At 67.0% G+C, this 57,220-nt stretch carries 50 protein-coding genes and 1 pseudogene (2 of these 51 cut by a window edge); 27 read left to right on the top strand and 24 right to left on the bottom strand.

Annotation, left to right across the window (positions count from 1 at the left end; all coding sequences use genetic code 11):
* The 7 genes and pseudogenes from ASC78_RS11035 to ASC78_RS11005 form a co-directional block, all read left to right on the top strand.
* Positions 1-4,497 carry the 3' portion of an Ig-like domain-containing protein gene (locus ASC78_RS11035; protein ID WP_055800685.1) on the top strand. Its footprint begins 213 nt before the window's first position, so the window shows 4,497 of its 4,710 coding nt (coding positions 214-4,710); its start codon lies off the left edge, out of view; it ends in the stop codon at positions 4,495-4,497.
* Positions 4,498-4,648: 151 nt separating this feature from the next.
* A complete protein-coding gene (gene atpE, locus ASC78_RS11030; RefSeq protein ID WP_012745530.1) occupies positions 4,649-4,888 on the top strand; it encodes a F0F1 ATP synthase subunit C in 240 nt (79 codons plus the stop codon).
* 195 nt (positions 4,889-5,083) lie between these two features.
* Positions 5,084-6,289 carry an ABC transporter substrate-binding protein gene (locus ASC78_RS11025; RefSeq protein WP_055800681.1) on the top strand — a complete coding sequence of 402 codons (1,206 nt, stop codon included), beginning with the start codon at positions 5,084-5,086 and terminating at the stop codon, positions 6,287-6,289.
* Entirely contained in the window at positions 6,286-7,206 is a 921-nt protein-coding gene (locus ASC78_RS11020; RefSeq protein WP_082517501.1) for a branched-chain amino acid ABC transporter permease, read from the top strand. Before ASC78_RS11025 ends, ASC78_RS11020 begins: the two co-directional genes overlap by 4 nt.
* Positions 7,203-8,189 (top strand): branched-chain amino acid ABC transporter permease, encoded by a 987-nt coding sequence (locus ASC78_RS11015; protein ID WP_055800679.1) that lies wholly within the window; start codon positions 7,203-7,205, stop codon positions 8,187-8,189. The genes ASC78_RS11020 and ASC78_RS11015 overlap by 4 nt, the downstream gene beginning before the upstream one ends.
* Positions 8,186-8,941, top strand: coding sequence for an ABC transporter ATP-binding protein (locus ASC78_RS11010; protein ID WP_055800676.1), 756 nt, complete (start codon positions 8,186-8,188; stop codon positions 8,939-8,941). The genes ASC78_RS11015 and ASC78_RS11010 overlap by 4 nt, the downstream gene beginning before the upstream one ends.
* A 77-nt stretch (positions 8,942-9,018) precedes the next feature.
* Positions 9,019-9,657: pseudogene (locus tag ASC78_RS11005) on the top strand (ABC transporter ATP-binding protein); the annotation flags it as partial.
* On the opposite strand, the gene ASC78_RS11000 reads toward ASC78_RS11005, so the two are convergent.
* The 9 genes from ASC78_RS11000 to gtdA form a co-directional block, all read right to left on the bottom strand.
* Positions 9,654-10,277 (bottom strand): class I SAM-dependent DNA methyltransferase, encoded by a 624-nt coding sequence (locus tag ASC78_RS11000; RefSeq protein ID WP_055802050.1) that lies wholly within the window; start codon positions 10,275-10,277, stop codon positions 9,654-9,656. The pseudogene ASC78_RS11005 and the gene ASC78_RS11000 sit on opposite strands and share 4 nt — an antisense overlap.
* Before the next feature lie 88 nt (positions 10,278-10,365).
* On the bottom strand, positions 10,366-11,829 hold the full coding sequence (locus ASC78_RS10995; RefSeq protein ID WP_055800670.1) for a SulP family inorganic anion transporter: 1,464 nt from the start codon (positions 11,827-11,829) through the stop codon (positions 10,366-10,368).
* A gap of 193 nt (positions 11,830-12,022) precedes the next feature.
* Entirely contained in the window at positions 12,023-12,901 is an 879-nt protein-coding gene (locus ASC78_RS10990; RefSeq protein WP_055800667.1) for an acyl-CoA thioesterase, read from the bottom strand.
* 102 nt (positions 12,902-13,003) lie between these two features.
* Positions 13,004-14,368: an FAD-dependent oxidoreductase gene (locus ASC78_RS10985; protein ID WP_055800664.1), complete on the bottom strand. Its 1,365-nt coding sequence runs from the start codon at positions 14,366-14,368 to the stop codon at positions 13,004-13,006.
* Positions 14,368-15,345, bottom strand: coding sequence for a Bug family tripartite tricarboxylate transporter substrate binding protein (locus ASC78_RS10980; RefSeq protein WP_055800661.1), 978 nt, complete (start codon positions 15,343-15,345; stop codon positions 14,368-14,370). Before ASC78_RS10980 ends, ASC78_RS10985 begins: the two co-directional genes overlap by 1 nt.
* Positions 15,346-15,400: 55 nt before the next feature.
* Positions 15,401-16,384, bottom strand: coding sequence for a Bug family tripartite tricarboxylate transporter substrate binding protein (locus ASC78_RS10975; RefSeq protein WP_055800658.1), 984 nt, complete (start codon positions 16,382-16,384; stop codon positions 15,401-15,403).
* 60 nt (positions 16,385-16,444) lie between these two features.
* The gene (locus ASC78_RS10970; protein WP_055800654.1) at positions 16,445-17,698 is read right to left on the bottom strand and encodes a 3-hydroxybenzoate 6-monooxygenase; all 1,254 of its coding nucleotides are present in this window, start codon (positions 17,696-17,698) and stop codon (positions 16,445-16,447) included.
* Positions 17,699-17,721: 23 nt separating this feature from the next.
* Entirely contained in the window at positions 17,722-18,426 is a 705-nt protein-coding gene (locus ASC78_RS10965) for a fumarylacetoacetate hydrolase family protein (protein WP_055802046.1), read from the bottom strand.
* Between the two features lie 70 nt (positions 18,427-18,496).
* Entirely contained in the window at positions 18,497-19,582 is a 1,086-nt protein-coding gene (gtdA, locus tag ASC78_RS10960) for a gentisate 1,2-dioxygenase (RefSeq protein WP_055800651.1), read from the bottom strand.
* A 142-nt stretch (positions 19,583-19,724) separates the two neighbouring features.
* Between gtdA and ASC78_RS10955 the strand changes: the two genes are divergently transcribed.
* The 6 genes from ASC78_RS10955 to ASC78_RS10930 all read left to right on the top strand — a co-directional run bounded on the left by ASC78_RS10955 (position 19,725) and on the right by ASC78_RS10930 (position 23,807).
* Complete coding sequence (locus ASC78_RS10955; protein WP_055800647.1) at positions 19,725-20,624, top strand: LysR family transcriptional regulator; 900 nt, start codon at positions 19,725-19,727, stop codon at positions 20,622-20,624.
* Positions 20,625-20,720: 96 nt separating this feature from the next.
* Positions 20,721-21,167, top strand: coding sequence for an acyl-CoA thioesterase (locus ASC78_RS10950; RefSeq protein WP_055800644.1), 447 nt, complete (start codon positions 20,721-20,723; stop codon positions 21,165-21,167).
* 104 nt (positions 21,168-21,271) lie between these two features.
* Entirely contained in the window at positions 21,272-21,778 is a 507-nt protein-coding gene (locus ASC78_RS10945) for a phasin family protein (protein ID WP_055800641.1), read from the top strand.
* A gap of 124 nt (positions 21,779-21,902) precedes the next feature.
* Complete coding sequence (locus ASC78_RS10940; RefSeq protein WP_055800639.1) at positions 21,903-22,616, top strand: TetR/AcrR family transcriptional regulator; 714 nt, start codon at positions 21,903-21,905, stop codon at positions 22,614-22,616.
* A 3-nt stretch (positions 22,617-22,619) separates the two neighbouring features.
* Entirely contained in the window at positions 22,620-23,456 is an 837-nt protein-coding gene (locus ASC78_RS10935; RefSeq protein WP_082517499.1) for a hypothetical protein, read from the top strand.
* Positions 23,457-23,549: 93 nt separating this feature from the next.
* Entirely contained in the window at positions 23,550-23,807 is a 258-nt protein-coding gene (locus ASC78_RS10930) for an acyl-CoA-binding protein (RefSeq protein WP_055800636.1), read from the top strand.
* Between the two features lie 18 nt (positions 23,808-23,825).
* Here the strand turns inward: ASC78_RS10930 and ASC78_RS10925 are convergent, their stop codons facing one another.
* Genes ASC78_RS10925 through ASC78_RS10910 form a run of 4 tightly spaced genes read right to left on the bottom strand, consistent with a single transcriptional unit; the run spans position 23,826 to position 28,639 of the window.
* Positions 23,826-25,073, bottom strand: coding sequence for a CaiB/BaiF CoA transferase family protein (locus ASC78_RS10925; protein WP_055800633.1), 1,248 nt, complete (start codon positions 25,071-25,073; stop codon positions 23,826-23,828).
* 50 nt (positions 25,074-25,123) lie between these two features.
* A complete protein-coding gene (locus ASC78_RS10920) occupies positions 25,124-25,438 on the bottom strand; it encodes a polyhydroxyalkanoic acid system family protein (RefSeq protein WP_055800632.1) in 315 nt (104 codons plus the stop codon).
* On the bottom strand, positions 25,431-26,555 hold the full coding sequence (locus ASC78_RS10915) for an aminopeptidase (RefSeq protein ID WP_055800629.1): 1,125 nt from the start codon (positions 26,553-26,555) through the stop codon (positions 25,431-25,433). The genes ASC78_RS10920 and ASC78_RS10915 overlap by 8 nt, the downstream gene beginning before the upstream one ends.
* On the bottom strand, positions 26,552-28,639 hold the full coding sequence (locus ASC78_RS10910; RefSeq protein ID WP_055800626.1) for a molybdopterin-containing oxidoreductase family protein: 2,088 nt from the start codon (positions 28,637-28,639) through the stop codon (positions 26,552-26,554). Before ASC78_RS10910 ends, ASC78_RS10915 begins: the two co-directional genes overlap by 4 nt.
* A 59-nt stretch (positions 28,640-28,698) precedes the next feature.
* Here ASC78_RS10910 and ASC78_RS10905 point away from each other — a divergent pair, with 59 nt between their 5' ends.
* The gene (locus ASC78_RS10905) at positions 28,699-29,823 is read left to right on the top strand and encodes an ABC transporter substrate-binding protein (protein WP_055800622.1); all 1,125 of its coding nucleotides are present in this window, start codon (positions 28,699-28,701) and stop codon (positions 29,821-29,823) included.
* Between the two features lie 16 nt (positions 29,824-29,839).
* On the opposite strand, the gene ASC78_RS10900 is transcribed toward ASC78_RS10905, so the two are convergent.
* The 3 genes from ASC78_RS10900 to ASC78_RS10890 form a co-directional block, all read right to left on the bottom strand.
* On the bottom strand, positions 29,840-30,934 hold the full coding sequence (locus ASC78_RS10900; RefSeq protein WP_055800619.1) for a M14 family metallopeptidase: 1,095 nt from the start codon (positions 30,932-30,934) through the stop codon (positions 29,840-29,842).
* Positions 30,931-32,133, bottom strand: coding sequence for a M20 aminoacylase family protein (locus tag ASC78_RS10895; protein ID WP_055800615.1), 1,203 nt, complete (start codon positions 32,131-32,133; stop codon positions 30,931-30,933). The genes ASC78_RS10900 and ASC78_RS10895 overlap by 4 nt, the downstream gene beginning before the upstream one ends.
* A 78-nt stretch (positions 32,134-32,211) precedes the next feature.
* Positions 32,212-33,405: a glycerophosphodiester phosphodiesterase gene (locus tag ASC78_RS10890; protein WP_055800614.1), complete on the bottom strand. Its 1,194-nt coding sequence runs from the start codon at positions 33,403-33,405 to the stop codon at positions 32,212-32,214.
* A gap of 101 nt (positions 33,406-33,506) precedes the next feature.
* Between ASC78_RS10890 and argE the strand changes: the two genes are divergently transcribed.
* From argE to ASC78_RS10850, 8 genes are all read left to right on the top strand, one after another.
* Positions 33,507-34,673, top strand: coding sequence for an acetylornithine deacetylase (argE, locus tag ASC78_RS10885; RefSeq protein ID WP_055800610.1), 1,167 nt, complete (start codon positions 33,507-33,509; stop codon positions 34,671-34,673).
* Positions 34,674-34,704: 31 nt separating this feature from the next.
* Positions 34,705-35,928, top strand: a complete 1,224-nt coding sequence (locus tag ASC78_RS10880; protein WP_055800607.1) for a DUF445 domain-containing protein — start codon at positions 34,705-34,707, stop codon at positions 35,926-35,928.
* Between the two features lie 117 nt (positions 35,929-36,045).
* Positions 36,046-37,698, top strand: coding sequence for a Vgb family protein (locus ASC78_RS10875; protein ID WP_055800604.1), 1,653 nt, complete (start codon positions 36,046-36,048; stop codon positions 37,696-37,698).
* A gap of 129 nt (positions 37,699-37,827) precedes the next feature.
* Positions 37,828-39,438 (top strand): acyl-CoA carboxylase subunit beta, encoded by a 1,611-nt coding sequence (locus ASC78_RS10870; protein WP_055800600.1) that lies wholly within the window; start codon positions 37,828-37,830, stop codon positions 39,436-39,438.
* Positions 39,435-41,384, top strand: coding sequence for an acetyl/propionyl/methylcrotonyl-CoA carboxylase subunit alpha (locus ASC78_RS10865; RefSeq protein WP_055800597.1), 1,950 nt, complete (start codon positions 39,435-39,437; stop codon positions 41,382-41,384). The genes ASC78_RS10870 and ASC78_RS10865 overlap by 4 nt, the downstream gene beginning before the upstream one ends.
* A gap of 43 nt (positions 41,385-41,427) precedes the next feature.
* Positions 41,428-42,345, top strand: a complete 918-nt coding sequence (locus tag ASC78_RS10860) for an SDR family oxidoreductase (protein ID WP_055800592.1) — start codon at positions 41,428-41,430, stop codon at positions 42,343-42,345.
* A 14-nt stretch (positions 42,346-42,359) separates the two neighbouring features.
* The gene (locus tag ASC78_RS10855) at positions 42,360-43,520 is read left to right on the top strand and encodes an acyl-CoA dehydrogenase family protein (protein WP_055800590.1); all 1,161 of its coding nucleotides are present in this window, start codon (positions 42,360-42,362) and stop codon (positions 43,518-43,520) included.
* 17 nt (positions 43,521-43,537) lie between these two features.
* On the top strand, positions 43,538-44,704 hold the full coding sequence (locus ASC78_RS10850) for an acyl-CoA dehydrogenase family protein (RefSeq protein WP_055800586.1): 1,167 nt from the start codon (positions 43,538-43,540) through the stop codon (positions 44,702-44,704).
* An 8-nt stretch (positions 44,705-44,712) separates the two neighbouring features.
* Here ASC78_RS10850 and ASC78_RS10845 read toward each other — a convergent pair whose 3' ends face one another.
* Positions 44,713-45,984: a DEAD/DEAH box helicase gene (locus ASC78_RS10845; RefSeq protein WP_055800583.1), complete on the bottom strand. Its 1,272-nt coding sequence runs from the start codon at positions 45,982-45,984 to the stop codon at positions 44,713-44,715.
* Between the two features lie 62 nt (positions 45,985-46,046).
* Between ASC78_RS10845 and ASC78_RS10840 the strand changes: the two genes are divergently transcribed.
* The 3 genes from ASC78_RS10840 (at position 46,047) to ASC78_RS10835 (ending at position 47,254) form a co-directional block, all read left to right on the top strand.
* Positions 46,047-46,421, top strand: coding sequence for a translation initiation factor Sui1 (locus tag ASC78_RS10840; RefSeq protein ID WP_055800580.1), 375 nt, complete (start codon positions 46,047-46,049; stop codon positions 46,419-46,421).
* 5 nt (positions 46,422-46,426) lie between these two features.
* On the top strand, positions 46,427-46,660 hold the full coding sequence (locus ASC78_RS26995) for a DUF3820 family protein (protein WP_082517498.1): 234 nt from the start codon (positions 46,427-46,429) through the stop codon (positions 46,658-46,660).
* Between the two features lie 180 nt (positions 46,661-46,840).
* Positions 46,841-47,254, top strand: coding sequence for an RNA recognition motif domain-containing protein (locus ASC78_RS10835; protein WP_055800576.1), 414 nt, complete (start codon positions 46,841-46,843; stop codon positions 47,252-47,254).
* 91 nt (positions 47,255-47,345) lie between these two features.
* On the opposite strand, the gene chrA is transcribed toward ASC78_RS10835, so the two are convergent.
* Positions 47,346-48,692, bottom strand: a complete 1,347-nt coding sequence (gene chrA, locus ASC78_RS10830; RefSeq protein ID WP_055800571.1) for a chromate efflux transporter — start codon at positions 48,690-48,692, stop codon at positions 47,346-47,348.
* Between the two features lie 22 nt (positions 48,693-48,714).
* Positions 48,715-49,473: a TSUP family transporter gene (locus tag ASC78_RS10825; RefSeq protein ID WP_055800568.1), complete on the bottom strand. Its 759-nt coding sequence runs from the start codon at positions 49,471-49,473 to the stop codon at positions 48,715-48,717.
* A gap of 416 nt (positions 49,474-49,889) precedes the next feature.
* Here ASC78_RS10825 and ASC78_RS10820 point away from each other — a divergent pair, with 416 nt between their 5' ends.
* Positions 49,890-50,189: a hypothetical protein gene (locus ASC78_RS10820; RefSeq protein WP_055800565.1), complete on the top strand. Its 300-nt coding sequence runs from the start codon at positions 49,890-49,892 to the stop codon at positions 50,187-50,189.
* A 13-nt stretch (positions 50,190-50,202) separates the two neighbouring features.
* On the opposite strand, the gene ASC78_RS10815 is transcribed toward ASC78_RS10820, so the two are convergent.
* From ASC78_RS10815 to ASC78_RS10795, 5 genes are all read right to left on the bottom strand, one after another.
* Positions 50,203-51,876: a thiamine pyrophosphate-binding protein gene (locus tag ASC78_RS10815; RefSeq protein WP_055800562.1), complete on the bottom strand. Its 1,674-nt coding sequence runs from the start codon at positions 51,874-51,876 to the stop codon at positions 50,203-50,205.
* 151 nt (positions 51,877-52,027) lie between these two features.
* The gene (locus ASC78_RS10810) at positions 52,028-53,272 is read right to left on the bottom strand and encodes a pyridoxal phosphate-dependent aminotransferase (protein ID WP_055800559.1); all 1,245 of its coding nucleotides are present in this window, start codon (positions 53,270-53,272) and stop codon (positions 52,028-52,030) included.
* A complete protein-coding gene (locus ASC78_RS10805; RefSeq protein ID WP_055800557.1) occupies positions 53,269-54,174 on the bottom strand; it encodes an amino acid ABC transporter substrate-binding protein in 906 nt (301 codons plus the stop codon). Before ASC78_RS10805 ends, ASC78_RS10810 begins: the two co-directional genes overlap by 4 nt.
* Positions 54,175-54,271: 97 nt before the next feature.
* Positions 54,272-55,810: an L-piperidine-6-carboxylate dehydrogenase gene (gene amaB / locus ASC78_RS10800; protein ID WP_055800552.1), complete on the bottom strand. Its 1,539-nt coding sequence runs from the start codon at positions 55,808-55,810 to the stop codon at positions 54,272-54,274.
* Positions 55,811-55,979: 169 nt separating this feature from the next.
* Positions 55,980-56,840 carry an IclR family transcriptional regulator gene (locus ASC78_RS10795; protein ID WP_055800550.1) on the bottom strand — a complete coding sequence of 287 codons (861 nt, stop codon included), beginning with the start codon at positions 56,838-56,840 and terminating at the stop codon, positions 55,980-55,982.
* Between the two features lie 205 nt (positions 56,841-57,045).
* On the opposite strand from ASC78_RS10795, the gene ASC78_RS10790 reads away from it, so the two are divergent.
* On the top strand, positions 57,046-57,220 hold the 5' portion of the coding sequence (locus tag ASC78_RS10790; protein WP_055800547.1) for an ABC transporter ATP-binding protein. It continues 896 nt past the right edge of the window; the window shows 175 of its 1,071 coding nt (coding positions 1-175); its start codon is at positions 57,046-57,048; the stop codon falls past the right edge of the window.

Raw genomic sequence — 57,220 nt, 5'->3', positions numbered from 1 at the left:
ACGAGCGCCGCGCACCCGCTCGATCCGGCGCACAGCAGCGCCTACGAGTCGCGCGAGGTACCCGCCACCTACCCGGGCCGCAAGGACTACGGCATGAACGCGGGCATCATGGTCAACGGCTACTTCCTCACCTCGTTCGCGCCGGACAGCGGCCTCGGCCCGGGCGGCTTCCTGCTGTACGACGTGTCGAACCCGCGCCAGATCCAGCTCGTCAAGAAGATCTACGAGCCCGAGGCCCGCACCAAGGAGTTCCGCGAAACGCACTCCTTCGGCACTGCGAAGATCGGCGGCAAGACGTACGTGGTGCTGCCGAGCATCAACGGCGTCGAGTTCTGGGACTTCACCGACGTCAACGACATCAAGCAGGTGAAGAAGCTGGCACTGCCCGGCGTCAACGCCGGCGACTACGAGAACGTGGCCTGGCAGCTCTGGTGGCAGGCGCCCTACCTGTACGTGGCATCGGCGGGCCGGGGCATGTTCATCGTCGATGCGACCGACCCCGCGAACGCCGTGGTCGCCAACCGCGGCGCCGGCAAGCCCAACCCGGTGCCCACCGGCGAGCTTGGCGGCTTTCGCGTCGGCCCGATCTTCACGATGGGCAACCACATGGTGCTGACCGCCATGGAAAGCAACGGCGGTTTCGCGAGCCTGGACATCTCCGATCCGCTCAACCCGAAGGTGCTCGATTCCATCGTGGGCACCACGCCGTTCTACTACGCGACCTGCTTCGACGGAAAAAGCGTGCATGCCTCCGCGCGCAACAGCGGCGCCAGGATGTACAGCTACGACCTGAGCGACCGTTCGCGCTTCGTGGCCGAGGACAACCGGCTGGTCATCGACGAACAGCTGTACTGCGCCACCCAGGACAACTACGTGATCCAGGGCGCCCAGACCCGCATCCACAAGGTCGACGTGAGCAATCCGCTGAACCACGTGGAGGTGGGCCGCGGCAGCATCCTGCGCGAGGACGACCCGAACTTCTCGCATTCGGACAACGGCCAGGTCGCGATGTTCGGCAATCTCGTCTTCGTGGGTAACGACCACGGCTCGGGCAGCGGCTTCATCGTGCATTCGGTGGACCCCGACACCACCAAGCCGGCGGTGACGCAGGTCTCTCCCGCCAACGGCGCGAAGCAGCAGGCGCTTACCTCGCGCATCGGCCTGGGCATGACGGACAACATCCGGCCCGAGAGTGTGAACTCCAACACCTTCATCGTGCGCCCGGTGGGCGGCAACACGCTGGCGGGCACCTACAGCGTGCAGTTGGGCATCATCAACTTCCACCCCGAGCAGCCGCTCTCTCCCGGCACCAGCTATGAGGTGTTCCTTCCGGCCAACGGCGTGAAGGACTATGCGGGCAACGCCATCGGCGCGGATTACAAATCGACCTTCAACACCGGCAACGCGACCGACATCAATCTGATGCACTACTGGACGCTGGCCGGCAATCTTTCCGACCAGATCGGCAACAACAATGGCACGCCGGTGTCGGGCGACGCGTTCGAGAGCATCGGCATGAACTTCGCGAACCGCACCGCCGGCGTGCCACTGAAGAACGATTCCGTCGCCACCGTGCTCGGCGGCACCGCATCGCTGAGCTTCTACATGAAGACCACGCAGGCGGGCGGTGCGAACTCATGGACCGCGCCCGGCATCTTCGGTCGCGACCAGTCCGGCGGCGCGGACGATGTGTTCTGGGGCTGGCTCGACAACAGCGGGCGCATCAAGCTGTCGGTGGGCAACCATGCGGGCACCACCTCCACGGCGCCAGTGAACGACGGCAACTGGCACCACGTGGTGTTGACGCGCGACGCAGCCTCTGGCGCGCAGGCGGTGTACGTCGACGGCGTGAAGACCACCTCCGCCGGCCTCACGGGCAACAAGGGCCTCACGAACAAGTTCAGTGTGCTGGGCCAGATCCAGGGCAATGCGGCGCTCTTCAAGGGCACGCTGGCGGAAGTGCGCGTCTACGGCCGCGTGCTCTCCGACACCGAGGTGAGCACGCTACGCGCACAGACCATCATTGGCGACCCCGGCATCGGCGGCGGACCGAAGATCGTCAACGGCCAGCTGGTGTTCAACCCCGCCACGCTCGGCAGCAGCGGCGCGCAGTTCCGCTGGAACTTCGGCGACGGCACCCAGACGGCCTACGCGAGCCAGCCGAACTACACCTACACCTACACGCGCCCCGGCCACTACACGGTGACGCTGACGGTGAAGGACGCGAACGGCCGCGAGACCTTCTACACCTACATCGTCACGGTGATCGCCCCGGTCACGGCGCGCGCGCCGACGCACACCACCAACATCGTCGGCGATGCGAACTCGGTGTACGCGGTGAACCCCGACAGCGGCACGGTCGCAGCCATCGACGCACAGACCCTGGCCAAGCGCTGGGAAACGCGCGTGGGCGACGAGGCGAAGACGCTGGCTGTCGGACCCGACGGCCGCATCTGGGTCACGGTGCAGGGCGAGGACAAGCTGGTGGCGCTCAATGCGGCCGACGGCTCGCTCTCGGCCACCGTGCCGCTCGCCTATGGCAGCGGCCCCTACGGCGTGGCCTTCACCCCCGATGGCGCCAAGGGCCTTCTGACGCTGGAGAGCAAGTCGGTGCTGATGAGCTTCGACCCGAGCAACGGCGCCACCACCAGCGCGGTCGCGCTCGAAGGCAACCTGCGCGGCATCGCGGTGAGCTCCGACGCCCAGGTGGCTTATGTCACCCGCTTCAAGTCGAAGATGACGGGCGGCCAGCTGCACAAGGTGAACCTGCAGAGCATGAGCGCCATGACCACCATCGCGCTGCCGGTGGACACCACCACGGTGGACACCGAGAGCCGTGCGCGCGGTGTAGCCAACTACCTGAGCCAGGTGGTGATCTCGCCGGACGGCACGCGGGCGGTGTTGCCTTCGAAGAAGGACAACATCGTGCGCGGCAAGTTCAGGGACGGCAACAACCTGCTGCACGACCAGACGGTCCGCTCGATCCTCTCGCAGGTCAACCTGCAGGCGGCCGCGGAAGTGTTCGCCGAGCAGATCGACTTCGACGACCGCGCACCGGCACGCGCCGCGCTGTTCTCGCCGTCGGGCGACTACCTCTTCGTCGCGCAGATGGAAGGCAACCGCGTGGCCATCGTCGATCCGTACAGCCGCGCGGTGCGGGGCGAGATCAACGCCAGCAGCGCGCCGCACGGCCTGTACCTGGACGCGGTGCGCAAGCGCCTGTTCGTCAACAACTTCCTCGCGCGCTCGGTGTCGGTGCACGACGTGGCCTCGGTGCTGTCGTCGGAATCGGCGGCGCCGATCTTCCTGCAGAACGTGGCGACGGTCGCGCAGGAGCCGATGGCGGCCGCGGCACTGCGCGGCAAGCAGGTGTTCTACAACGCGTCCGACCGGCGCATGAGCAAGGACAACTATCTCTCCTGCGCGAGCTGCCACGCCGACGGCGGCGACGACGGCATGGTGTGGGACTTCACTCAGCGCGGCGAGGGGCTGCGGCGCACCATCAGCCTCATGGGCCGCCGCGGCCTGGGGCACGGCAAGCTGCACTGGACCGCCAACTTCGACGAGGTGCAGGACTTCGAGAACGACATCCGCAACGAGTTCGGCGGCACCGGCTTTCTGACGAATGCGGACTTCGCGGCCACGTCCGATCCGCTGGGCGCGCCCAAGGCCGGCAAGAACGCGCAGCTCGACGACATGGCGGCCTACCTCGGTTCACTCAACAAGTACATGCGCAGCCCGGCGCGTGCGGCAGATGGCAGCCTGAGCGTCGATGCGGCACGGGGCCAGACGGTGTTCAACACAGCGCAGTGCGCCACGTGCCACACCGGCGGCACCTTGCGCGATGGCCTCCGGCACGACGTGGGCACGATCCAGCTCTCGTCGGGCAAGGGCATCAACCAGCCGCTGGCGGGCATGGGCTTCGACACGCCGACGCTGTCGGGCACCTGGAACACCACGGCTTTCTTCCACAATGGGCAGGCGGCCACGCTGCAGGACGTGCTCACCAGCGGCCACGGCAACGCCTCCAGCCTGCCCGCGGCCGACCAGGTGGCGATCCGCGAGTACGTGCGCTCGCTCGACACCGCGCCAGCCGTCGTCACGCGCATCCGCTCGGACCTCAACCCCACGATGTGCGTGAACATCAAGGGCGTGTCCACCACCAGCGGCGCGACGGCGGTGCAATGGCCGTGCGGCAACGCAAGCAACGAGAAGTTCACGGTGAACAGCCTCACCGGCGGCTATGTGCAGTTGGTGGCCGAGCACAGCGGCTTGTGCCTGGCACAGAACGGCACCGCGACGACGAATGCACCGGTGGTGCAGCTGGCCTGCACGGCGGGCAACACGACCCAGTGGAGCCTGGTGGGCGGGACCATCCGCAACCGCGCCTCGGGTTCCTGTCTCGACGTGCCCAACGGTTCCACCACGCAGGACACCGCATTGATCACGTGGACCTGCAACGGCGGCAACAACCAGAACTGGACGCAGCTTCCATAGCCCTCCGCGATGCTCCGGAAGAGCCGGCCGTTTTTACGGCCGGCTTTTTTTCGTGCCCAGCATGACCTCCCACGTCATGGACCGCATGCACCCGCTCTGGGAAAGTACCTCCATCGATCAACCAGTCAATCAACCACCAGGAGAAAACACCATGACCGGCTTCAACATCCTTCCCCTCGCAGTCGCCCTGCTCATCGGCGTGGCCGCACTCGGCTCCTGCCTGGGCATCGGACTGGTCGGCCAGAAGTTTCTCGAGAGCACGGCACGCCAGCCCGAACTGGTCGACACGCTGCAGACCAAGTTCTTCCTGGTGGCGGGCGTGACCGACGGCGCATTCATCATCGCGACGGGCATCGGCCTCTGGTTTGCCACTGCAAATCCGTTCGGCTGAACCAGCGCGAAGTCCCCTGGAAAAGGACTCCCGCGCACCAGGAAGTGACACGAGGCATTGGCACCATTCGTGCTAGCACCGTTGACACCGAATTGTTTATGGTTAAAGTATTTAGCTATCAACGGTTTAATGTCATCGGTGCTGCATGGCGCGGCACCGGGGCGTCGTTTCACCCTTCCTTTGCCCGGAGAATCCATGAGCCATCCGTCCCCGAAGTCGTCCGCGCTGCCGCGCACCCTGCTTTCGCTGCTGCTCTGTGGCGCAGCCCTTGGCGGCGCAGCATCCGCCGTGGCCGCGCCCGTGAAAGTGGGCCTGGCGCTCGACATCTCGGGCCCGTTCGCGGCCTTGGGCGCCGAGGCGCGTGACGGTTTTGCGCTCGGCATCAAGCAGCTGGGCGGCAAGCTCGGCGGACAGGACGTCGAGTTCGTGCAGGCCGACATGGCCGGCAGCCCCGACCAGGCCAAGCAGCTGGTCGACCGCATGATCCAGCGCGACAAGATCGATATCTTCAGCGGCCCCATCGGCTCCAACGTGGCGCTGGCCGTGGGCCCGACGCTGTTCAACGCCAAGGTCCCGTACCTCTCGGCCAATGCCGGCCCGAGCCAGTTCGCAGGCGCCCAATGCAATGCGTACTTCTTCGGCACCGCCTACCAGAACGACCAGTTCCACGAGGCCGCCGGCAAGTTCGCACAAGACCGCGGCTTCAAGAAGACCGTGCTCATTGCGCCCAACTATCCCGCCGGCAAGGATGCCCTCGGCGGCTTCAAGCGCCAGTTCAAGGGCCAGGTGGCCGACGAGCTCTACACCAAGCTCGGCCAGATCGACTACGCCGCCGAACTCGCACAGCTGCGCGCGGCCAAGCCCGACTCGATCTACTTCTTCCTGCCCGGCGCGATGGGCATCAACTTCATCAAGCAGTTCGTGGGCGCGGGCTTGTCGAAAGACATCACGCTGGTGACCAGCGGCTTCTCGGCCGACGAAGACGTGATCGGCGCCGTGGGCGAGCCGATGCTCGGTTTGTTCAACACCTCGCACTGGGCGCACGACCTCGACAACGCGGCCAACAAGGCTTTCGTGGCCGCGTTCCGCAAGGAATACAACGGCCGCTATCCGTCGGTGTATGCGGCGCAGGCCTATGACGCGATCCTTGCGATGGACGCCGCCGTGAAGCAGGCCGGCGGCAACGCGCAGAACCGCGAAGCCGTGGTGGCCGCGCTGAAGAAGGCCAGCTATGCCTCGACGCGCGGCAATTTCAAGTACGCGAACAACCACTATCCGGTCGAGAACTTCTACCTGCGCGTGATCGGCAAGGACGCGCAGGGCAAGGTCACGAACAAGCTGATCAACACGGTTCTTACGAACTACGGCGACTCGTACGCCGACAAGTGTCCTCTCAAGTGAGCGGCATCCTCGTTCTCGAGCAGCTGCTCAATGGCCTCGGCTATGGGTTGATGCTGTTCCTGCTGGCGGCGGGGCTCACGCTGGTGTTCGGCATCATGGACGTGCTGAACCTCGCGCATGGCTCGCTCTTCATGTCGGGCGCCTACGTGGCGGCCGAGGCGCACACGCGCACCGGCTCGTTCACGGCGGCCATCGTCATTGCGGTGGCGGTCACCGTCGTGGTGGCGCTGCTGCTCGAAGTGCTGCTGATGCGCCGCCTCTACACACGCGACCACCTCGCGCAGGTGCTCGCCACTTTCGGCGTGATCCTGGTGGCCGACGACATCGTGACGATGGCCTGGGGACCCTCGCCCGTGATGGCGCCGACACCCGCAGCGCTTTCGGGGCCGGTGAACCTGATCGACGGCTTGCCGTATCCGGCCTACCGCCTGGTCATCCTGGTCGGCGGACTGCTGGTGGCGCTCGCGCTCTACCTGCTGGTCAACCACACGCGCATCGGCATGCGGGTACGCGCGGGCGCCTCCGACCGGCCGATGGCCGAGCTGATGGGCGTGCGCGTGGGCCGCATCTTCAACGGCGTGTTCCTGCTCGGTGCGGCGCTGGCCGCGCTGGCCGGCGCGCTGATGGGGCCGATCGTCGCGGTGCAGGTCGGCATGGGCGAGGCCATCCTGATTCCGGCGCTGGTGGTGCTGGTGATCGGCGGCATCGGTTCGGTGCGCGGCGCCTTCGTGGCCGCCCTCTTGGTGGGCGTGGTCGACACCATCGGCCGCGCCTTCGTGCCGATGCTGCTGCGCGCCACGCTGCCGCCCGCCACGGCCGCCGACCTGGGGCCGCTGTTCGCCGAAGTCGCGATGTACGCGCTGATGGTGATCGTCTTGATCTTCCGGCCCTCGGGCCTGTTCTCGGCACGCGCATGAAATCTTCCTCACGCTATATCGGCCTCGGGCTGCTCCTGCTGGTGCTCGCGGCCTTTCCGCTGGTCGCGCCGCTGTTCGGGATCGAGTTCTACATCGGCTTCGTGCGGCGCGTGCTGGTGGTGGCGCTGGCCGCGGCCAGCCTCAACTTCATCCTCGGCTTCGGCGGCATGGTGGCGCTCGGGCATGCGGGCTTCATCGGCATGGGCGCCTACACGGTGGTGGCGCTCAGCGACGCGGGCGTGGTGTCGGCCTGGGTGATGTGGCCGGCGGCCGCGCTCGTCGCCGGCCTCGTCGCGGCGCTGATCGGTACGGTGGCGCTGCGCACGCGCGGCGTCTACTTCATCATGACCACGCTGGCTTTCGCGCAGATGCTGTACTTCGTGGTGGTGTCGCTGCGCCGCTACGGCGGCGACGACGGCTACACGCTGATGAGCCGGCCGACGCTGCTGCCGGGGCTGGACCTCGGCAACGAGTCGAACTTCTACTGGGTGGTTCTGGCGCTGGTTGCTCTCGCGCTCTGGTGGCTGCACCGCGCGACGCAATCGCGCTTCGGCCATGCGCTGATGGGCATCCGCGACAACGAGACGCGCATGCGTGCGCTGGGCTATCCGGTGTTCAGGCTGCAGCTGGTGGCCTTTGCGATTGCCGGCGCCATTGCAGGGCTGGCCGGCGCGCTGCTCGCGGGCGGCAATGGCTTCGTGAGCCCGGCGACGATGCACTGGACGCAGTCGGCCACGCTGCTGGTGATGGTCGTCATCGGCGGGCTCGGGCGCAGCTGGGGCGGGCCTGTGGGTGCCGTGGTCTGGCTGGTGCTCGAGGAGGCGTTGAAGCAGCACACGGAGCATTGGCACATGCCGCTTGGATTGTTGTTGATTGCTGTTGCTCTGTGGGCGCCCAAGGGACTCGCAGCCTTGTACAAGCGCCGCTTGCCCTTCACCCCAATCCTCTCCCCAGAGGGGCGAGGGAGCAAGGCAACAACATGAGTCTTTTCAGAATCGAAGGGTTGGTCAAGCGCTTCGGCGGCTTGCTCGCGACCGACCACGTAAACCTCACGGTGGAGCGCGGCGAAGTGCATGCGCTCATCGGGCCGAACGGCGCGGGCAAGACCACGCTGGTGAACCTGATCACCGGGCTGCTCAAGGCCGACGCCGGACGCATCCTGCTCGACGAGAAGGACATCACCGGCTTCAAGGACCACCAGCGCGTGGCGGCCGGCATGTCGCGCTGCTTTCAGGTGACGCGCGTATTCGCCAAGGAAACCGTGCACGACAACCTCATGCTCGCGGCCCAGGCCCATGCGGGCAGCAGCCTGCGCTTCATGGCGCCGCGCGCGACCGAACGCGGCCTGGTCGAACGCGCCGTGGCGCTGGCCGACCGCGTGGGGCTGGGCAACGAACGCCACCGCATCGCGGGCACGCTGCCGCACGGCGCACAGCGCGCGCTCGACGTGGCGCTCGCGCTCGCGGCCGAACCCAAGCTGTTGCTGCTCGACGAGCCGATGGCCGGCATGGGTCCGGACGAATCCGCGCGCATGGTCGAGCTGATCGAATCGCTGCGCGAATCGATGGCGATCCTGCTGATCGAGCACGACATGGACGCGGTGTTCCGCCTCGCCGACCGGCTCACGGTGCTGGTGCAGGGCCGCGTGCTCATGAGCGGCACAGCCGACGAAGTGCGCGGGCATCCCGACGTGCAGGCGGTCTATCTCGGGACAGAAGCGGAGGGGCACGCATGAACGCGACCACCACATTGCTCGATGCGAAATCCATCGAGGCCGGCTACGGCGCCAGCCAGGTGTTGTTCGGCATCGACCTGGACATTCGGCCCGGCGAAGTGCTTGCGCTGCTCGGCCGCAACGGCATGGGCAAGAGCACGCTGCTGAAGGTGCTGACCGGCACGCTGGCACCGGTTCGCGGCAGCGTGCATTTCGGCGGCGACGCCATCGGCGGACACAAGCCGGATGCCATTGCCCGGCGCGGTGTGGCCATCGTGCCCGAGGGGCGGCATGTGTTTCCGAACCTCAGTGTGGACGAGCACCTGCGCGCCTTTGCACGGCCGCGCCCGGGCAGCGCGCCGCGCTGGACGATCGAGGCGCTGTACGGCCTGTTTCCGCGTCTTGCCGAACGCAAGGCCAATGCGGGCAACCAGCTCTCGGGCGGCGAGCAGCAGATGCTGGCGATTGCGCGCGCGCTGTCGACGCATCCGCGCCTCCTGATCCTCGACGAAGCCACCGAAGGCCTGGCCCCGGTGATCCGCGAAGAGATCTGGCATTGCATTGCCACGCTCAAGGCCGAGGGCGAAGCGATCCTGGTGGTCGACAAGTACGTGCAGCGCCTGCTGCCGCTGGCCGACCGCCACGTGATCCTCGAACGAGGGCGCGTGGTGTGGCAGGGCGACTCGGCCGCGCTGGACGCCGACCGGTCGCTGTGGACGCGCTACCTGGGCGTCTAGGCCTGCACTCGCTCCCGTGGACGGCAGGCGAGGAAGCTGACCCACGTCACGTTCTCGCGGCCGATCCACTGCCTTTCCCATTGCAAGCGCAGGCCGGCCGCTGCGAGCTCTTCGGCAAACGGGTCTTTCGCCCAGTACACGGTCTGGTAGTCGCCATTGGTCTCACCTTCGCCGATGCGCATGGCCACGAGGAAGACGCCGCCGGGCTCGAGGGCGTCAAACACCTTGCGCAGGACCGGCGCGACCTGCGCGCGATCGACATGGATCAGCACGGCCATCGCGAGGATGGCGCTGTAGGGCCCGCCCAGCACATCCGTCACGACGTTGAGCAGCTCGCCCTTCTTGCCGCGCCCCGCCTGCAGATCGAGAAAGGCCTGCGTCGCATCGGTGCGCCTGACGATCCCGCCCAGGGACTCGACGAAGTCGGCGTCCCGCCCCGTGCCGGAACCGATCTCGAACACGGTGCCGCCGGCGGGGACGAGCGCCATCATCCGGCGCAGTGCGTCCTCGATCTCGGGCGGCGGGTGGTCCGCCACGATCGCGTCGTACTCGCGCGCGGAGTCTTCGTAGGACTGGATGGTGCGGCGCATGTTCGTCAGCACCGGGGCGGGAATTTTCATGAGGGCCTTCCGGTTCATCGGACATCCGACGGGATCTGGAAAGGCTAGATGCAAGGCACCACTCGGCTCATGAGGAAAATCACCTAGCTCATTCGGGCGCCGTGTCGAGCCGCAGGATCAGGTCCTGGCTAGCCTGGTTGAGGCCGCTGACCTCGACCATGCTGCCGTGCTTGCGCAGCCGCTCGACGATCTTGTTCAGCGCGGCCACCGCGGTCACGTCCCAGAAATGGGCCTGCGACACGTCGATGTGCACCGGCGCGCCGTCGATCTCGCGCACGTCGAAGGCATCCACCAGCATGTCGGCCGATGCGAAGAACACCTGGCCGCTCACGCGGTAGACACGCACACCGTCGTCGCCAGCTCCAGCTTCGGCATGCACATGCAGCAGCCGCGCGACCTTGAAGGTGAAGAACACGCCGCTCAGCATCACGCCGGTGGCAACGCCCGCGGCCAGGTTGTCGGTGGCGACGGTGACGGCCACGGTCGCGAGCATCACCGCGCTGGACATGCGCGGATGGCGCACCAGCGTGCGCAGCGAGCCCCAGTCGAAGGTCGAGGCCGACACCATCACCATGATCGCGACCAGCGCCGCCACCGGCACCTGCGACACCCAGGGCTTCAGCAGCACCATGAGAATCAGCAGGAACGCGCCCGCAAACAGCGTCGACAGCCGCCCTCGCCCGCCGTAGCGCACGTTGCTCACGGTCTGGCCGATCATTCCGCAGCCCGCGATACCGCCAAAGAAACTCGCCGCAACGTTGGCAATGCCGAGGCCGCTGCATTCGCGGTTCTTAGAACTCGGCGTGTCGGTGAGGTCGTCCACCACGCTGGCGGTCATCATCGATTCGAGCAGGCCGACCATCGCGATGGCGAACGCCGGCAGCGCGATGATGCGCAGCGTTTCGAGCGACATTGGCACCGACAGCCAGGCAAAGGCCGGCAGCGCATCGGGCAATTGGCCGAGGTCGGCCACGGTCTTGAGCGGCAGGTTCAGCCAATGGCCCGCGAGCGTGACCACCACGATGCACACCAGCGGCGACGGCACGGCCTTCGTGATGCGCGGCAGCAGGTAGATGATGGCGAGCCCCAGTCCCACCATCGCCCAGGTGGCCGTGTTGGCTCCGATGAAGTGCGGCATCTGCGCCGCGAAGATCAAGATGGCCAGCGCGTTGACGAAGCCCGTGCGCACCGAGGTGGAGACGAAGCGCATCAGCACCCCGAGCCGCAGCAGGCCGAACAGGATCTGCATCACGCCGGCCAGCACGCCCGCCGCCAGCAGGTACGGCAGCCCGTGCGCATGCACCAGAGGTGCGGCCACCAGCGCCACCGACCCCGCGGCGGCCGACACCATGGCCGGCCGTCCGCCGGTGAAGGCAATGACGACGCTGATGACGAACGATGCGAACAGCCCGACGGCCGGATCGACGCCCGCGACGAAAGAGAAGGCGATGACCTCGGGAATCAGGGCGAAGGTGGCAACGGCACCGGCCATCAATTCGCGTGGAATGCTCGGGCACCACTCGGTGCGCAGGCGGCTGTGTGGGGAGGACATGAAGAATGCAAACAGCCCGCACGCGGCGACAAAGGCCGCGCCACGCCTCACGGGCAGATGTCCTCAATTGTAGGTAGGGGCTTGGGGCCTCAGGGCGCGTGCACAGGACACCGGGTACTCCCTTCCGCGAATGTCCCCCGTCGGCGGGAGCGCCGCCCTGAACAGCAGCATCCAACACCCATCGAACACCTTCTCAGCGCTTGACCCGCAGCATCCCCTCTTGCGCCGTAGAAGCCACCAGCCGCCCGTCACGCGAGAAGAGGCTGCCGCGGCACAGGCCGCGCGCGCCGCCGGCACTTGGCGAATCGAGCACGTAGAGCAGCCAATCGTCCATGCGGAAATCGCGGTGGAACCACATCGCGTGGTCGAGGCTCGCGGGACGCACCTGGCCGCTCATGAAGCTCAGGCCGTGCGGCAGCATCGCGGCGCGCAGCAGCCCGTGGTCGGACGCGTAGGCGAGCAGTGCGCGGTGCACGACCGGGTCGTCGGGCAGCGGCGCAATGGCGCGCATCCAGATGGCACTTTCGGACGGGCGCACCTCCGGCGTCAAGAGGTCGTCGGCTTCGACGCGGCGGTATTCGATGCCGTGCGGCTCCAGGCCCTTGATGCGCCAGCGCTCGGGCAGGCGGTCGCCGAGTGCGATGCGCTGGTCGATCTCGCTGATCAATCCCTCCGGGCCTGCCACCGCGGGCATGGCGAACTGGTGCTCGACGCCGTCGTCCACCGTCTGGAAGGAGGCCGACATCTCGAAGATGATGCGCTCCTGCTGGCGCGCCACCACATGCCGCGTGGTGAAGCTGCGGCCGTCGCGCACGCGGTCGACGCTGTATTCGATGGGCGCGTGCTCGCCCGGCAGCAGGAAGTAGGCGTGCATCGAATGCACCGGGCGGTCGGCGCCGACCGTGAGGCTCGCGGCCGCGAGCGACTGGCCGAGCACCTGGCCGCCGAACACGGCGGGCGTGCCAATGTCCTCGCTCTGGGCCAGGAACTTGTCGCCCCCGAGCGGCTCGAGCTGCATGAGCGCGACGAGTTCGTCGACAAGGCGGGCGGCGGTGGCGGGATCGGTGGTCATCGGAAATGGCGGTCGGGTGTCAGCAAAAAGAATCAACCCTCAACCATAGCAAAGCCCAGGCCCGCGCGCTGTCGCGGGACGGTCAGCTGCTCCCTGTGGAAATCAACGGTCGATATCTGCGCCGTCGGCAATCAGCTTCTTCTGAAGCGCAGGCACATCGACGTCCGCAAACTTGGAGCTGCCGCCCAGCGAAGCCGCCGCCGTACCCGCGGCCTGCCCCATGACAAAGCAGCCGCCGCTCGCGCGCGCGGCCGACTGGCCTTCGTGCGTCATGGCGGCGCAGCGGCCGGCCACCAGCAGGTTGTCGACCTGGCGCGGCACCAGCATGCGCCAGGGCAGCTGGTTGTAGGTGCGGTTGTCGTCACGCGGAAAGGCCCATTCGATGCGGCCGTCGGCATGCATTTCCATCGGCCAGGCGTTGATGCCGATGCTGTCGTCGAAGCTGGCCGACGACAGGATGTCCTCGCCCGTGAGCGCATACAGGCCCTCGATGCGGCGCGTTTCGCGAATGCCGACCTGCGGCGCAATCTCCACGATGGCCGACTGCGAAAAGCCCGGCACCTCGGCCTTCATGAACTTGAAGTATTCGGCAATCTGGCGCCGGCCTTCGAGCTCGCCTTCGGTGAGCTCGCGCGCATCGATGCCGTTCATCGCACGGCCCGCGGCATTGCGAATCTGCGTGACGTTGGCGCGCCATTCGCGCGGATCGATGTTGGGCCGCAGGATCGCGCCTTCGCGCGGAAACTTGTAGGCGCCGGGCTTTTGCGCCTGCACCCGTTCCATCAGGTCGTTGATGGCCTTGAACTCGCCGACGGCCGCGAGCGCCGCGGGCGCATCGACCTGGCCGACACGGAACATCGTGGTCGGGAACAGGCCGCTGCCATGCCCGTCACCCACTTCGAAGGGCACGCCCGCAAAGGCCGCCACGTCGGCATCGCCGCTGGCATCGACAAAGGCGTTGGCGCGAATTGCCTGCCGGCCCGACTTGGTCTCGACCACCAGCGCCGCGATGCGCTCGCCGTCGCGAATCACGGCGGCCGCCCAGGCGTGAAACAGCAGGTGCACGCCAGCATCCAGCAGCAACTGGTCGGCCGCGATCTTGTAGGCCGAGGTGTCGTAGGAGCGCACGCGGATGCGGCCCTGCATGCCGTCCTGCGGCTTGTTGAGGCCGCCCAGCGCCTCGATGCGCGCCAGCAGGTCGTCGGTCACGCCGCGCACAAGCAGCGTCATCTCGCCGTCGCGCTTGCCGTACAGGCCTGCGAAGTTGGTCACGCCGCCCGCCGTGCCCATGCCGCCGAGGAAGCCATAGCGTTCCACCAGCAGCGTGTTCGCGCCGTGGCGCGCGGCGCTGACGGCGGCGGCAATGCCGGCGGGCCCGCCGCCGACCACCACCACGTCGTATTCGCCGAAGACCGGCAGCTTGCGCGCCGGCTCGGTGAGGGTCTTGCTGTGCTGGACGGTGGTCATCACTGAATCTTGATGCCGCGGGCCGAGATGATCTTGGTCATGATCGCCGCCTCTTCCTTGACGCGAAGGCGCATGCCGTCGGGCGAGGTGCCCACCGCCTGCCAGCCCTGCTCGAAGAGCTTCTGGCGCACTTCGGGCTGCTTCATGATCACTTCGAGTTCACGGCTGATGCGCGCCTGCGCCGTCTTCGAGAGGTTGGCGGGCCCGAGCAGCGCCACCCACACTTCGAGCGAGAAGTCGCGCACGCCGGCGTCGGCCAGCGGTGGCAGCTCGGGCACCAGCGCGCTGCGGCCGCCGGTAAGGCCGATGGCCTTGAGCTTGCCGGCGCGCACCTGCGGCATGGCCACGCCCGGAGGGATGAGGGCCATCTGCACCTGGTCGCCCAGCATCGCGGTCACGACCTGCGGGTTGCCCTGGTAGGGCACGTGCTCGGGGCTGAAGCCGTTCACGCGGCTCTTGAGCAGCTCCATGCCCAGATGCCCGACGGAGCCCACGCCCACCGAGCCGTAGTTCCACTTGTCGCCGCCCTTGCGCGCCGCATCGAAGAAGGCGGTGCCTGAAGGCAGGTTGTTCTGCGCCACCAGCACGAGCGGTGCCGTGGCAATCAGCGACAGATAAGTGAAATCTTTCGCCGGGTCGTAGGGCAGCCGTGGGTACAGCATCTTCGACGAAGTGAGGTTGCCATTGATCACGATGCCCAGCGTGTGGTCGTCGGTGGCCTTGGCCACCATGTCGGCCGAGATGTTGCCCGAGGCGCCGGGCTTGTTGTCCACCACGACCGGCTGGCCGAGCGCCTTGGCCAGCGGCTCGGCAATGGTGCGGGCGGCGATGTCGGGCGTCGAGCCGCCCGGAAAACCCACGAGCAGGCGGATGGGCTTGGTCGGCCAGGCGTTGTTCTGCGCCTGGGCCGCCAGCGGCAGCGCGGCGGCGGCTGCCAGGCCGCAGGCGATCAGGAGGGCTCTCTTGGATGCGTGCATGGAAGAAGGTGAAAAAGAAGACTGTTAAAAAACGTAATGGTACTGATCGCAGCCGCTATTCGAGGCTGATGTTGCCCCGGCGCACCAGTTCCCCATAGACCTTGGACTTGGCCTCGGCGTTGCGCTCGATCTCCTCAGGCGACCAAGCCAGCGGCTCGAACGCAAAGGTGTCGAAGCGGGCGCGGATTTCGGGGTCCGCAATGACCTTGGCGACGTCAGCGTTGATCTTGGCCTTGACCGCGGCCGGCACGCCCTTGGGCGCTAGCAGCGAGACGAAGGAATTCACCTCGAGCGAGGCCGGCCCGCCGGCTTCGGCCATGGTCGGCACGTCGGGGAGCTGCGGAATGCGCTTGGGCGCCGCGATGGCCAGGTAGCGCAGCTTGCCGGCCTTGTAGATGCCCTGGCTCGAAGGAATGCTGGCAAAGCTCCATGGCACGTCGCCGGTGCCCACGTTGGAGAACAGCTGCGACACCTCGCGGTATGGCGCATGCCGCATGCGAATGCCCGTGAGCGCCTCCAGCTGCTGCGCGCCCAGATGGCCCGGGCTGCCCACGCCCCACGAGCCGTAGACGATGGCTTCGGGGTTGGCCTTGGCGTCGGCGATCAGGTCGCTCATGTTCTTGTACTTCGACTCGCTGGACACTGCCACGAAGAAAGGCGTGCGAAACAGCGAGGCCACGGGGTCGAAATGCTGCAGCGTCACGAAGTTGCGCGACTTGTACAGGTGCGGCAGCGCGGCGATGTGCTCGCTGTCCAGCTGCAGCAGCGTGTAGCCGTCGGGTGCTGCGCGGCGCGCCTGATCGATGGCGATGAAGCCGCCGCCGCCGGGCTTGTTGTCGATCACCACACGCTGGTTCCACAGGCGCGAGAGCTTGTCGGACACCATCCGCAGCACCGCGTCTGGCCCGCTGCCGGCTGCGAAAGGCGTGACCAGCGTCACGGGCTTGCTCGGGAAGTCGCTGGCCTGCGCCAGGGCGCCGGTGCTGGCCGACAAGGCGATGAGCCCCGTCCACAGTGCGCGCGAAATTTTGTTGTTCATGGTCCTTTGTCTCCTGGGCCTGTGGCCTCGAATGGTGATGGTGGAAGAAATCCGTTCGATTCAGTGCGCCGAAATCACCGCGGCCGAGCAGCCCCGTCGCGCATCGTCCAGGCAATGCTCGGGCCGCCAGGCATAGAGCCATTCGACCGCATCGTAGAACCGTTCGGGCGTGCGGCCCACCCAGAGGCTGTTGCGCACAAGACGTTCCACGCCCTTGGCGTGGTAGAGCCGCCCCATCTCGCGCACCGACAGCACCACGCGGGCGGTGCGCGGAATGCGCGCGGCCTCATAGAGCTTGAAGGCGGCGGGCATGTCGAAATCGCAGGCCTGCACCGCAGCGCCCAGCGTCACCGCGTCTTCGAGCGCCATGCAGGCACCCTGCGCGAGGTATTGCATCATCGGATGCGCCGCGTCGCCGAGCAGCGTGGCGGGGCCTTCGCTCCAACGTTCCACCGGATCGCGGTCGGCCGTGCTCCAGCGGCGCCACGACGTGGGTCGGTCGAGCAATTGGCGCGGGCGCGCATGCACCCCATCGAAGTACGAGAGCACTTCTTCCTTGCTGCCTTCGGACACGCCCCACTCTTCCTTGTCGCGGCTGTGGAAGGTGACGACCAGGTTGTACAGCTCGCCATGGCGCAGCGGATAGTGCACCAGGTGGCAGTTGGGGCCGGCCCAGACCACGGGCGCGTTCCAGCGCAGGTCGGCCGGCATGTCGGCCACCGGCACCACCGCGCGGTACACCACGTGGCCCGAGACGCGTGCCTCGTCGCCGACGAGCCTGGCGCGAACGACCGATTTCACGCCGTCGCAACCCACGATGGCGTCGGCCTCGAAGCGGCGGCCGTCGCGCGTGGTGGCGACCACGCCTTGCGTCTTGCCCGTGCCGATATCGATGGACTCGACCTGGGCCGACGTATGAAAGCGAATCAGCGGATGCTGCTTCACCGCCTCGTGGATGGCGCCGTGCAGGTCGGCGCGGTGGCTCACCGCATACGGATTCTTGAAGCGCGCGCGAAATGCCTCGCCCACGGGCACCGAAGCCACTTCGCCGCAATCGACCGCATCCATCATCACGAGCCGGTCGGTGAAGACCGAGTTGCGGCGCACCGCCTCGCCCACGCCCAGCGCATCGAGCGCCGCGAAGGCATTGGGGCCGAGCTGCAGGCCGGCGCCGATCTCTCCGATGGTGGCGCTCTGCTCCAGCAGGTCGATGGAAACGCCGAGCCGCGCGAGCGCCAGCGCGGCCGCCATGCCCCCGATGCCGCCGCCAACGAGCAGCACGGTGGGAGGATTCTTCGGGGGAGATGTGGTCATGGGGGCCTCTGCGCAATGCTCGATCAGTCGATTCGCACGGTGAGCGAGGGGAGCTTGTCGATGCTGACCTTGAGGGTCTGCCCCGGCTTCACCGCACCCACGCCTTCGGGCGTGCCCGTGAAGATCAGGTCGCCGGGCTGCAGCGTGAAGAGCGTCGAGAGATTGGCGATCACCTCGTTGACGGACCAGATCAGGTGCGTGATGTCGCTGTTCTGGCGCACCTGGCCGTCGACTTCTAGCGTGATGGCGCCGGCAGCGAGCTCGCCCACGTCGGCGAGCGTGCGCAGCGGGGCGATGGGCGCCGAGAAGTCGAAGGCCTTGCCGATTTCCCATGGACGGCCCTGCTCGCGCATCTTGATCTGCAGGTCGCGGCGCGTCATGTCCAGGCCCACGGCATAGCCGTGGATGTGGCTGGCCGCCTGCTCCACCGCGATGTCCTTGCCACCCTTGCCGATGGCGACCACCAGCTCGGCTTCGTAGTGGTAGTTGCTCGTGAGCGGCGGGTACGGAATGGCGCCGGTTTCGCCTTCGGCCACGGGCACCACGGAGGCGTCGTCGTTGGGCTTGCAGAAGAAGAACGGCGGCTCGCGGTCGGGGTCGAAGCCCATCTCGCGCGCATGCGCCGCGTAGTTGCGGCCCACGCAGTAGACCCGGCGCACCGGGAACAAGTCGCTCGAATCGGCAATGGGCAGGCCGACGATGGAAGGAGGCGTGAAGACGAAGGACATGAAGGCTCCTGCCGCGCGCGGCGGCACAGGGTCAATGCAAAGCAAGAAAAGAAAAAAGTCCGGCCGGCTCTCAGGCCTCGTCGAGGAAGGCTTCGCGCAGGATGCCCATCGCCTGTTGCACCGGACGGTCGGAGAAGCTGAAAAGCACCACGTCTTGGCCGGGTGCCGAGAGACGCAGCGGCGCCCACGAAGGCACGACGAAGGTGTCGCGCGGGCCGAACTCGAAGCGCTGGCCCGCGATGTCGGCGCTGCCGCGGCCTTCGACCACGCTGTAGACGGTGCCGTCGGTGGCGCGGTGCGTCTTGCCCGCAAATCCGTTGGGCAGCAACTGCAGTTGGGTGCCGATGGTGGGCATCGGCGCACCACCGGTCAGCGGGTTGATGTAGCGCAGCTTGTGGCCCAGCCAGGCATCGGGCGCTTCCTGCTTCTGCAGCAGGGCCAGCGCCTCGCGGCTGCGGGCATAGGGGTAGTTGAAGATCGGCGAGGTGGGCGACACATGGTCGTGGCGCACCGGCACCATGTTGTGGCCGAAGCGCGCGAGGCTATTGCCCTCGGGGCGCGCCACGTGCTGCACCTTGGCGTCGTCGTTCTCGGCAAAGCCGGCGTCGAAGAAGCGCAGCATCGGAATGTCCAGCCCGTCGAGCCAGACCACCGGCTCCGCCGTGCCGCCGACGCCCTCGTTGCCGTGGTCGTGCCAGGCCCAGGACGGCGTGATGATGAAGTCGCCCGGGTACATGGTGGTGCGCTCGCCGCCCACCGTGGTGTAGGCGCCCTTGCCGTCGACGATGAAGCGCAGCGCCGACTGCACGTGGCGATGCGAGGGCGCCACCTCGCCCGGCATGATGAGCTGCAGGCCGGCGTAGATCGACTGCGTGATCGACGAGTTGCCGGGCAGTGCGGGGTTTTCGAGCACCAGCACGCGGCGCACCGCTTCCTCGGCAGTTATGAGGTCGGCCGATTCCATCAGCAGCGGGCGGATCTCGTCATAGCGCCACAGCGCCGGCACGCAGGGCGTGGTGGGCTCGCGCGGCACCAGGGCGTGCAGCGACTCCCACAGCGGCGTGAGGTTCAGCGGGCGAATGCGCTCATAGTAGCCGCGGCGCTCCGCGGCGTTGGCAGGCGCTGGCGTTGGGGTTGTCTGGGCGTTGGGCTTCATGGCGGTTCCGGCCCTCGCGTGGCCGTTGTCTCCGGGAAACAGCGATCTTCCGCCGGTACTACTATTGGCGCAACGGGGCCATGGCGATAGCTTCGATCGCATTTCTTGATAATGGTGGCGGCACACGGACGGGAGGTGTTTCATGGCCCAGCTCGATCTGGAATGGCTGCTGGTTTTCGACGAGGTCCACAAGACGGCCAATGTGTCGAGCGCGGCCGAGCGGCTCGGCATTTCGCAGTCGGCGGCCAGCACCGCGCTGGCCCGGCTGCGCACGCATTTCGGCGACCAGCTGTTCGTGCGCACCTCCCGCGGCATGGAGCCGACGCCCTATGCGCGGCAGATCCAGCCGCTGGTGCAGGAAATCCTCGACCGGCTGAACCGCGCCAAGGGCGGGCGCGCCAGCTTCGACCCCGCCACCGCGGCGCGCAGCTTTCGCATCTGCATGACCGACATCAGCGAAGTGGTGCTGCTGCCGGGCCTGCTCGGCCATCTGCGGCATGCGGCGCCGGGGGTGCGCATCGAGACCGAGATCATTTCCACCGAGAGCGCACGCCGCCTGGAGGAAGGCGCGGTCGACCTGGCGGTGGGCTTCATGCCGCAGCTGGACGCTGGCTTCTACCAGCAGACGCTTTTCATGCAGGACTTCGTCTGCCTGGCGGCACGCAACCATCCGCGCATTGGCGAGCGGCTCACGCGCAAGCGCTTCGAGGCCGAGGCGCATGCGGTGGTGGCTTCGTCGGGCACGGGCCATGCCATCGTCGACAAGACCATCGCCCGGTTGGGCGTGAAGCGCAACGTGGTGACCAGTCTTTCGAGCTTCCTGAGCGTGGCGCGCATCGTGGCGCACACCGAACTCATCGTGATCGTGCCCAGCATCCTCGGCAAGGTGCTGGCCACGCAGGAACCGGTGAAGCTGCTGGAGCCGCCCTTCGAGCTGCCGGCCTATGCCGTGAAGCAGCACTGGCACGAGCGCTTCCATGCCGACGCCGGCAACGCCTGGCTTCGGCTCACGCTGGCCGAACTTTTCGTCGGCGGCGGCTGAACGTGCGTGCCGTGGCGACCGGCGGCGCGCCGCCCCGGGGCCGGTCGCTCGCATAATTGGGGTTCTCACCCATCAGCCCACGAAAAAAGGCGGCGCATGTCTTCCATCACCCTTCGTTTTCTGGCCGAGCCCAGCACCGTCAACTTCGGCGGCAAGGTCCATGGCGGCACCGTCATGAAATGGATCGACGAAGCCGGCTACGCCTGCGCCACCAGCTGGGCCAAGCGGTATTGCGTGACGGCCTTCATCGGCAGCATCCGCTTTCACCACCCGATCATGATCGGCGACCTGGTCGAGGTCGAGGCCCGGCTGGCCTATACCGGCACCACCAGCATGAACATCTCGGTCGAGGTGCGCAGCGGCGACATGAAGGGCGGCACCATGGACAAGACGACTGAATGCCTGATCGTCTTCGTCTCGGTCGATTCGCACGGCCGGCCGCTGCCGGTGCAGCCCTTCGTGCCCGGCACGCCAGGTGAAATGGCGCTGGCCGAGCGGGCCAAGACCCACCTGGAAGCGAGCCGGGCTGCCGGCAAGGTCTAGGGGCGTGCCGCCCCCCACGGGGGTTCCATTCGTAGACATGAAGCTCTAACGGGAAGGGCGCTGAGCCGCTAAAGTAGCCCGATAGTTTTCACAGGAACATCCGCATGGCTACCCAGGACGACGATCACGGCAACAAGGGCTCCGACCGTATCAAGGATTCCGCGCAGCAGATCTGGCTGGCGGGGCTCGGCGCCTTCGCCAAGATGCAGCAAGAAGGCAGCAAGGCTTTCGAGGCACTGGTGAAAGACGGCGCCGGCATGCAGAAAAAGACCCAGGCAGCCGCCGAAGAAACGCTGACCCAGGCGCAAACGCGCATGGCAGGCTTTGCCAGCGAATTCGGCACCAAGGCAGCGGGCCAGTGGGGCAAGCTCGAGAACATCTTCGAAGAGCGCGTGGCGCGCGCCCTCGAGAAGCTCGGGATGCCTTCGGCCGCAGACCATGCCGCGCTGCAGGCGCGCGTGGCGGCACTCGAGGCCGAACTGCAGCGCATGCAGGGCAAGGCGAGCGCCGCTCCGGCCCGCGCCGCGAGCCGCAAGACGGCTGGCCGCAGCGCGGCACCCGCGGCGACGGCCGCCAAGAAGACCGTTCGGCGCAGCACCAAGGCCGGCTGAGCGCCACTCCGATCATCCTTTTGCGATGGCGCACCACGGTGCCGTCGCAAAAACATGGCCCTGCCCGGTTTGTGGTGCAGTGCACATACGCTAGAGTGTCCCCAAAAGACAAACGGGGACTGACATGGCCAAGAAGGCGCCACGCCGCACAGCGCAACGCATTCTCGAAGCCGCGCTGGAGCTGTTCAACCGCTTCGGCGAGCCGAATGTTTCCACCACGCTCGTGGCGGGCGAGCTCAACATCAGTCCCGGCAATCTCTACTACCACTACCCCGCCAAGGAAGAGCTGATCAACAAGCTCTACGAAGGCTACGAGGCCGAGCTCAACGAGCTCCTGCATGCCAGCGAAGGCGTGCACGATGTGGAAGACGCCTGGTTCTTCATGCACAGCCTGTTCGAGCTGATCTGGCGCTACCGCTTTCTGTACCGCGACCTGAACGATCTGCTGAGCAAGAACCGGCATCTCGAAACCCAGTTCCAGCTCGTGCTCAAGAACAAGGCCCGTGCCATCCGCGTACTCATCGCGGGGCTGAGCCGGGCCGGACACCTGGAAATCGACGCCCACGAAGTCGACACGCTCGCCCAGAGCATGGTGGTGGTGCTGACCTATTGGCTCAGCTACGAATACGTGCGCAACCCGCGCGAGGCGCTGGAGCCGGCCCATGCCCAAGGGGCCCTGATGCGCGGCGGCCAGCACACGCTGCACCTGCTCGCGCCCTATCTGGGCCACGAACAGCGGCGGCATTTGCTGACACTGAGCCATGCCTACAGCGGCGATGATTCAAACAGCGCGCCGCCGCCTCCGGCCGCCCCAGTCGACTTGGCAGCCCAGTCCTAGACCATGTCCCATTCAGACTTCAAGCCGCTCTCGCTGTTGTCCGCCAGCCCGGTTGCCGCGACAGCAGACCCTTGGACGCCGCTGCCCTATTTCGACGTGCCGCGCTTCGACGCGCAGAGCCTGCTTCTTGATTGGCCGCGGCTGCACGCCGGCCACGCCTTGCCGCCGCCGGCCGAGGGACACCCGCTGGCGGATGGCTGGGCGCTGTACCACAGCGGCGAGTTCGAGCGTGCCGCCACCCTGGGCCTGAGGCATGGCTCGGAGGGCCTGGTGCTGGCCAACCAGTCCACGGCCATCTATGCCAACTACCTCGAGCCGCGCGAAGCGGTCCGGCTTTCGATGTTTCGCCAAGTCATCGAACGGGCCGCCGACCAAGCCGCCGCCGAGCCCGACAACTGCCATGCGCTCTACTGGCAGGCCTACGCGCTCGGCCGCTACAGCCAGGGCATCAGCGTGGCGCGCGCGCTGGCGCAGGGCCTCGGCAGCAAACTCAAGGGCGCACTCGAACGGGTGATCGAACTGCAGCCGGACCATGCCGACGCGCACATTGCGCTGGCCGCCTTCCATGCCGAGGTGATCGACAAGGTGGGCGCACTGGTCGGCCGCATGACATACGGCGTGCGCGCCGAGATGTCGATCGAGCTGTTCGAGCGCGGGATCGAGCTGCATCCCCATTCGCCCGGCGCCCTGATGGAATACGGCCGCGCGCTGCTCATGCTGCACGGCGACGCGTACCTGCGCGAAGCCACGCTGCTGTACGAGCAAGCTGCGGCACTGCAGCCCGCGGATGCGAAGGAACGGCTCGACGTGGAGCTGGCGCGGGCGGGGTTGTCGGACTGAGGCTCGGCCTTCGAGGGGGCGCGATCGGTACTGCCGGGTACCGCGCACTTTAAGATGCGTACCGTTCGCTTTTCAATTCTTTCTTTGACCGCCATGTCCGACCTCAACGCCCAATTCGAAGCCGCCCAGGCCAACTCCAAGCTTCTGGCGGAGCGCCCCGACAATCCCACGCTCCTCAAGATCTACGGCCTCTTCAAGCAGGCCACCGAAGGCGACAACACCGCCAAGAAGCCCAGCTTCAGCGACATCGTCGCGCGCGCCAAGTGGGACGCCTGGACCGCGCAAAAGGGCCTCGGCGCCGACGAGGCCAAGCAGAAGTACATCGACCTGATCGAATCTCTTCGGAGCTGACCCCTCCCATCCTGTCACTCAGCCGACGATGCCGCGCGCATGCAGCGCGGCGATCTGCTCGGCGCTGAGGCCGATCTCTTTCAAGACGGCATCGGTGTCCGCGCCCAGCGCGGGCGCGTTGTGCCGGTGGCTGGCCGGCGTGAGCGACAGCTTGGGCACGAAGCCGGGCACCGCCAGCGCGCTGCCGTCGGACATGCGCACCTGCTGCAGCATGCCCCGCGCGGCGTAGTGCGGATCGGCCGCAATGTCGGCGATGGTGTAGATGCGGCCGGCCGGCACCTGGGCTGCGTCGAGCGCAGCCAGCACCTCGTCCACCGTGCGCTGCGCGGTCCAGTCGCCGATGGCGGCATCGAGCATTTCCACCTGCGCCACCCTGCCCGCGTTGCCGGCCAGCGCAGGATCGGCCGCGAGGTCGGGCCGGCCGATGCAAGCCATGAGCCGGCGAAAAATGCTGTCGCCATTGCCCGCCACGATGGCATAGCCGCCGTCCGCGCAGCGGTAGGCATTGGTCGGCGCGATGCCGGGCAGCGCGCTGCCGGCCGCCTCGCGCACCACGCCAAACGCGCTGTGCTCCGGTAGCAGGCTTTCCATGCAGTTGAAGACGGCCTCGTAGAGCGCCACGTCCACGACTTGCCCGCGGCCTTTCGGATATTCGGCGCTCACCGTGGCATGGCGGTGCTGCATGGCCATCAGCACGCCGATCACGCCATGCAGCGACGCCAGCGTGTCGCCGATGGACACGCCCACGCGCACCGGCACGCGGCCGGGCTCGCCCGTGAGGTGGCGCAGTCCGCCCATGGCCTCGGCGACCACGCCGAAGCCTGGACGGTCGCGGTAGGGACCGGTCTGGCCGTAGCCGCTGATGCGCAGCATCACGAGCGCGGGGTTGGCGGCCAGCAGTTCGTCAGGACCGAGGCCCCAGCCTTCCATTGCGCCAGGGCGGAAGTTCTCGATCAGCACGTCGGCCTCGGCGGCCAGCTGCCGCACGATGGCCTGCGCTTCGGGCTGGCGCAGGTCGAGCGCGAGCGAACGCTTGTTGCGCGACTGCACCTGCCACCAGACCGAGGTGCCGTCCTTCAGCAGCCGCCAGGTGCGCAGCGGATCGCCCGCGCCGGGCGGCTCGATCTTGACCACCTCGGCGCCGAAATCGGCCAGCGTGCGCGCCGCAAAAGGGCCGGCGATCAGTTGCCCGAGCTCGACAACCTTGAGGCCGGCCAGTGGTCCTGCCGCGGCCGGAGCGGCAGGAGAAGAAGAGGCGTTTGTCATGGCGCGAGAGTGTGCCGCACGGCGGCTTCACCATCGCTCGGTCAAAGCGCTCAGGCGAAGCGGGTGCCGCCTTTGGGAGCTTCGAGCAGCGCATCGAGGTTGCGCGAGATCTTCTGCTCGATCTGCTGGCTGAAGCTGGCGAACAGGAAACCCAGCGTGGCCTCCAGCTTGAAGGTGTGGGCCGTGACCTCGACCGTGCCGTCGATGCCCGCGCGGCTGAACTGCGCAAGGTCGCGGTCCTTGCCCTCCGTGTAGGAGCATTCCAGGCCGTAGTCCTGCTCCACCTGCTGGATCCACTGGCGTGCGACCTCGCGGGCGCTGGCAATGCCCAGCGCGTGCTTTCGTTCGATAAGGATGTCAGGCACCGTGATCTCCGTTTTTGTTGTGGCTGGAATTCGTCTGCTGGATTCCGGTGGCCGTTTGCAATGCGTTCCGCCGCTCTTCGGTCGTCGGCAATGCGGCGATGCGGCGGACCTCCTTGTAGAAGCGTGTCCAGTTGCGGTTCTCTCGTTCGAACAGCGCCTCGAAAGCGGGCACCAGGTCGTCGTAGGCAGCCTGGGCTCCAAAGGCGGCATTGTTCGCGCGGGCAACCCAGCCATCGTAGGCGCCTTGACGCGGGCCCTGCCATTCTGCGCGAAGCCTTGCGTAGCGTTCGCGGAAATCGTCCATGGCCGCTTTCTTCATGGCGTCGACCGCCGCCCAATCGCCCGCCTTGGCCTCCTTCGATTCGTAGGCCCGGTTCAGCGCACGGCGCGTGTCCAGCGCCAGGACGCGAAACTGCCGGCGCTGTCCGTCGAAGCGCGCGTACTCGCTGCGCGCCTCGTCGCTGGCTTCGCGCTGCAGCCACAACGCACCGCCAATGCGCTCCACCGCGGTGGCATACGATTCGTTGAAGACCGTGTCGCCGGGCACGTAGAGCACCTGGTGCGCGAGCTCGTGAAACACGATGCGCGCCAGCTCGCCTTCGGGATAGCCGATGAAAGTGGAAAGCAGCGGATCACCGCCAGCCCAGTTCATCCAGCCCAGGGTGGAATATGCGGGCACCGGGTACACGGCCGTTTCCATGCCCTTGCCGCGCTGCGCCTCGGCTTCGGCCCTGGCCGCGGCCTCGTCGTAGTAGCCGCGGTAGCCCACGCAGCCCGCCACCGGAAAGCACCAGTTCTTGAGCGTGAGCGAGTACGGCGGCGCGGCCACTACATTCCACACCGCCGCGGGTCGGCGCAGGTCGGCGTACGACTTGTAGCTGGGGTTGTCGGGCAACGCCAGCTCGGCCACGGCAAAACGCCGGATGCGCTGCGTGAGTTCGAGCTTGGCCTTGAGCGGCTCGGAAACAGCCGGGTCCGAGAGCCAGTCGGGCACCGGCTTGGCGGCCCGCATGATCCCGATGTGGCCGCTGGCCGATTGCCAGTAGTAGCCCAGGTCGGCGCAGCCGCCGAGCAGCAACAGGGCGGCCGCTGCCGTGAATGCCGGCGCTGCCCTCACCCCTGCCCGCCCCCCGCGGGCGAAGGAGCGAGACGCTCCACCTGCACCAGGCAGTCGTAGAAGGTCGGGCCGCGGCCGATGTCGGTGAGGCGCTGGCTGGTGAGCTGGTTGACGTTGGTGCCGTCCATGCCGAGCTTGCGCCACCAGATGCCCATGCCGTGCACCACGCCCGGCCGCGCACGGCGCGAGACCTCGGCGCGGCAGCGGTGCTCGCCCCGGCGGTTGAAGACGCGCACGGTGGCGCCGTTCTCGATGCCGCGCGCCGCCGCATCGGCCTCGTGGATCTCGAGCAGCGGCTCGCCTTCGATGGCGCGCAGGCTGGTCACGTTGACGAAAGTCGAATTGAGAAAGTTGCGTGCCGGCGGCGAGATCATGGCCAGCGGAAACTCGTCGGAGCTGCCTGCCGCTTCATAGTTGGGCACATGGTCGGGCAGTCCGTCCATGCCTTGCGCCTGAAGCCGCTCGCTGAAGAATTCGCAGCGGCCCGAGGGGGTGGGAAAGTGGCCGTCGGCAAAGGGTGCTTCGGGCAGCTTCAGGCTGGCAAAACCCTGCGCCTGCAGTTGCTCGTAGTCGATCACGCCGGGCGCAAACGCGCTGCGGCACAGCGTCTCGTCGTCGTCCAGGAAGCAGGGCTCGTCGAAGCCCATGCGGCGCGCCAATTCGCGAAACACCCAGGCGTTGCTGCGCGCCTCGCCGCGCGGCGCGACCGCGGGACGGTTCAGCAGCACGTCGGTGTGGCCGTAGCTGCAGTGAATGTCCCAGTGCTCCAGCTGGGTGGTGGCGGGCAGCAGGTAGTCGGCGTAGTCGGCGGTGTCGGTGCGGAACTGCTCCAGCACCACCGTGAAGAGGTCTTCGCGCGCGAAGCCCGCCACCACCTTGCCCGACTCGGGCGCCACCGCGACCGGGTTGCTGTTGTAGACCACGATGGCCTTCACCGGCTTGGCGTCGTCCAGCAGCGCATCGCCGATGGTGCTCATGTTCACGGTGCGCGGCTTTCGGCCCGCAAGGAGGTCGGGCCGCTGCAGCGCGGCGCGGTCGGCCGGGAAGTGGCCCGAGCTGCTCAAGAGGATCCCGCCCGCACGATGGCGCCAGGCCCCTGCCAGCGCGGGCAGGCAGGCAATGGCGCGGGCCGCGTTGCCGCCGCCGCGCACGCGCTGCATGCCGTAGTTCAAGCGGATCGCGGCCGGTTTGGTGGTGCCGTAGGCCTCTGCCAGCGCCACGATCTGCGCCTCGGGCACGCCGCACACGGCGGCGGCGCGCGCGGGCGGCCATTGCAGTGCGCGTTCGCGCAGCTGCTCCCAACCCAGGGTGTGGTCGGCAATGTAGGCGTGGTCGAGCCAGTCGTGCACGATGAGTTCGTGCATCAGCGCCAGCGCCAGCGCGGCGTCGGTGCCGGGCAGCAGAGCGATGTGCTCGTCGCACTTGTCGGCCGTTTCGGTCTTGCGCGGATCGATGCACACCAGCCGCGCGCCCGCGCGCTTGGCGGCCTGTGCATGGCGCCAGAAATGCAGATTGCTGGCAATGGAGTTGCTGCCCCAGATCAGGATCAGCTTCGCCTCGGCGAAAAACTCGATCCGCATGCCGACCTTGGCGCCCAGCGTGTGGACCATGGCCTCGCCGCCCGCCATGGAGCAAATCGTGCGGTCCAGCAGCGAAGCGCCCAACTTGTGGAAAAAACGACGGTCCATCGACTCGCCCTGGACCAAACCCATCGTGCCAGCGTAACTATAAGGCACAATTGTGTCTGGATTTGTCTGCAATGCGCGAAGTTGCGCGGCGATGTCGTCAAGCGCGGCCTCCCAGCTCACGGGTTCGAAGCGGCCGCTGCCCTTGGGCCCGGACCGCTTCAGGGGCTGGACGAGCCGATCGGCATGGTCGTTGCGCTCGATGTATCGCGAGACCTTGGTGCAAAGAACGCCAGCCGTGTGCGAATGGGCCGGATTGCCCTGGAGCTTCACGGCCACGCCGTCCTGGACTGTCGTGACCAGGGCGCAGGTATCGGGGCAGTCGTGCGGACACGCGCCCAGGACCATGGACGCGGGAGTGGGGAGAACAGCTGTTGTGGGGACCGGGGCATCGACCATCCGGCAAGTCTAAAGTTTTCCAGGTTTGGCGCGCGCAGCGCGCAAAAGAGGTTTTCACCATGATGAATCGCAGACATTTTTCAGTGGCCACTGGCGCGGCGGCGCTGGGCGGCTTCCAGCTGGCCAGGGCACAGGGCGAGACGCCACTCGTGCTGGGGCAGTCGGCACCTTTCACCGGGCCGGCCGCTCAGCTGGGGATTCAGTTTCACCAGGGCGCCAAGCTGTTCCTGGACCAGTACAACGCGCAGTCCGGCCGCCGCCAGGTGGTGATCAAGAACCTGGACGACGGCTACGAGCCCGACCGCTGCGCGGCCAACACGCAGAAGCTCATTGAAGAGGACGTGTTCGCGCTCTTCGGCTACATCGGTACGCCCACCAGCTTGGCGGCGCTGCCGCTGGCGGTGAAAGACAAAGTGCCTTTCATTGCGCCGTTCACTGGCGCGATGTCGCTGCGCGAGCCATTCCACAAGAACGTGTTCCACCTGCGCGCTTCGTACAACGACGAGACCGCGCTCATCGTGAAGCAGCTCACCCACCTCCACCTGAAAAAGATCGCCGTTTTCTACCAGAACGATGCGTACGGCAAGGCCGGGCTCGACGGTGTGACGCTGGCGCTCTCGCAGCAGGACCTGAAGCCGTTGGCGCTGGCCACGGTGGAGCGCAATTCGGTCGACGTGGCGGCCGCGGTGAAAACCATCGTGGCGGCCAAGCCTGACGCGGTCGTCCAGGTGGGCGCCTACAAGGCATGTGCGGCCTTCATTCGCCAGGCACGCAAGGCGGGCTATGGCGGCACCTTCTTCAACGTGTCCTTCGTGGGCACCCAGGCGCTGGCCGACGAAGTGGGCAAGGATGGTGCGGGCGTGATGGTGACGCAGGTGGTGCCTTCGCCCTACAACCCGGCCAATGCGATCACGCGCGAGTTCAGCGACGCGGTGAAAAAAGCGGGCGCCGGCGCCAGCGCCAATTTCTCGAGCCTGGAAGGCTACCTGGCCGCCAAGGTGCTGACCGAAGGCCTGCGCCGCGCGCCGGGCAAGGCCACGCGCGACAGCCTCATCGCAGGGCTCGAGAGCATTGACCGACAGCAGTTCGGGGGCTTCGAGGTGTCGTTCTCGGCCAAGAACCACGTGGCATCGAAGTTCGTCGAACTGTCGATGATCACGGCCGACGGCCGGGTCAGGACCTGATCCAGCCGCTCCGGCGTCAGCCGCCCAGTCCGTCTACGGCCTGGAACATGGCCTGGCGGGCCTGGCTGACGACCTGGCCGCGCCAGGCATCGGTGTCTGTATAAAAGGCCTCGCGCATCCGCGCCCGGATGCCGTCGGCCAAGTCGGCCGGTGCTTCGGGGTGCTTGTGCAGCCAGTGATCGGCGCGCAGGGCGTTCAGCACGTCCAGCATCGGCAGCGTGCCGTACTCGAGCGCAATGCCGGTGTACTCGGCCGCAGGGCACTCCTGGTACACCGCTTCGCACATCAGGCCGCACAGCAGGGCCGAGGTGGAGGAGCCGTCGTAGGTCGACGTGACCGGCGCCGCGGGCGTGCCCCACCAATCGTTGGCGCGGGCATAGGCTCCTTTGTCGTCCCGGCCGGCGAAGATGCGCTCGCCGATGCCGTTCGGGCCGAGCCCGGTGTGCAGGTCGATCCAGCCGAGCCGACGGGCACTGCCTGCATGGCGGCGCAGCACGCCGCGCAGCGTCTTGTTGCCCCACGTCTCGGTCTTGCCCCCGAAGAACAGCCCGTCGTCGAATTGATATTGCCCACCGCTCACGGCGACCTGGAACGCGGCGACCCCGTGCTTGCCGATCCACTTCTCCAAGGCCGCCTGGTTGTCCGGCGTCGGCGGCCAGGTGTCAGGCAGCAGCAGCGAATGCAGCTTGGCGTAGGCTTCGTTGGCAGGAAGCGGTTTCGAAAAATCGACGAAATTGCGGTTCAGGTCGACGCCTTCGTGCGTGACGCGCCGTCCGTACGAAAAGCCGTGCGGATTGAGCGCGTGCACATAGAGCACCGCAACACCTTGTGCCTTGGCTTTCTCGCGCCATTCGGCATCGTGCAGGGCAAACACCTGCACGCCGCTGCCGCAATGGCCTTCGACACCATGGCAGGCACTGGAGACGATCAGCAGGCGTTCCGCATTGGCGGCGCCGTCGAGCGCCACGTCCATCGAGAGTTCTTCGCCGACCTGCCCCTTGCCGGGGTGCGCATGCGGTTCGACCGTGAGGCCTGCGCTCACGCAGGCCTGCAGGAACTTCTGGCGCGCCTGCGCATAGCGGGGCGCAAACGCCTCGCCGATGCCGATCAAGGTGCGCCTCCCCCCGGTTTCAGGAACTGCTCGGCCAGTTGCACCCAGCAGGTGGCGCCCAGGGGAATCAGGTCGTCGTTGAAGTCATAGCTCGCGTTGTGCAGCGTGCACGGCCCTTCGCCGTGGTGCACGTCGCGGTGCGAGCCGTCGCCGTTGCCGATGAAGGCGTAAGCGCCGGGCTTGGCCTGCAGCATGAAGGCGAAGTCTTCCGAGGTCATGGCGGCTTCCTGCCGCAGCACGTTCTCCGGCCCGACGATGGCACCCATCACGCGGCGCGCAAAGTTGGCCTCGGCCTCGGTGTTGATGGTGGGCGGGTAGTAGCGCTCGAAGCGGAAGTCGCAGGTCGCGTCGTGCGCGGCGCAAATGTGCTCGGCAATCTTCTTCATGCGCGATTCAATCAGGTCGAGCACCTCAATGGAGAAGGTGCGCACCGTGCCCGTCAGCTCGCAGTTGTCCGGGATCACGTTGTTGGCTTCGCCCGCATGGATGGTGGTGACCGAGATCACGGCCGAGTCGGTCGGCTTCATCTTGCGCGTGACAATGGTCTGGAAGGCCTGCACGATCTCGCAGGCGATCGGCACCGGGTCGATGCCGGTCTGCGGCAGCGCGGCGTGGCCGCCCTTGCCCATGACGTTGATGTAGAACTTGTTGCCCGACGCCATGACCGGACCCGGGCTCACCGCGAACTGGCCGGCCTTCATGCCGGGCCAGTTGTGCATGCCGAACACGGCGTCCATGGGGAACTGCTCGAAGAGGCCTTCCTTGATCATCTCGCGCGCGCCGCCGCCGCCCTCTTCGGCCGGCTGGAAGATCAGGTAGACCGTGCCGTCGAAATTGCGGTTCTTGGCCAGGTGCTGCGCCGCGGCCAGCAGCATGGCGGTGTGGCCGTCGTGCCCGCAAGCGTGCATCTTGCCGTGGTGCTTGCTGGCGTGGGCGAAGGTGTTGAGCTCGGTGACGGGCAGCGCGTCCATGTCGGCACGCAGGCCGACGGCGCGGTTGCTGGTGCCGTTCTTGACGATGCCCACCACGCCGGTGGTGCCCAGGCCGCGGTGGATGGGAATGCCCCACTCCGTGAGCTTGCCTGCCACCACATCGGCGGTGCGGACTTCCTGGAAGCAGAGTTCGGGATGGGCGTGGAGGTCACGTCGGACGGCGGCGATGCCGGCCGCCTGCGTGACGAGCGAATCGATGAGTTTCATGGGGCACAGTCTAGGCTTTGCGGAAACCGCCGCAAAGACTGTGCCGGGCAAACCCTCAGGCTGCGTTCAAGAACCCGGTCAGCGGCCGATGCTCTTCAGGTAGTCGGCGCGCGCGGCCAGTGCGGTGTCGGTGAAGTCGGTGAACACGCCGTCAACACCCAGCTTGTAATACACCGCGTATTCGTTCTTGCCGGCGTTGCCGTAGTCGGCCGCGAGGCGTCGCGACTCGTTGCGGAAGGTAAACGGGTGCACGAACAGCCCCGCCTTGTGCGCATCGGCAACGAGCGTGGTGGGCGCGATGGAGGTCGCGTCGGCGTCGTTGATCTTGCCGTCCTTGTTGACGTCCACCGGTTTGCCGTCGGCGCCGATGGTGCCCTTGACGCTCACGATGTAGCGCTTCCACGGGCCGATGCCATCTGCATAGGTCTTGATTTCGGCCAGGCCCGCGGGGGTGACCATGGCGTCGAAGTTGCGCTTGTCCCCGGCCTTGGTCCAGTCGTAAGGGCGATCGCTCGGCACTGCAAAGGTCACGGCGCCGGACTTCAGGTCGACGCTGTCGCCGTCGATCAGCTGGATGAGCCGGGTATTGAGGCCCTTGCTCTTCATGTACTTGAGGCTGCCCGGCTCGAAAGACTGCACATAGATGGGCGCGGTCTTGCTGTTCCAGCCCGCGGCGTTGACGGCCGCGACCACCTTGTCTTCCATCGGCAGGCCGAGCTCGCGGAAGTAGGTCGGGTTCTTGGTCTCGGGATAGATCGCGATGGTGCGGCCGCTTTCCTTCGACTTGGCCTTGGCGAAGTCGATGATCTCCTGGAAGGTCACGACCTTGAACTTGCCGTTGAATTCCTGCGGCCGCTCGGCGTCGGTCGAAATGCCGCCCAGCGTCTTGATCTCGGCCAGCGTGAAGTCGTTGCTGAACCAGCCGGTCTGGGTTTCGCCGTCGACCTTGATGGTCTTCTTGCGCGAGGCGAAGCGGGGGTGCTTGGCCACGTCGGTGCTGATGGCCAGGTTGGGATCGTGGCGGGCGATGAGCACGCCGTCCTTGGTGGAGACAAGGTCCATCTCGATCACGTCGGCACCGAGCTCGATGGCGCGCGCATAGGACTCGAGCGTCTGCTCCGGCAGCACGCCCGAAGCGCCGCGGTGCGCGATGACCAGAGGCGGCTGGCCGTCCAGCGTCAGCAGCTTCTGCGACGAACCGGGGCCGGTGCTGCCGCAGGCTGCAAGGCAGAGGGCGGCCGTCGCGGCAAGGGCGTAGTGTTGGGTGCGCATCGTCTTTTTTCTCCATCCAAAAGAGGCGCAGGGTACTCGCTCCGCATGACAGCCAGGGCGCGCATCGGCGCAGGGCGCCGACTTCTTGGACAATCTGTTGCATGCCCCACACGCTTTCCCCTCAAAGCCTCGCACTCGCCCAGGCGCTGGTGCGCATGAACACCGTCAGCGCGAACAGCAATCTGCAGCTGATCGACCTTGCGCAAAGCCACCTGGCCGCATTGGGTGTGAAGAGCCGCATCACCTACAACGCCGAGAGAACGAAGGCCAACCTGTTTGCCACGCTCGGCGAAGGCAAGCCGGCCGGCGTCATCATTTCGGGCCACACCGACACGGTCCCCTGGGACGGGCAGGAATGGAGCGTCGATCCGCTCTCCGCCACGGTGAAGGATGAGCGCCTCTACGGCCGCGGCTCGGCCGACATGAAGAGCTTCATCGCGATCGCGCTGTCCAATGCGAGTCGTTTTCTCGAAAGCGATTCGCCCTTCGCGGTGCACTTCGCCTTCAGCTATGAAGAAGAGATCGGCTGCTTCGGCGTGAAGGAACTCATCGCCGACATGCGCGACGCCGGCATCAAGCCCGTTGCCTGCATCGTGGGCGAGCCCACCAGCATGGTGCCAGCCATCGCGCACAAGGGCGTGTACCGCTACCGCTGCTGCGTGCGCGGCAAGGAGGCGCATTCGTCGCTCACGCCGCACTCGGTCAATGCCATCGAGATGGCCGCACGCGTGGTCGGCAAGGTGCGCGACATGGCCGAAGGCTTCGAGCGCAGCGAACCGCGCTACGAAGGCTTCGACGTGCCCTTCAGCACCGCGAGCGTGGGCCAGTTCCACGGCGGCATTGCCGACAACGTGGTGCCTCGCGATGCCGAGTTCCGTTACGAATTCCGCGACCTTCCGACAGCCGACGCCAAGAAGATGCAGGACGAAGTCGTCTCCTATGCCGGCAGGCTCGAAGCGTCGATGAAGACAGTGGCGCCCGACGCGGGCTTCCGCTTCGAGACCATCTGCGAGATTCCGAGCTTCCTCGGCGCGGCGGGCGATCCGGTCACGCAGCTCGCGCAGCGCCTCTCGGGCGAAGATCGCACCACGCTGGTGGCTTTCGGCACGGAGGCGGGCCTGTTCAAGAACGCCGGCATCCCCACCGTGGTGTGCGGCCCGGGCAGCATCAACCAGGCGCACCAGCCCGACGAGTTCGTGAGCCTCGAGCAACTGGCGCGCTGCGAGCTGTTCATGGAACGCCTCGCCTCGACCCCCAAGATCGGCTGATGGCGGCGCCGAAGGGTTCGCGTTGGACCGCATGAAGCGCGTTGCGCTCGGCCTGCTGTGCGCCGCCGCGCTGCTCTATGCGCTGGCCAGCGCGCTGCATGGGCAGCACCCCGCCTGGGGCTACGTGGCCGCCTTTGCCGAGGCCGCGATGGTCGGAGCGATTGCCGATTGGTTCGCGGTGGTGGCGCTGTTCCGGCACCCGCTCGGCCTGCCGATTCCGCACACCGCGATCATCCCGAGCAACAAGGACCGCATCGGCGCCAAGCTGGCCGGCTTCATCTGCAACAACTTCCTGAGCACCGCGCAGGTGCTTGCCAAGCTGCGGCAGTTCAATGCGGCCGGCCGGCTGGCCGACTGGCTCGCGCGACCGGCCAGCGGCGAGAAGCTCGGCGAATGGGGCGTGGCGGCGGCGCGCTATGGTCTCTCGGCATTCGACGACGAGCGCGTGCGCGCCTTCATGGGACGCGCCGCCGCGGCAGGCCTCGAGAAGATCGATCTCTCTCGCCTGATGGGCCAAGCGCTGGACGCACTCACGGCCGGCGGGCGCCACCAGGCGCTGCTGGACGACGTGCTGCAGCAGGTGGCTGGCCTGCTCGAAGGCGAAGAGGTGCAGTCGCATATCACCGAAGCCATTGCGCGCGAGATCAAGACTCTGCGCTACGTGGGCCTTGACCAGGTGGCGGCCAAGCTCGCGACACGCAAGATCGTGGCGGCCGTGGCCCGCACCATCGCCGAGCTGGCGGCCGAGCCCGACCACCCCATGCGCAAGCGCTTCGATCACTTCGTCGATGACTTCGTGGTGCGGCTCAAGCTCGACCCCGAGTTCCAGCAGCGCGGCGAGCAGATCCGAGCCGAGCTGATGGCGCACCCTGCCCTCGGCGACTATCTGCACAGCATCTGGGGCGAGCTCCTGGCCTGGCTGCACGACGATCTCGGCCGCGGCGACTCGACGATCGGCCGGCGTATCGCATCGATGGCCGGCGCGCTGGGCCAGCGGCTGCAGGCCGACGAGGCGATCCGCCACTGGATCAACGAGCAGATCGAAGCGGCCGCGCCGCTGGCCATCGAGCGCTATCGCGAGGACATCCGCCGCTACATCGAGGAGCGCGTCGGCGAATGGAACGCGAGCGAGATGACCGACGAGCTGGAGCGCCACATCGGGCGGGACCTGCAGTTCATCCGGATCAACGGCACGCTGGTGGGCGGCTTGGTGGGCCTCCTGATTCACACGGTGACGCAGCTTTTGCGCGGGTGAACGGCGCGCAACCGCGGGTAATCCGCAGCGGACGAAAGTGCGCATGTCGCGGTGGAGATTGCGCCACTGCCCCTTCCTCCTTCTAGACTGCGCGCGCATTCACCAGAAGGAGAAGACATGCCCCGTCGCCCGTTTTGCGCCGCCGCGCTGATTGCCATGTTCGCGCTGCTGGGCGCCTGCGGAAGCCTCGCACCGAAGCCACCGCCCACACGGCCCTCGTCGTGGTCCGAGCCCGAAGCGCTGGTGCCGCCGTCATCGTTCGCCGGGGTCCACGGGCTGGCCATCGATTCGAAGGGTCGGCTGCTCGCAGGCTCGGTACTGGGCAATACGCTGTGGGAGGTCGACCGCAACACCGGCGCGGCCAAGGTCTTGATCGATGCGCCGGAAGGGCAGGCCGACGACATCGCCGTCGGTCCCAAGGGCGAGCTGGCGTGGACCAACTACCTCATGGGCATGCTGCGCTACCGCGAGGCCGATGGCGCGCCGATGCGCGTGCTCGCCAAGGACCTGCCCGGCCTCAACTCGCTGGACTTCGATCGCCGCAACCACAAGCTCTATGCCTCGCAGGTGTTTTTGGGCGATGCGCTGTGGGAGATCGACCGCATGGGCCAGAAGCCGCCGCGGCTCATCAAGAAGGACATGGGCGGTTTCAACGGCTTCGAGGTCGGGCCGGACGGCATGCTCTATGGGCCGCTGTGGTTCAAGGGCCAGGTCGTGAAGATCGACCCGGCCAACGGCAACATGACCGTGATCGCCGACGGCTTCAAGATTCCCGCGGCTGCCAATCTCGACGGCAAGGGCAATCTTTGGGTGGTCGATGCGCGCAGCGGCGAACTGGTCAAGGTGGACCTCGCCACCGGCCGCAAGACTGTCGCCAAGCAGCTGCGCCCCTCGCTCGACAACCTCGCCATTGCGCCCGACGGCACGATCTACGTGTCGAACATGGCCAACAACGAAATCCAGGCCTTCGATCCCGCCACCGGCGCGCTGCGCACGCTCACCAGTGGCAAGCTCGCGGCGCCCGCCGGCCTCAAGATCGACGGCCACACGCTCTGGGTGGCCGACGTGTTCGGCTTTCGTCAGGTGAACGTGCGCACGGGCGAAGTGCGCGACGTGTTCCGCATGCAGCGCGATCCCGGGCTCGACTACCCCTTCGCGGTCGGCGTCTCGGGCACGCTCTTCGCGCTGACCTCGTGGTTCACGGGCACGGTGCAGCTGGTCGATCGCCAGACGCTCAGGACCGTCGAAACCATCCACGGGCTGAAGGCGCCTTTCGATGCCATCCCCATGCCCGATGGCAGCGTGATCTATGCCGAGATTGCCACCGGCACCATCACCCGTGCGCGGGGCCTTCATTTTGCAGAGAAGCAAGTGCTCGCCAGCGGCCTGGGCGGGCCGGTGCAGATGATCGTCGGGCAGGACGGCGCGCTGTACGTGAGCGAGGCCGCGGGCAAGCTGACGCGCATTCCACTCGATGCCAGCGCCCCGCTGCGCGCCATCGCAGAAGGCCTTGCACTGCCGGAAGGTGTGGCCCAGACACCGTGGGGCAGCTTCGTCGTGGCCGAAAGCGCGGCGCGCCGGTTGGTGGAGATCGACCCTTCCAACGGATCCCGCCGTACGGTGGCGGAAAACCTGCCGATCGGGCTGGCCGGCGGCCCGGGCTTGCCGCCGCCTTATGTGGTCACCGGGGTCGCGGTGGGACGCGACGGAACCATCTACATGTCAGCCGACCGAAACAACGCGATCTATCGGATTCGCCCGAAATTCTGAGGCGGGACAAGACTCGTGGTCGAGCGTCCCGTGACGCTTGTGGGCCGCACCAGCCAATTGGCGCAAGCCGGGCACGCAGCGGCGTCCTAGAGTCGGTGCAGAGCGAAAGCGTTCTGCACTGACTCTTCCATGCCCGCCATCGAATCCCGGCTGCACACGGCCAGCGAATCCTTCCAGGCCCACCGCGCCAGCATGCTGGCGCTGCTCGGACAGGTGCGGTCGCACGAGGCGCGCGCTGCGGCGGCCTCGAATGCGTCGGCCGAGCGCTTCGCCAGGCGTGGCCAGCTGCTGCCGCGCGAGCGCCTCGCACTGCTGCTCGACACCGGCGCGCCCTTTCTGCCGCTGGCCTCGCTCGCGGGGCTGGGCCACGACAACGAAGACCTCGGCAAGAGCGTGCCCGGCGGCGGCGTGATCGCGGGCATCGGCCGGGTCTCGGGCGTGCGCTGCATGGTCAGCGCGTCCGACTCGGGCATTGACGCCGGCGCGCTGCAGCCCATGGGCCTGGACAAGCAACTGCGCGTGCAGGAGATCGCGCTAGAAAACAAGCTCCCCTATGTGCAGCTGGTGGAGAGCGCGGGCGCCAACCTCATGCAATACCGCGTGCAGGATTTCGTGCGCGGCGGCGGCATCTTCCGCAACCTGGCGCGACTCTCCGCCGCGGGGTTGCCGGTGGTGACTGTGACGCACGGCTCGTCGACCGCGGGCGGCGCCTACCAGACCGGGCTTTCAGACTACATCGTGATGGTGCGCGACCGCACCCGCGCCTTCCTGGCCGGACCACCGTTGCTGAAGGCGGCGACTGGCGAGATCGCCACCGAAGAGGAGCTGGGCGGCGCCGTGATGCATACCCACGTCTCCGGCCTTGGCGACTACCTGGCCGAGGACGACCGCGACGCGATACGCATCGCGCGCTCGATTCTCGGCGGCATTGATTGGGCCCGCGACGAGGCGCCGCGCCGGTTCGCACCGCCGCTGTACGAGGCCGAAGAACTGCTCGGCATCATGCCGAGCGATGGGCGGCGGCCAGTGGACATGCGCGAGGTCATCGCGCGCATTGCCGACGGCTCCGAGTTCCTCGAATTCAGCGAGCACTATGGCAGCGCCACGGTGTGCGGGCACATGCGGCTCGAAGGCCACGCAGTGGGCATCGTCACCAACAACGGGCCCATCGACTCCGATGGCGCGACCAAGGCCACGCACTTCATCCAGGCCTGCTGCCAATCGCGCACGCCCATCGTCTACCTGCAGAACATCACGGGCTACATGGTGGGCCGCGCACACGAAGAGGCCGGCATCATCAAGCACGGCGCCAAGATGATCCAGGCCGTGACCAGCGCCACCGTGCCGCAGATCACGCTGCACTGCGGCGCCTCGTACGGCGCGGGCAACTACGGCATGTGCGGCCGCGGCTTTGCGCCGCGCTTCTGCTTCTCGTGGCCGAACGCGCGCACCGCGGTGATGGGGGGCGAGCAGGCGGCACAGACCATGGCCATCGTGATGGAAGCTGGCATGTCTCGCAAGGGAACGGTCGACCGCGCGAAGATCGACGCCATGCAGCGGCAGATCGTCGAGCGCTTCGAACGCCAGACCAGCGTGTTCACCACCAGCGCACTGCTGCTCGACGACGGCGTGATCGACCCGCGCGACACGCGCGCGGTGCTGGCGGAAGTGCTTGCTGTCTGCCGCGACGCCGATTCGCGCGTGCCGCAGGCGATGCAGTTTTCGGTGGCGCGGCCATGAGCTTCAACAAGATCCTCATCGCCAACCGCGGCGAAATCGCCGTGCGCGTGATGCGCACCGCGCGCGCCATGGGCCATCGCACGGTGGCCGTGTGTTCGACCGTAGATGCCGATGCGGAGCATGTGCGGCAAGCAGACCAGGCCGTGTGCATCGGCGAGCCGCTGCCCGCGCAAAGCTACCTGAACATCGCCGCCATCATCGAGGCCGCGCATGCCAGCGGTGCCGAGGCGGTGCACCCGGGATACGGCTTCCTGGCCGAGAACGCGGACTTCGCGCAGGCCTGCCTCGATGCCGGCCTCGTCTTCATCGGCCCCTCGGCCGATGCCATTCGCGCCATGGGCGACAAGGCCGGTGCCAAGCGGCTGATGCAGGCGGCGGGCGTGCCGTGCATCCCGGGGTACCAAGGTGAGGACCAGCGCACGGCCACGCTCGCGGCGGAGGCGGAACGCATCGGCTGGCCGGTGATGATCAAGGCGACGGCCGGCGGTGGCGGGCGAGGCATGCGGTTCGTACCTTCGGCCGCGGCGTTTGCAGAACTGCTGCAAAGCGCCCAGTCCGAGGCTCTGCATGCCTTCGGTGACGCGACCGTGATTCTGGAGCGCGCGATCGTTGCGCCTCGGCACATCGAGATCCAGGTGTTTGCCGACCGGCACGGGAACGCCATCCACCTCGGCGAACGCGATTGCTCGGTGCAGCGCCGGCACCAGAAGGTGATCGAGGAATCGCCTTCGCCGGCGGTGTCACCAGCCTTGCGCGAACGCATGGGCGCGACGGCCGTGGCCGCAGCCAAGGCTATCGGCTATGAAGGCGCGGGCACGCTCGAGTTCCTGCTCGACGCCGAAGGCCAGTACTGGTTCATGGAAATGAATACGCGGCTGCAGGTGGAGCATCCGGTGACCGAGGCGGTGACCGGGCTCGACCTGGTCGAACTGCAGCTGCGCGTTGCAGCCGGCGAACCGCTGCCGCTCGAACAGCAAGACGTGCGTATGGACGGCCACGCCATCGAGGTCCGGCTCTGCGCCGAAGACCCGCAACAGGGCTTCATGCCGCAAAGCGGCACGCTCGCCGCATGGCGGCCTTCGCCGGCCCTGCGCGTCGAGCATGCACTGCGTGATGGCGCAGCGGTGCCGCCCTTCTACGACTCGATGATCGCGAAGCTCGTGGCGCACGGCCGCACACGCGACGAAGCGAGGCATCGGCTGGTCGCCGGGCTGCAGGACACGGTGGCCTTGGGCATCGCGACCAACCAGCAGCTCTTGCAGCGCGCCCTTTCGCATCCTGTGTTTGCCGATGGCAAGGCGACGACGGCCTTCATTGCCGAGCACGCCGATGCTTTGCTCGCGCCTGATGCCGCCACGGAAGAGCGCGCCGTATGGCTGGCCGCGCTGCTGCTTCAACTGGGCGAGCGCGGATGGCCTTCTCCGATTGCGCACACGCTGCCCAACGCCTTGCGTTTTGGACTCAATGGCAAGGTGCATGCGGTGCGGGTGACGCCGCGGGGCCCAGGTCGTTTCGATGTCGCCGTCGAGGCATCGCCGCCCACCCGCGTCGAGCTGCTCTCGCTGTCCGGCGATGGCCACATGCGCTTCTTGTGCGGCGGCGTCTCGGAGCATGCTTGGGCGGTGCGCACATCCGCCGATCGATCGTGGTTCCATTTTCGCGGCCAGGCCTTCGAACTGCAGGACCTCACGCATGTCGCCGTGCCCCGCGCCGAAGCCGCAAGCGGCGACGGCCTGCTTCGCGCCTCGATGAACGGCCGCGTCATTGCGCTGCTGGTGGCGGAAGGCGATGCCGTCGCCGCCGGCCAGCCGCTCGTCACGCTCGAAGCGATGAAGATGGAGCATGTGCACTGCGCGCCGCGTGCCGGCCGCGTTGCCGCGCTGCATGTGGCGGTGGGCGCGCAGGTGGCCGCGCGCCATGTGGTGGCGGAGATTGCCGACGCATGACGGCGCACACTGCACCTTGTCAGTTATTCCGGAGGCTTTTCGAATGAGCACCTCTTCCCGCTACCGCTCCGTGTTCGCGCCCGGCCTGTTCGCCGGGCAGGTGATCGTCGTTACCGGCGGCGGCTCGGGCATCGGCCGCTGCACGGCGCACGAACTCGCATCGCTCGGCGCACAGGTGGTGCTGGTCGGCCGCAATGTGGAAAAGCTGCAGCAGGTGCAGGCCGAGATCGCAGACGCGGGCGGAAAGGCGAGCATCCAGGCCTTCGACATCCGGCAGGAAGAAGCGGTGCGCGCGGCGGTGGCCGACATCATTGCAACGCATGGCCGCATCGACGGCCTCGTCAACAACGCGGGAGGCCAGTACATCACGCCACTCGCAGCCATTTCGGCCAAGGGCTGGGAGGCGGTGATCCACACCAACCTCACGGGCGGCTTTCTCGTCGCGCGCGAATGCTTCCTGCAAAGCATGCAGGCGCACGGCGGCGCCATCGTGAACATCGTGGCCGACATGTGGGGCTCTATGCCCAACATGGGCCACAGCGGCGCCGCGCGCGCGGGCATGGTGAGCTTTACCGAAACGGCCGCGCTCGAATGGGCCGCGAGCGGCGTGCGCGTGAACGCCGTGGCGCCCGGCTACATCGCATCGAGCGGCATGGACCACTACCCGCCCGAGGCCGGCGACATGCTGCGCGCGATGCGCAACACCGTGCCCGCGGGTCGCTTCGGCAACGAGGCCGAGACCTCGGCCTCCATCGCCTTCCTGCTGAGCCCGGCCGCCAGCTTCATCAGCGGCAGTGTGCTGCGCGTGGACGGCGCGCGGCCGCAGGTGCGCATGGGCTGGCCAATGGCGTTGCCCGACGCACAGGCGCGGCAGCGCGCGGCGGTGCGGCCTTTCGACGGCTTTCATCTGGCCGAGACGCCGCGCGTGTTCAAGGACGGCGGCGAATCACCGAACGACTGATTGGAGACAACCGCATGCAGTACACCCACGAACACCTCGAGATCCAGAAGACGCTGCGCCGCTTCATCGACGACGAAATCAATCCGCACGTCGAGGAATGGGAAGAGGCCGAGATCTTCCCCGCGCACGAGGTCTTCAAGAAGCTCGGCAACCTGGGCATGCTGGGCCTCAACAAGCCCGAGGAATTTGGTGGCGCGGGGCTCGACTATTCGTATGCGATGGCGATGGCCGAGGCGCTGGGCCACGTGAGCTGCGGCGGCGTGCCGATGGCCATTGGCGTGCAAACCGACATGTGCACGCCCGCGCTCGCGCGCTTCGGCAGCGACGAACTGCGCCGCGAGTTTCTGGCACCCGCCATCGCGGGCGACACGGTCGGCTGCATCGGCGTGAGCGAGCCCGGTGCGGGCAGCGACGTGGCGGGCCTCAAGAGTCATGCGCGCAAGGACGGCGACGACTACCTCATCAGCGGCCAGAAGATGTGGATCACCAACAGCCTGCAGGCCGACTGGATGTGCATGCTGGTCAACACCGGCGATGGTCCCGTGCACCGCAACAAGTCGCTCGTGATGGTGCCGATGGACTGCCCCGGCATCGAGAAGGCGAAGAAGATCCGCAAGATCGGCATGCATTCCAGCGACACGGGGCTCATCTACTTCGACAACGTTCGCGTGCCGCAGCGCTATCGCATCGGCGAAGAGGGCCAGGGCTTCGTCTACCAGATGCAGCAGTTCCAGGAAGAGCGGCTGTGGGCCGCCGCGAGCTCGCTCGAACCGATGGAAGACTGCATCGCGCAGACCATCGAGTGGGCGCAGGAGCGCAAGATGTTCGGCGCCACGCTGGCCGACCAGCAGTGGGTGCAGTTCAAGCTGGCCGAGCTCAAGACCGAAGTAGAGGCGCTTCGCGCCCTCACCTACCGGGCCTGCGACCTGCATGTGCAAGGCGAGGACGTGCTCGAACTCGCCTCGATGGCCAAGCTCAAGACCGGCCGGCTCACGCGGCAGGTCGCCGACACCTGCCTGCAGTTCTGGGGCGGCATGGGCTTCACGCTCGAGAACCGCGTCTCGCGCCTGTACCGCGACGGCCGGCTGGGCTCCATCGGCGGCGGCGCGGATGAAGTGATGCTCGGCATCCTCGCGAAGACCATGGGCATTGCCAAACGGCCACCACGCGGCTGACGGCGGCTGAAGCGCGCATGGACGCCCAACTGCAAGCCGACCGCGCGGCGCTCGCCGATACGGTGCGGCGCTTTGCCGAGAACGAGATCGCGCCGCACGTGCAGGCCTGGGATGACGCGGGCGAGTTTCCCCGCGCGCTCTATGCGCGCGCCGCGGAGCTGGGCCTGCTCGGCCTCGGCTACCCCGAGGCATTGGGCGGCACGCCTGCTTCGTATGCGCTCAAGCTTCCCGCATGGATCGCGCTGGCACGGCACGGCAAGAGCGGCGGCGTGCTCGCCAGCCTCTTCTCGCACAACATCGGCCTGCCGCCGGTGGTGCTGCATGCGACCGATGCCGTGCGCGCCGAGGTCGTGCCGCCGGTGCTGCGCGGCGAGAAGATCTCGGCGCTTGCCATCACCGAGCCCGGCGGCGGCTCCGACGTGGCGGCATTGCGCACCACGGCAAAGCGCGACGGAGAACACTACGTGGTGAACGGCGAAAAGACCTTCATCACCTCCGGCATGCGCGCCGACTGGATCACGGTGGCCGTGCGCACCGGCGAGGAACGCGGCGCGGGCGGCATCTCGATGCTGCTGGTGCCCGGCGATGCGGCCGGCCTCACGCGCACGCGCCTCGCGAAGATGGGCTGGTGGTGCTCCGACACCGCGCAGCTGCATTTCGACAACGTGCGTGTGCCCGCACGCTACCTTCTAGGGAACGAAGGCGGAGGCTTCCGCATGGTCATGGGCAACTTCAATGGCGAGCGCATCGGGCTGGCCGCGGGCGCGCTCGGCTTCGCACAGGCCTGCTTCGACGAAGCGCTGTCCTGGTCGCAGGGGCGCAAGACATTCGGCGCCGCGCTCATCGAGCACCAGGCAGTGCGGCACAAGCTGGTCGACATGCAGATGCGCATTGCCTCCACCGAGGCCTGGCTGGAGGCTGTGTCGGCCGAAGGCGATGCGCACGAAGCGGCTGGCCGCTTCAACGCGCCTGAATGGGTCGCACAGGCCTGCATGCTCAAGAACCACGCCACGCAGACCATGCAGTTCTGCGCCGACCAGGCGGTGCAGATACTCGGCGGCATGGGCTTCATGCGCGGCACGGTGAGCGAGCGCGTCTACCGCGAAGTGAAGGTCATGATGATCGGCGGCGGCGCCGAGGAGATCATGAAGGAGCTGGCGGCGCGGCAGCTGGGCTGGCTCTAGACCCGGAGTCAGTCGTTCTGCTCGCTTTCGCCTGGCCGGCCCGCGGCCAGTGCGTTCGCCGCGCGCAGCTTGTCCTTCTTGCTCGGCCGCTTGCCCTTGATACCGCCGGTGCCCGAGGCATCGACCATCGGCACGGCGGCTTCGGTCGGCTCGAAACCTTCGATGCGCTCGCGCGGAAGGCTGAGGCCCTGGCGCTTCTCGATGAGGCGGAAGTGCGCCTCGGTGGCCGCGCTCACGAAGCTGATGGCCAGCCCGCTTTCGCCGGCACGGCCGGTGCGGCCGATACGGTGGATGTAGTCGGTGGGCGAACGCGGCAGGTCGTAGTTGATCACCACCGGCAGCTGCGCAATGTCGATGCCGCGCGCGGCCAGGTCGGTGGCAATCACCACGTCCCACCGGCTCTCCTTGAACTGGGCGAGGATGCCGGTGCGCGTGCCCTGCGCGATGTCGCCATGAAAAGGCACGGCATACACGCCGTTCTTGTAGAGCTTCTCGGCCACGGTCTGGGCCGCATGCTGCGTGGCGACGAAGACCAGCACGCGGTCCCATTCGTTTTCTTTCAGCAGGTGGCGCAGCAGCTGCGTGCGGCGGTTGGCGTCAACCTCGATCACGCGCTGCACGATGGCCGGCTCTGTGCCGGGCTCGCCCTGCACGTCGATCACCGCAGGGTCTTGCAGCGTGCCGTCGGCCAGCGCCTGGATGGCGGGCGGGAAGGTGGCGGAGAACAACAGGTTCTGGCGCCGCACCGGCAGCAGCGCGAGGATGCGGCCCAGCTCCTCGGCAAAGCCGAGGTCGAACAGGCGGTCGGCCTCGTCGAGCACGAACATGGAAACCGCGTTGAGCTTCAGCGCGTTGTGGTCCACCAGGTCGAGCAGCCGGCCCGGCGTGGCCACCACGATGTCTGCGCCGCCGCGCAGGCTCATCATCTGCGGGTTGATCGATACGCCGCCAAAGGCAATGGCGATCTTGAGCCGCTCGGGCAGGTGCTGCGCCAGGCTGCGCATCGTCTCGCCGACCTGGGCCGCGAGTTCGCGCGTGGGCACGAGCACCAGTGCGCGCACGCGGCGCGGCGACTGCGGCGATTCGGCCGCCAGGCGCTGCAGCAGCGGAAGAGAAAATGCGGCAGTCTTGCCGGAACCAGTCTGCGCCGAGCCCCGCACGTCGCGGCCTTGCAGAATGGCGGGAATGGCCGCAGCCTGGATGGCGGTCGGCGCGGCATAGCCGCTTTCGGCGGCAGCCTGCACGAGCGCGGGGGCCAGGCCCAGTGAGTCGAATGGCATGTGGAGAGACAGAGAAATGAAACCGGAAGCAGTGAAGACGAAGTGAAGAAGAGACCGACCGAATGGCAACGATGAAAAGCAATCAGGCCAGCGCCCTGGTGTACTCCACCGAGGCGGGCGGCCGCATGTGCCCCGATTGCGGCGCGCCGATGGCGCAGTGCCGCTGCAAGGAAAACAAGGCGCGCATTCCGGCCACCGATGGCATTGTGCGTGTATCGCACGAGACCAAGGGCCGCAAAGGCAAGGGCGTGACCGTGGTCAAGGGCCTCGGGCTCGATGCGGCCGCGCTCGCGGCCGTGGGCAAGCAGCTCAAGACGGCCTGCGGCTCGGGTGGCACGGTTAAGGAGGGCACCATCGAGATCCAGGGCGATCACCGCGAACTGGTGATCGCCGCCCTGGTGAAGCAGGGCCACACGGTCAAGCGCGCGGGAGGCTGAAGCGCATGAAACCCGAAGACTTGCAGCGCCTCGTCACGCTCCAAATGCCCTTTGGCAAACACAAGGGCACGCTGATTGCCGATTTGCCCGGAAATTATCTGAATTGGTTCGCCCGCGAGGGTTTTCCCTCAGGCGAGATCGGCCGGCTGCTCCATTTGATGCATGAAATAGACCACAACGGGCTTTCCGGGCTGCTCCAACCGTTGCGAAACCGCCCTTCAGGACGTGATGTTTCGTAATAACAGCGAATTTCGGCGCGCTTTTTCCAGTTCGGATTGATAATCCGGCCTACGTGTCTGTGAGCATGCTCCCGTGCACGTAATTCGGTGATCGGTCAGTTTCGCGCCACAGCGCATTTGTTTGTTGTGATTCTGGGACTCCATCGCTTTGTATTGTTGGTTTGAATTAGGAGTCCCTCAATGGGCAAGAAACTCTACGTAGGCAACCTCGCCTACTCCGTGCGTGATAACGACCTGGAACAGGCTTTCGGCGAGTTCGGCTCGATCGTCAGCGCCAAGGTCATGATGGAACGCGACACCGGCCGCTCCAAGGGCTTCGGTTTCGTGGAAATGGGCACCGACGCAGAAGCGCTGGCTGCCGTTGAAGCCATGAACGGCCATTCGCTCCAGGGCCGCGCCCTGACCGTGAACGAAGCACGTCCGATGGAAGCTCGTCCCCCCCGTACCGGTGGTGGCGGCGGCTACGGCGGCGGCGGCGGTGGTGGTGGTTACGGCGGTGGTGGTGGCGGCGGCGGCTACGGTGGTGGCGGCGGTGGCCGCAGCGGTGGTGGCGGCGGCTACGGCGGCGGCGGCGGTGGCCGCGGCGGTTACTAAGCCCTCACGCACTTACCTGCACTCATTGCGAGAGCCTCGGCTCTCCGCATGAATAAAAAGCTCCTTCGGGAGCTTTTTTTGTTTTCGCCGGTCAGCGCACGAGCAGCTGCCAGGCCATGCCGGCGAATGCGGAGGCAAGCACCACCGGGATCACGCCGGCCTTGAAGCGGAAAAGCGCGATGGCCGCAATGACCCCGATGATCGCGGAGGGAAACTCGAATGGGCCGGACAAGCCCGCGGGCCAGAGCACGTGGTAGGCGAAGAAGACAGCCAGATTGACGATCACGCCGACCACGGCCGCAGTGATGGCGGTCAGCGGGGCGGTGAACTTCAGGTTGCCATGGGTCGATTCGATGAAGGGCCCGCCCAGCAAGATGAACAGGAACGACGGCAGGAAGGTGAAGAACGTCACCACCGCCGCCGCGGCGGCCCCCGCCGCGAAGAGGGCATGTGGGCCGAACAGCGCTTGCCCCCAGCCGCCGACGAAACCCACGAACGACACCACCATGATCAGCGGGCCCGGCGTGGTTTCTCCCAGCGCCAGCCCGTCGATCATCTGCGTAGCGCTGAGCCAATGGTAGTGGTCGACCGCGCCCTGGAAAACATAGGGCAGCACCGCATAGGCGCCGCCGAAGGTCAGAAGCGCCGCCTTGGTGAAGAACCAGGCCATCTGCGTCAGCGCACCGTGCCATCCATAAAACGCCGCGAGTGCGCCAAGGGTCACGAGCCATAGCAAGAGGAAAACCGACAGCACGCGCACGAAACGGCCCCAACCGAAAAGGGCGTGCGGCGGCGTCGGCGTGTCGTCATCGATCAGCGCCGGGCCGGCCGATGCCGCGGCGGCGCCGTGCCCTCCGCCCGCTGCAAAGTAAGCCGGTGCGAAGCGGCTGCCGAAATAGCCGATGGCTCCCGCGCCCAGCACGATGAGCGGGAACGGCAACCGCAGCGCGAAGATTGCCACGAACGCGGCAACCGCAATTGCCCAGAGCCAGGGGTTCTTGAGCACCCGCGAACCGATGCGCCAGGCGGCGAACAGCACGATGGCCGTGACCGCGGGCTTGACGCCGTAGAGCAGGCCCGCCACGGCCGGCACATGGCCGTAGGCCATGTAGGCCCACGACAGCCCAATCAGGATGAAGAGCGACGGCAGCACGAAGAGCACGCCCGCCGCAATGCCGCCCCAGGTGCGGTGCATGAGCCAGCCGATGTAGGTGGCCAACTGCTGTGCCTCGGGGCCGGGCAGCAGCATGCAGTAATTGAGCGCGTGGAGAAAGCGCTTTTCCGATATCCAGCGCCGCCGCTCGACCAGTTCCTGGTGCATGAGTGCGATCTGGCCGGCCGGGCCGCCGAAGCTGATGAAGCCGAGCTTGAACCAATACATGAAGGCCTGCCAGAAGCTGACGGGTGCGGGGCGTTCAACAGGCTCTGGCAATGCCATGAAATCGGACTTTCTCGATTTGCTATCTCAGAAATGCGTCATAGGCGGTCTTCAGGATCAGCGCGCTCACGACGACGATGAACACCACCCGCACGAAGCCGGCCCCGTGCTTCAATGCAACACGCGTACCCAGCAGGCTGCCGGCCACGTTGGCCACCGCCATCACCAGCCCATAGTGCCACCAGACATGGCCCTTGAGCGCGAGCAGCAGCAGGGCCGCGGCGTTGGTGAGTGTGTTGATGACTTTGGCTGACGCGGATGCGTTGAGAAAGTCGTAGCCCATCCAGCGCACGAACAGGAAGACGAGGAAACTGCCGGCGCCGGGGCCGAAGAACCCGTCGTAGAAGCCGATGGCAAGCCCGATGGCGCAAGCCGCGAGCGTTTCCGCGCGGCCGCTGAAGCGCGGCACATGGTGGCGCCCCAGGTCCTTGCGCGCCACCGTGTAGATCAGCACGCCCACCAGCACGACCGGCAGCGCACGGCGCAGGAAATCGCCCGGGAACAGGGTCACCCCCCACGCGCCCAGCATCGAACCTGCGAAACCGACAACTGCGGCAGGCCACAAGGCGCCCCAGCGCATCTGCACCCGCTGGCTGAATTGGGCCGCCGCAGCCGCCGTGCCCCAAATCGAAGCACTTTTGTTGGTGCCCAGCAACGTGGCTGGCGGTGCCCCCGGAAATACGGCGAACAGCGCCGGCACGAGGATCAATCCGCCACCGCCCACGATCGAGTCGACAAAGCCCGCGAGCAGCGAGGCGCACGTAACCACCAGCATTTCCATGGCGAGATTGTCGCACCCGGGTCGCTATCAAAAAGGGAGCTTCATCTGAAGGCGGGGCGTGCACGAAGGCCCTCTTCGGCCACTGCGGAGACGCGCGCCAGACGACCAATAAAAAAGGCGCCGACCAGCGGCGCCTTTCAAGTTCAAGCACGGCTTCTCGAACGGAAGCCTTGAAGAATTTTTGTTGTAGACCGAATTTGTCTCCTCGGACCCTCGGCAGCACGAGCTTGGCCCGTTCGCGAGTGGGCAGACTTTAGGGGGTGCACCGGCCCAGTGCATTGGGAATAACCCGCTTTGCGGTCCCTCCAAAGGCCTCTTCGCCTACAAAAGTGTTTCGGCACGTTAATGAACGTGGTCCCACAATGTGGCACGACTTGTGCACGCAAACGGATGAGCCATTCCTAGAGGACCGCCCCATGTCCATGTCCGAAAGCGATCGCATTGCCCTCGCAGCGCGCCTTCACGTCGCGCTGCGGCGAAAGCATGGGCGCGTGACCGACACCGAATGGATGGCCACCAACGCCGAGTACGCGACGGAAATCATCCGCATGACGCGCGAACATGCCGCGGAAACCAAGGACGAGGATCTCTACCTGCTCGCCACCCGGCTCGAGCAAGCCATGGAGCCGCTGGCGCGCGCCGCACGGCTGGCGGCGCGAGCGCCCGACGGCAACCCGCCAATACCGCTGCCGCGCTTTGCGGGCGGGCTGGGCTGATTCCCTTCTTCTTTCAGCCGCCAGCGAGCGCGGCCTTGCGGATCGACTGCAGCGTGCTGCCCGGCGTGATCGCTTCCGGATCGAGCAGGCAATGCAGGATCGCGGGCTTGCCGCTCGCGCGCGCTCGCGCCAGCGCGGGGCCAAATTCCTCGGTGGTGGTGACGCGCTCGCCATGTCCGCCGAACACCTCGGCATAGCCGCGGAAGTCGGGGTTCTTGAGCTGCGTCGCGCTGATGCGGCCGGGGTAATGCTTTTCCTGGTGCATGCGGATGGTGCCGTACATGGCGTTGTCGAGCAGCACCACGATGATCGGGAGTCCGTACTGCACCGCGGTGGCGAACTCCTGGCCGTGCATCATGAAGTCGCCGTCGCCCGCGAACACCACCACCTCGCGCTGCGGCCACAGCCGCTTGGCGCCCACGCCCGCCGGCAGGCCATAGCCCATCGATCCGCTGGTGGGCGCCAGCTGGCTCGCAAACGCGCGGAACGGCCAGAAGCGGTGCACCCAGGTCGCGAAGTTGCCCGCGCCGTTGCAAAAGATGGTGTCGGCCGGCAGCACCGCGCGCAGGTGCTGCATTACCTCGCCCATCTGCAGCGGGCCCGGAATGCGAATAGGCGCCGGATCGCTCCAGCGCAGGAAGTCTTCGCGCGCGACCTGGGTCTCGGCCTGCCACACAGGCGCTGAAGCCGGGCGCAAGGCGGCCACCGCTTCGGCGAAGGCCTGCGGCGTGGCATGGATGCCCAGCGCCGGGCGGTAGAGCTTGCCGAGCTCGTCGGCATCGGCATGCACATGCACCAGCGCTTGCTTCGGCTGCGGAATGGCGAGCAGCTCATAGCCTTGGGACGGCACCTCGGACAGGCGCCCACCCACCAGCAGCACCAGATCGGCATTGCGAATGCGCTCGAGCATGCGCGGATTCGCGCCCAGGCCCAGGTCGCCCGCATAGCACGGATGCTCGGCCGACAACAGCATCTGGCGGCGGAACGAGCAGTACACCGGCAGCGAGAACGCCTCGGCGAACCCCGCGAACTGCCGGGCCGCGGCCTCGGACCAGCGGCTACCGCCCAGGATGACCACGGGCCGCTGAGCCCGCGACAGGCGCTGCTGCAGCTCGGCGATCTGCGCCGCGCCAGGATGGGTTTCGACCACCGCGTAAGGCTGCGCATCGGCCACCGTGGCGGCTTCGGTCAGCATGTCTTCCGGCAGCGCGATCACCACCGGGCCGGGCCGGCCCGAGGTGGCGACATGGAAGGCGCGCGACACCAGCTCGGGCACGCGAGCCGGATCGTCAATCTGCACCACCCATTTCGCCATGGTGCCGAACACCGCGCCATAGTCCAGCTCCTGGAAGGCTTCGCGGCCCAGCGCCTCGCGCGCGACCTGGCCCACGAAGAGCAGCAGCGGCGTCGAATCCTGGTGCGCGATGTGCACGCCGGCCGCCGCGTTGGTGGCGCCCGGCCCGCGCGTGACGAAGCACACGCCCGGCTTGCCGGTGAGCTTGCCCTGCGCCTCGGCCATCATCGTGGCGCCGCCCTCCTGGCGGCACACCGTCACGTCGATGGATGCGTCGTGCAGCGCGTCGAGCACGGCCAGGAAACTTTCACCGGGCACGCAGAAGAGCTGCTCGACGCCGTGGGTGATGAGCTGGTCGACCAGGATCTGGCCGCCGGTGCGGGAAGAAGTCATGCTGTGTCCAATGCAATGAAGGTCTTTGTATTCGCTCCTTCCCCCTCTGGGGGAAGGCTGGGATGGGCGCAGACGGCATCAACCACACCGACGGTGACAGAGACGCCGCTTGCCCCTACCCCTGCCCTCCCCCGGAAGGGGAGGGAGTAATTCATGTGAGAGCTTCGCATGCCGCGGCAATGCGTGCACACGCCTCCTCGAGCTGCGCCATCGACGTGGCGTACGAAATGCGGAAATACGGCGCCAGCCCGAACACGCTTCCCGGCACCACCGCCACTTCGAAATCCTGCAGCAGGTAGTTGCAGAAGTCGCTGTCTGTCTGCAGCAGCATGCCGTTCTGGGTGCGCCGGCCGAGCACGCCGGCGCAGCTCGCAAAGGTATAGAAGGCACCTTCGGGCACGCGGCAATGCAGCCCCGGGGCGCGGTTCAATGCGGCCACCACAAAGTCGCGCCGCGCCTGGAAATCGGCGCACCGCTCGGCGACGATGTCTTGCGGCCCGGTCAACGCCTCGATCGCTGCGGCCTGGCTCACCGACGACGGGCACGAGGTCGACTGGCTCTGCACCACCGCCATCGCCGCAATCAGCGCGTGCGGCCCCGCTCCGTAGCCCACGCGCCAGCCGGTCATCGCATAGGCCTTCGACACACCGTTGATGGTGAGGGTGCGGTCGCGCAACCGCGGCTCCACGGCCACCGGCGTGGCGAAGGCCAGGCCGTCGTAGAGGATGTGTTCGTAGATGTCGTCGGCCAGCACCCACACCTTGGGATGCCGCAGCAGCACCTCGCACAGCGGCGCGAACTGCGCCGCGCTGTAGGCCGCGCCGCTCGGGTTCGACGGCGAGTTCAGGAAGAGCCAGCGCGTGCGCGGCGTGATGACGGCCTCAAGCTGCGCGGCTTCCAGCCGAAAGCCATTGGCCTCGCTGCAAGGCACGCTCACCGGCACGCCACCGCAGATCTGCACGATGTCCGCGTAGGAGGTCCAGTAAGGCGCGGGCAATATCACCTCGTCGCCCGGATTCAGGCTGGCCATCAGCGCGTTGAAGATGACCTGCTTGGCGCCCGCGCCCACGCTGATCTCGTCCAGCGCAAAGTCCAGCGCGTTGTCGCGCTTGAACTTGAACTGCACAGCGGCCTTCATGGCTGGACTGCCGTCGAGCACCGTGTAACGCGTGTCGCCCCGCTCCATCGCGCGGGCCGCGGCGGCGCGAATGTGCTCGGGCGTATCGAAGTCCGGCTCGCCCGCGCCCAGCACGATCACCGGCCGGCCGGCGCGCTTGAGAGCGTTGGCATGGTCGGTGATGCGCAGGATTTCCGACACGCCGATGGCGCGCACGCGCTCTGCGGGCTCGAACGCGGAGGACGAAGAAAGCGCGGAATCGAGAACGGCGGATGTCACTTCGCGTAGGTCTCCAGCGGCTTGTCGTTGGGTTCGGCGATGAGCTGCTTCAAGGCCGCGCTCATCGGCAGGTTGAGGCTGGTGTTCTTCGGCGGAATGGGCGCGACGAACCACTTGGTGTAGATCTTCTCGAGCTCGCCGCTCTTCATGAGGCGGCGCAGCGCATCGTCCACCGCGGTCTTGAAGGCCGGGTCGTCCTTGCGGAACAGCAGCGCGATGGGCTCGGAGCCCAGCGGATCGCCGACGATGCGGTAGGCGGCCGGGCTCTTCGAATTCGCGATGATGCCGGCGAGCAGGTTGTCGTCGAGCACGAAGGCATCTGCGCGGCCCGACTCCATCAGCAGGAAGCTCTCGAGGTGGTCCTTGCCTAGCATCGTGGTGATGGTGGTGTTCTGCGCGCGCTCGCGCTTGCGCAGCAGCTGCACGGCCGTGGTGCCGGTGGAAGCCGACACGGTGCGGCCCGCCAGCTGGTCGAGCGAGTTGATGCCCGAATCGACGCGCGTGGCCATGCGCACCTCGCTCACATAGGTGGTGAGCGCGAAAGCCACCTGCTGCTGGCGCGCGGTGTTGTTGGTGGTGGGGCCGCAGCCGATGTCGAGCGTGCCGTTCTGCACCAGCGGAATGGTGTTCTGCGCCGTCACGGCCATGTATTCGAGCTTGGCCGAGGGCGCGATGTCCTTCAGCACGCGCTCGCACAGCTCGACGTGGTAGCCCACGTATTTGTCGTTCGCACCCAGCATGTAGGCCATGGGCGGCGAAGCCTCGCGCACGCCGAGCACGGCCTTGCCGCTGCTCTTGATCTTGTCGAGCGTGCCACCGGTGGGCGCCTGCTGCGCCGAGGCGCCGAATGCGAGCGCGAGCAGCGTTGCGGCGATGGCGAGGGTCTTCAATTGCATCTTCATGTCCTCTGTCTCCTTGGTTGTTTTTCCGGGGCACGCACGGCCGCTGTCTTGCCGCTGCGACGAAATGCCGCGCGGCAGAACAGAAGGCCGGAGTCGATCAGTCGTTGATCTCGAAGGTCACGCCCTGGGCAAGGGGCAATGCCGTCGAATAGTTGATGGTGTTGGTGGCACGGCGCATGTACGCCTTCCAGCTGTCGGAGCCGGCTTCGCGTCCGCCGCCGGTCTCTTTCTCGCCGCCGAAGGCACCGCCGATCTCGGCGCCGCTCGGGCCGATGTTGACGTTGGCAATGCCGCAGTCGGAACCGGCGCTCGACAGGAAGCGCTCGGCCTCGCGCACGTTGAGTGTGAAGATCGACGATGACAGGCCCGCGCCCACGGCGTTGTGCCATTCGATGGCGTCGTCGAGCGCGCTGTAGCGCACCACGTAAAGAATGGGTGCGAAGGTTTCGCGCAGCACCGGGCCTTCGTGCGACTTCAGCTCGACCAGCGCCGGGCGCACGTAGAAGGCGTCCTTCGTGCCGATGCCGTCAACGCGTTGGCCGCCATGCACCGTGGCGCCGATCTCGCGGCTTTCGCCCAAGGCCTTCTGCATGCCGTCGAAGGCGGCGCGGTCGATCAGCGGCCCGACCAGCGTGCCGGCCTCGCGCGGATCGCCCACCTGCACGTTGCCGTACACCTTGGCGAGCTTGGGCACCAGCGCGTCGTACACGCTGTCGTGCACGAAGAGCCGGCGCAGCGTGGTGCAGCGCTGGCCGGCCGTGCCCATGGCCGAGAACGCGATGGCGCGCAGCGTGAGGTCGAGGTCGGCCGACGGCGTGACGATGGCCGCGTTGTTGCCGCCGAGTTCGAGAATCGCGCGGGCAAAGCGCGCGGCCAGCTTCGGGCCCACCTGCCGGCCCATCGCGGTGGAGCCGGTGGCCGAGAGAATGGGCACGCGGTGATCGTCGACCAGCACTTCGCCGATGTCGCGTTGGCCCAGCAACAGGCCGAGCAGGCCTTCGGGCGCATCGCCGAAACGCGCGAGGGCGCGCTGCGCAATGGCGTGTGTGGCCAGCGCGGTGAGCGGCGTCTTTTCAGACGGCTTCCACACCACCGAATCGCCGCACACCAGCGCAAGCGCCGCGTTCCACGACCACACGGCCACCGGAAAGTTGAAGGCCGAGATCACGCCGCACACGCCCAGCGGATGCCAGGTTTCCATCATGCGGTGCTCGGCGCGCTCGGTGGCGAGCGTGAGGCCGTAGAGCTGGCGCGAGAGGCCGACCGCGAAGTCGCAGATGTCGATCATTTCCTGCACCTCGCCCGCGCCTTCGGACGGGATCTTGCCGGCTTCGAGCGTGACGAGGCGGCCAAGGTCGCCCTTGGCGGCGCGCAGTTCTTCGCCGAGGAGGCGCACCAGCTCGCCGCGACGCGGGGCGGGCACGTTGCGCCACGCCTTGAAAGCCTCGTGCGCGTGGCCGATGGCTTCGGCCGCCTCGGCGGCAGTGGTTTGCCGCACCTGTGCAACCACCTCGCCGGTGACCGGCGACCGCACCATCAGTTCGCCGCCGGTGCAGGCGGAACCCGGAACGCCGAGGCGCTGCAGCAACTGCTCGATTTCGGCGGCGACGGAAAGGGAGGATTTGGCTTCTGGCATGGACGCTCCGGCGTGGAGAAAAGAAAAAACAGAACGAAGGGAAACGGGATGCGGCAACGGTCAATATCTGCGAATCACGCGTGCTTGCATAGCGAAAAAACGGAAGGACTTGGTGCGTTTCAAGAAGGAACTCAGCCACCCTTCATGCTCAGAGCGCACAAACACAGGTTCAGGTCGAGGGCCCTGGCGCGTCGGGCAGGCTGATGCGCTGCCCCGCCGGCGAACCCGCGAGGCTCTGCGCCGGCCGCCGCAAGGTCGCGTCGAACGGATTGATCTTCGGGCCGATGGCCGCCGCCTCGCGCTTGAGCAGTTCCACCACCGTGGGCATGCGGTCAGCACTGAGCCGGTCGGCGATGGTGCCCACGCTCAATGCGGCCACGGCGCGGCCCTCGCGGTCGAGGATGGGTACCGCCACGCCGGCCATGCCTTCGAGCAGGCCGGTGTTGCGCCCCGCGTAGCCGGCCTGGCGCACGCGCTCGATCTCGGTGCGCAGATAAACCTCGTCGTACACGCCGTACTCCCGCACGCGCGAGAGGTTGAAGCGGATCACTTCCTCGCGTTCGGCTTCCGGCAGAAAGGCCAGGATCGCGAGCGCGCCCTGCCCCACGCCCAGCGCAATGCGCCCGCCGATGTCGCCCGTGAACGAGCGGATGGGGAACGGCCCTTCGCTTCGGTCGAGGCAGATCGCGTCGAAGCCGCTGCGCGCCAAGAGAAAGATGCTGTCGCCCAGGCTCGCGCACAGGCGCAGCAGCACGGGGCGGCAGATGGAGCGCAGGTCGCCGGGGTTGCCGGCACTGGCCGCGAGCGCGAAGAAATCGATGCTCAACCGATAGAGCTTGCTGCGCTCATCCTGTTCGACCATGCCCTCGGCCATGAGCGACTGCAGCAAGCGGTGCGTGGTGGCCTGCGTGAGGCCCACAGAACGTGCGATCTGGGTCACGCGGCCGCCCTCGGCCTGCACCGCACCGAGCGCGCGGATCACCGAAAAGACACGCGGCACGCCGCCGCTGGCCGCCGAAGGGGTTTCCATACCTTGCTCCTGTGGAATTCCAAAGTTCGTTGGGATGCATCATATTCCGTTCATCGGAATAAATCCGATAAAGATTCTGATTAATGGAATACCCGAGGCGAACTGGCGTGATCGTTGCAATAGAGTGAATTGAAAGTTCTCTCTATGTCCATGGCGTGCACCAAGGTGTGGCGCTCCATCCAAGACTGCGCAGAAAGGCCCTTCCATGTCATTCCTACGGCTCACCGACGTGACCAAGTTCTACGGCGCCACGCGCGCCGTCTCGGCCATGAACCTCACGGTGGAGAAAGGTGAGTTCGTCTCGCTGCTCGGCCCTTCGGGCTGCGGCAAAACCACGACGCTGCAGATGATCGCGGGCTTCGAGGCGGTCTCCAGCGGGC

This window comes from Variovorax sp. Root318D1, assembly GCF_001424835.1.
Lineage (GTDB): Bacteria > Pseudomonadota > Gammaproteobacteria > Burkholderiales > Burkholderiaceae_C > Variovorax.
This window is presented reverse-complemented; position numbering and strand designations above follow the sequence as displayed.

Coding starts and splice junctions, on each gene's coding strand:
- ASC78_RS10965 (WP_055802046.1), bottom strand. CDS start 18,426: ATGTCCTTCGTCTTCACGCCTCCTTCCATCGTCGGCCTGCCCATTGCC.
- ASC78_RS10875 (WP_055800604.1), top strand. CDS start 36,046: ATGCCCCGTCGCCCGTTTTGCGCCGCCGCGCTGATTGCCATGTTCGCG.
- gtdA (WP_055800651.1), bottom strand. CDS start 19,582: ATGAAGCCCAACGCCCAGACAACCCCAACGCCAGCGCCTGCCAACGCC.
- ASC78_RS11015 (WP_055800679.1), top strand. CDS start 7,203: ATGAAATCTTCCTCACGCTATATCGGCCTCGGGCTGCTCCTGCTGGTG.
- ASC78_RS10980 (WP_055800661.1), bottom strand. CDS start 15,345: ATGCACGCATCCAAGAGAGCCCTCCTGATCGCCTGCGGCCTGGCAGCC.
- ASC78_RS10925 (WP_055800633.1), bottom strand. CDS start 25,073: ATGACAAACGCCTCTTCTTCTCCTGCCGCTCCGGCCGCGGCAGGACCA.
- amaB (WP_055800552.1), bottom strand. CDS start 55,810: ATGCCAGAAGCCAAATCCTCCCTTTCCGTCGCCGCCGAAATCGAGCAG.
- ASC78_RS10895 (WP_055800615.1), bottom strand. CDS start 32,133: ATGAAACTCATCGATTCGCTCGTCACGCAGGCGGCCGGCATCGCCGCC.
- ASC78_RS10955 (WP_055800647.1), top strand. CDS start 19,725: ATGGCCCAGCTCGATCTGGAATGGCTGCTGGTTTTCGACGAGGTCCAC.
- ASC78_RS10935 (WP_082517499.1), top strand. CDS start 22,620: ATGTCCCATTCAGACTTCAAGCCGCTCTCGCTGTTGTCCGCCAGCCCG.
- ASC78_RS10825 (WP_055800568.1), bottom strand. CDS start 49,473: ATGGAAATGCTGGTGGTTACGTGCGCCTCGCTGCTCGCGGGCTTTGTC.
- ASC78_RS10940 (WP_055800639.1), top strand. CDS start 21,903: ATGGCCAAGAAGGCGCCACGCCGCACAGCGCAACGCATTCTCGAAGCC.
- ASC78_RS10880 (WP_055800607.1), top strand. CDS start 34,705: ATGAAGCGCGTTGCGCTCGGCCTGCTGTGCGCCGCCGCGCTGCTCTAT.
- atpE (WP_012745530.1), top strand. CDS start 4,649: ATGACCGGCTTCAACATCCTTCCCCTCGCAGTCGCCCTGCTCATCGGC.
- ASC78_RS10945 (WP_055800641.1), top strand. CDS start 21,272: ATGGCTACCCAGGACGACGATCACGGCAACAAGGGCTCCGACCGTATC.
- ASC78_RS10860 (WP_055800592.1), top strand. CDS start 41,428: ATGAGCACCTCTTCCCGCTACCGCTCCGTGTTCGCGCCCGGCCTGTTC.
- ASC78_RS10845 (WP_055800583.1), bottom strand. CDS start 45,984: ATGCCATTCGACTCACTGGGCCTGGCCCCCGCGCTCGTGCAGGCTGCC.
- ASC78_RS10865 (WP_055800597.1), top strand. CDS start 39,435: ATGAGCTTCAACAAGATCCTCATCGCCAACCGCGGCGAAATCGCCGTG.
- ASC78_RS10985 (WP_055800664.1), bottom strand. CDS start 14,368: ATGACCACCGTCCAGCACAGCAAGACCCTCACCGAGCCGGCGCGCAAG.
- chrA (WP_055800571.1), bottom strand. CDS start 48,692: ATGGCATTGCCAGAGCCTGTTGAACGCCCCGCACCCGTCAGCTTCTGG.
- ASC78_RS10805 (WP_055800557.1), bottom strand. CDS start 54,174: ATGAAGATGCAATTGAAGACCCTCGCCATCGCCGCAACGCTGCTCGCG.
- ASC78_RS11000 (WP_055802050.1), bottom strand. CDS start 10,277: ATGAAAATTCCCGCCCCGGTGCTGACGAACATGCGCCGCACCATCCAG.
- ASC78_RS10855 (WP_055800590.1), top strand. CDS start 42,360: ATGCAGTACACCCACGAACACCTCGAGATCCAGAAGACGCTGCGCCGC.
- ASC78_RS10910 (WP_055800626.1), bottom strand. CDS start 28,639: ATGGTCGATGCCCCGGTCCCCACAACAGCTGTTCTCCCCACTCCCGCG.
- ASC78_RS10905 (WP_055800622.1), top strand. CDS start 28,699: ATGATGAATCGCAGACATTTTTCAGTGGCCACTGGCGCGGCGGCGCTG.
- ASC78_RS10990 (WP_055800667.1), bottom strand. CDS start 12,901: ATGACCACCGATCCCGCCACCGCCGCCCGCCTTGTCGACGAACTCGTC.
- ASC78_RS11025 (WP_055800681.1), top strand. CDS start 5,084: ATGAGCCATCCGTCCCCGAAGTCGTCCGCGCTGCCGCGCACCCTGCTT.
- ASC78_RS10795 (WP_055800550.1), bottom strand. CDS start 56,840: ATGGAAACCCCTTCGGCGGCCAGCGGCGGCGTGCCGCGTGTCTTTTCG.
- ASC78_RS26995 (WP_082517498.1), top strand. CDS start 46,427: ATGAAACCCGAAGACTTGCAGCGCCTCGTCACGCTCCAAATGCCCTTT.
- ASC78_RS11010 (WP_055800676.1), top strand. CDS start 8,186: ATGAGTCTTTTCAGAATCGAAGGGTTGGTCAAGCGCTTCGGCGGCTTG.
- argE (WP_055800610.1), top strand. CDS start 33,507: ATGCCCCACACGCTTTCCCCTCAAAGCCTCGCACTCGCCCAGGCGCTG.
- ASC78_RS10835 (WP_055800576.1), top strand. CDS start 46,841: ATGGGCAAGAAACTCTACGTAGGCAACCTCGCCTACTCCGTGCGTGAT.
- ASC78_RS10995 (WP_055800670.1), bottom strand. CDS start 11,829: ATGTCCTCCCCACACAGCCGCCTGCGCACCGAGTGGTGCCCGAGCATT.
- ASC78_RS10890 (WP_055800614.1), bottom strand. CDS start 33,405: ATGCGCACCCAACACTACGCCCTTGCCGCGACGGCCGCCCTCTGCCTT.
- ASC78_RS10975 (WP_055800658.1), bottom strand. CDS start 16,384: ATGAACAACAAAATTTCGCGCGCACTGTGGACGGGGCTCATCGCCTTG.
- ASC78_RS10950 (WP_055800644.1), top strand. CDS start 20,721: ATGTCTTCCATCACCCTTCGTTTTCTGGCCGAGCCCAGCACCGTCAAC.
- ASC78_RS10820 (WP_055800565.1), top strand. CDS start 49,890: ATGTCCATGTCCGAAAGCGATCGCATTGCCCTCGCAGCGCGCCTTCAC.
- ASC78_RS10815 (WP_055800562.1), bottom strand. CDS start 51,876: ATGACTTCTTCCCGCACCGGCGGCCAGATCCTGGTCGACCAGCTCATC.
- ASC78_RS10970 (WP_055800654.1), bottom strand. CDS start 17,698: ATGACCACATCTCCCCCGAAGAATCCTCCCACCGTGCTGCTCGTTGGC.
- ASC78_RS10930 (WP_055800636.1), top strand. CDS start 23,550: ATGTCCGACCTCAACGCCCAATTCGAAGCCGCCCAGGCCAACTCCAAG.
- ASC78_RS10850 (WP_055800586.1), top strand. CDS start 43,538: ATGGACGCCCAACTGCAAGCCGACCGCGCGGCGCTCGCCGATACGGTG.
- ASC78_RS10840 (WP_055800580.1), top strand. CDS start 46,047: ATGGCAACGATGAAAAGCAATCAGGCCAGCGCCCTGGTGTACTCCACC.
- ASC78_RS10870 (WP_055800600.1), top strand. CDS start 37,828: ATGCCCGCCATCGAATCCCGGCTGCACACGGCCAGCGAATCCTTCCAG.